The 57671-nt window shown below is 72.0% G+C and carries 51 protein-coding genes (1 of these 51 running past the window's edge); 34 read left to right on the top strand and 17 right to left on the bottom strand.

The genetic code is table 11. From position 1 onward, the window contains the following. Nucleotides 1-6: 6 nt before the first annotated feature. Nucleotides 7-687 carry a biotin transporter BioY gene (locus AC3WRT_RS00275; protein ID WP_492717737.1) on the bottom strand — a complete coding sequence of 227 codons (681 nt, stop codon included), beginning with the start codon at nt 685-687 and terminating at the stop codon, nt 7-9. A 52-nt stretch (nt 688-739) separates the two neighbouring features. On the opposite strand from AC3WRT_RS00275, the gene AC3WRT_RS00280 reads away from it, so the two are divergent. Further along, nucleotides 740-1708, top strand: a complete 969-nt coding sequence (locus AC3WRT_RS00280; RefSeq protein WP_492717742.1) for a zinc-binding dehydrogenase — start codon at nt 740-742, stop codon at nt 1706-1708. Nucleotides 1709-1727: 19 nt separating this feature from the next. Here the strand turns inward: AC3WRT_RS00280 and AC3WRT_RS00285 are convergent, their stop codons facing one another. Both AC3WRT_RS00285 and cofD read right to left on the bottom strand, forming a co-directional pair. Then, nucleotides 1728-2786 (bottom strand): coenzyme F420-0:L-glutamate ligase, encoded by a 1059-nt coding sequence (locus AC3WRT_RS00285; RefSeq protein WP_492717745.1) that lies wholly within the window; start codon nt 2784-2786, stop codon nt 1728-1730. After that, nucleotides 2783-3796: a 2-phospho-L-lactate transferase gene (gene cofD, locus AC3WRT_RS00290; RefSeq protein WP_492717748.1), complete on the bottom strand. Its 1014-nt coding sequence runs from the start codon at nt 3794-3796 to the stop codon at nt 2783-2785. Before cofD ends, AC3WRT_RS00285 begins: the two co-directional genes overlap by 4 nt. A gap of 239 nt (nt 3797-4035) precedes the next feature. On the opposite strand from cofD, the gene AC3WRT_RS00295 reads away from it, so the two are divergent. The 3 genes from AC3WRT_RS00295 to AC3WRT_RS00305 are packed head-to-tail and all read left to right on the top strand — an operon-like array spanning nt 4036 to nt 9083. Next, nucleotides 4036-4302: a WhiB family transcriptional regulator gene (locus AC3WRT_RS00295; RefSeq protein WP_147066250.1), complete on the top strand. Its 267-nt coding sequence runs from the start codon at nt 4036-4038 to the stop codon at nt 4300-4302. Between the two features lie 51 nt (nt 4303-4353). Next, nucleotides 4354-7611, top strand: a complete 3258-nt coding sequence (locus AC3WRT_RS00300; RefSeq protein ID WP_492717751.1) for a glycosyltransferase family 2 protein — start codon at nt 4354-4356, stop codon at nt 7609-7611. Continuing rightward, complete coding sequence (locus AC3WRT_RS00305; RefSeq protein WP_492717753.1) at nt 7608-9083, top strand: DUF5719 family protein; 1476 nt, start codon at nt 7608-7610, stop codon at nt 9081-9083. The genes AC3WRT_RS00300 and AC3WRT_RS00305 overlap by 4 nt, the downstream gene beginning before the upstream one ends. Nucleotides 9084-9122: 39 nt before the next feature. Here AC3WRT_RS00305 and AC3WRT_RS00310 read toward each other — a convergent pair whose 3' ends face one another. Continuing rightward, nucleotides 9123-9566: a metallopeptidase family protein gene (locus tag AC3WRT_RS00310; RefSeq protein WP_492717755.1), complete on the bottom strand. Its 444-nt coding sequence runs from the start codon at nt 9564-9566 to the stop codon at nt 9123-9125. A 170-nt stretch (nt 9567-9736) separates the two neighbouring features. Between AC3WRT_RS00310 and AC3WRT_RS00315 the strand changes: the two genes are divergently transcribed. From AC3WRT_RS00315 to ahcY, 7 genes are all read left to right on the top strand, one after another. After that, nucleotides 9737-10129, top strand: a complete 393-nt coding sequence (locus AC3WRT_RS00315; protein WP_492717757.1) for a DUF3499 domain-containing protein — start codon at nt 9737-9739, stop codon at nt 10127-10129. A gap of 8 nt (nt 10130-10137) precedes the next feature. Continuing rightward, complete coding sequence (locus AC3WRT_RS00320; protein ID WP_492717759.1) at nt 10138-11688, top strand: phosphomannomutase/phosphoglucomutase; 1551 nt, start codon at nt 10138-10140, stop codon at nt 11686-11688. Continuing rightward, nucleotides 11685-11891 carry a Trm112 family protein gene (locus AC3WRT_RS00325; protein ID WP_492717761.1) on the top strand — a complete coding sequence of 69 codons (207 nt, stop codon included), beginning with the start codon at nt 11685-11687 and terminating at the stop codon, nt 11889-11891. The genes AC3WRT_RS00320 and AC3WRT_RS00325 overlap by 4 nt, the downstream gene beginning before the upstream one ends. Before the next feature lie 6 nt (nt 11892-11897). Then, nucleotides 11898-13046 (top strand): SIS domain-containing protein, encoded by a 1149-nt coding sequence (locus tag AC3WRT_RS00330; RefSeq protein ID WP_492717763.1) that lies wholly within the window; start codon nt 11898-11900, stop codon nt 13044-13046. Nucleotides 13047-13137: 91 nt separating this feature from the next. Beyond that, nucleotides 13138-14529, top strand: a complete 1392-nt coding sequence (locus AC3WRT_RS00335) for a mycothione reductase (RefSeq protein ID WP_492717765.1) — start codon at nt 13138-13140, stop codon at nt 14527-14529. Nucleotides 14530-14571: 42 nt separating this feature from the next. Further along, nucleotides 14572-15513, top strand: a complete 942-nt coding sequence (locus AC3WRT_RS00340) for a DUF808 domain-containing protein (protein WP_492717767.1) — start codon at nt 14572-14574, stop codon at nt 15511-15513. Between the two features lie 305 nt (nt 15514-15818). Beyond that, on the top strand, nt 15819-17255 hold the full coding sequence (gene ahcY / locus AC3WRT_RS00345; RefSeq protein WP_492717769.1) for an adenosylhomocysteinase: 1437 nt from the start codon (nt 15819-15821) through the stop codon (nt 17253-17255). A 105-nt stretch (nt 17256-17360) separates the two neighbouring features. Here ahcY and AC3WRT_RS00350 read toward each other — a convergent pair whose 3' ends face one another. Beyond that, the gene (locus tag AC3WRT_RS00350; protein WP_492717771.1) at nt 17361-18848 is read right to left on the bottom strand and encodes a hypothetical protein; all 1488 of its coding nucleotides are present in this window, start codon (nt 18846-18848) and stop codon (nt 17361-17363) included. A 147-nt stretch (nt 18849-18995) separates the two neighbouring features. Here AC3WRT_RS00350 and AC3WRT_RS00355 point away from each other — a divergent pair, with 147 nt between their 5' ends. The 9 genes from AC3WRT_RS00355 to secA all read left to right on the top strand — a co-directional run bounded on the left by AC3WRT_RS00355 (nt 18996) and on the right by secA (nt 31057). Then, the gene (locus tag AC3WRT_RS00355) at nt 18996-19577 is read left to right on the top strand and encodes a hypothetical protein (protein ID WP_492717773.1); all 582 of its coding nucleotides are present in this window, start codon (nt 18996-18998) and stop codon (nt 19575-19577) included. 230 nt (nt 19578-19807) lie between these two features. Continuing rightward, nucleotides 19808-20485, top strand: a complete 678-nt coding sequence (gene mtrA / locus AC3WRT_RS00360; protein ID WP_492717775.1) for an MtrAB system response regulator MtrA — start codon at nt 19808-19810, stop codon at nt 20483-20485. A 1-nt stretch (nt 20486) separates the two neighbouring features. Further along, a complete protein-coding gene (gene mtrB, locus AC3WRT_RS00365) occupies nt 20487-22232 on the top strand; it encodes an MtrAB system histidine kinase MtrB (protein ID WP_492717780.1) in 1746 nt (581 codons plus the stop codon). Next, nucleotides 22229-24025 (top strand): LpqB family beta-propeller domain-containing protein, encoded by a 1797-nt coding sequence (locus tag AC3WRT_RS00370; protein ID WP_492717782.1) that lies wholly within the window; start codon nt 22229-22231, stop codon nt 24023-24025. Before mtrB ends, AC3WRT_RS00370 begins: the two co-directional genes overlap by 4 nt. A 143-nt stretch (nt 24026-24168) precedes the next feature. Then, entirely contained in the window at nt 24169-25047 is an 879-nt protein-coding gene (locus AC3WRT_RS00375; RefSeq protein ID WP_492717784.1) for a ComF family protein, read from the top strand. 262 nt (nt 25048-25309) lie between these two features. Then, nucleotides 25310-25963 (top strand): ribosome hibernation-promoting factor, HPF/YfiA family, encoded by a 654-nt coding sequence (gene hpf / locus AC3WRT_RS00380; RefSeq protein ID WP_492717786.1) that lies wholly within the window; start codon nt 25310-25312, stop codon nt 25961-25963. Nucleotides 25964-26112: 149 nt separating this feature from the next. Beyond that, nucleotides 26113-26799 (top strand): response regulator, encoded by a 687-nt coding sequence (locus AC3WRT_RS00385; protein ID WP_492717788.1) that lies wholly within the window; start codon nt 26113-26115, stop codon nt 26797-26799. An 18-nt stretch (nt 26800-26817) separates the two neighbouring features. Beyond that, a complete protein-coding gene (locus AC3WRT_RS00390) occupies nt 26818-28041 on the top strand; it encodes a winged helix-turn-helix domain-containing protein (protein ID WP_492717790.1) in 1224 nt (407 codons plus the stop codon). Between the two features lie 181 nt (nt 28042-28222). Then, nucleotides 28223-31057: a preprotein translocase subunit SecA gene (gene secA / locus AC3WRT_RS00395; RefSeq protein WP_492717792.1), complete on the top strand. Its 2835-nt coding sequence runs from the start codon at nt 28223-28225 to the stop codon at nt 31055-31057. Nucleotides 31058-31172: 115 nt separating this feature from the next. Here the strand turns inward: secA and AC3WRT_RS00400 are convergent, their stop codons facing one another. Together AC3WRT_RS00400 and AC3WRT_RS00405 are read right to left on the bottom strand one after the other, a co-directional pair. Then, the gene (locus tag AC3WRT_RS00400) at nt 31173-31712 is read right to left on the bottom strand and encodes an Rv3235 family protein (protein ID WP_492717794.1); all 540 of its coding nucleotides are present in this window, start codon (nt 31710-31712) and stop codon (nt 31173-31175) included. After that, complete coding sequence (locus AC3WRT_RS00405) at nt 31709-32572, bottom strand: LysM peptidoglycan-binding domain-containing protein (protein WP_492717796.1); 864 nt, start codon at nt 32570-32572, stop codon at nt 31709-31711. The genes AC3WRT_RS00400 and AC3WRT_RS00405 overlap by 4 nt, the downstream gene beginning before the upstream one ends. Nucleotides 32573-32816: 244 nt before the next feature. Between AC3WRT_RS00405 and AC3WRT_RS00410 the strand changes: the two genes are divergently transcribed. After that, nucleotides 32817-33362, top strand: coding sequence for a hypothetical protein (locus AC3WRT_RS00410; protein ID WP_492717798.1), 546 nt, complete (start codon nt 32817-32819; stop codon nt 33360-33362). 36 nt (nt 33363-33398) lie between these two features. Here AC3WRT_RS00410 and AC3WRT_RS00415 read toward each other — a convergent pair whose 3' ends face one another. Beyond that, nucleotides 33399-33626, bottom strand: coding sequence for a helix-turn-helix domain-containing protein (locus AC3WRT_RS00415; RefSeq protein WP_344255768.1), 228 nt, complete (start codon nt 33624-33626; stop codon nt 33399-33401). A 330-nt stretch (nt 33627-33956) separates the two neighbouring features. Here AC3WRT_RS00415 and AC3WRT_RS00420 point away from each other — a divergent pair, with 330 nt between their 5' ends. Together AC3WRT_RS00420 and AC3WRT_RS00425 are read left to right on the top strand one after the other, a co-directional pair. Beyond that, nucleotides 33957-34619 carry a CpaB family protein gene (locus AC3WRT_RS00420; RefSeq protein ID WP_492717801.1) on the top strand — a complete coding sequence of 221 codons (663 nt, stop codon included), beginning with the start codon at nt 33957-33959 and terminating at the stop codon, nt 34617-34619. Then, on the top strand, nt 34616-36055 hold the full coding sequence (locus AC3WRT_RS00425) for a CpaE/TadZ family protein (protein WP_492717803.1): 1440 nt from the start codon (nt 34616-34618) through the stop codon (nt 36053-36055). The genes AC3WRT_RS00420 and AC3WRT_RS00425 overlap by 4 nt, the downstream gene beginning before the upstream one ends. A gap of 33 nt (nt 36056-36088) precedes the next feature. On the opposite strand, the gene AC3WRT_RS00430 is transcribed toward AC3WRT_RS00425, so the two are convergent. Together AC3WRT_RS00430 and AC3WRT_RS00435 are read right to left on the bottom strand one after the other, a co-directional pair. Then, nucleotides 36089-37420, bottom strand: a complete 1332-nt coding sequence (locus AC3WRT_RS00430; protein ID WP_492717806.1) for a hypothetical protein — start codon at nt 37418-37420, stop codon at nt 36089-36091. Between the two features lie 2 nt (nt 37421-37422). Continuing rightward, nucleotides 37423-37809 carry a hypothetical protein gene (locus tag AC3WRT_RS00435; protein ID WP_492717809.1) on the bottom strand — a complete coding sequence of 129 codons (387 nt, stop codon included), beginning with the start codon at nt 37807-37809 and terminating at the stop codon, nt 37423-37425. Nucleotides 37810-37850: 41 nt separating this feature from the next. On the opposite strand from AC3WRT_RS00435, the gene AC3WRT_RS00440 reads away from it, so the two are divergent. The 8 genes from AC3WRT_RS00440 to pruA all read left to right on the top strand — a co-directional run bounded on the left by AC3WRT_RS00440 (nt 37851) and on the right by pruA (nt 45000). Next, entirely contained in the window at nt 37851-39272 is a 1422-nt protein-coding gene (locus tag AC3WRT_RS00440) for a WS/DGAT/MGAT family O-acyltransferase (RefSeq protein ID WP_492717814.1), read from the top strand. Continuing rightward, nucleotides 39272-39712, top strand: coding sequence for a DUF6912 family protein (locus AC3WRT_RS00445; RefSeq protein WP_492717816.1), 441 nt, complete (start codon nt 39272-39274; stop codon nt 39710-39712). The genes AC3WRT_RS00440 and AC3WRT_RS00445 overlap by 1 nt, the downstream gene beginning before the upstream one ends. 13 nt (nt 39713-39725) lie before the next feature. Beyond that, the gene (locus AC3WRT_RS00450; RefSeq protein ID WP_492717818.1) at nt 39726-40262 is read left to right on the top strand and encodes an NUDIX hydrolase; all 537 of its coding nucleotides are present in this window, start codon (nt 39726-39728) and stop codon (nt 40260-40262) included. Nucleotides 40263-40317: 55 nt separating this feature from the next. Continuing rightward, complete coding sequence (locus AC3WRT_RS00455) at nt 40318-40920, top strand: TetR/AcrR family transcriptional regulator (protein ID WP_492717821.1); 603 nt, start codon at nt 40318-40320, stop codon at nt 40918-40920. Nucleotides 40921-41183: 263 nt separating this feature from the next. Then, nucleotides 41184-41984 (top strand): alpha/beta hydrolase, encoded by an 801-nt coding sequence (locus AC3WRT_RS00460; protein ID WP_492717823.1) that lies wholly within the window; start codon nt 41184-41186, stop codon nt 41982-41984. A 60-nt stretch (nt 41985-42044) separates the two neighbouring features. Next, a complete protein-coding gene (locus tag AC3WRT_RS00465) occupies nt 42045-42758 on the top strand; it encodes an SGNH/GDSL hydrolase family protein (protein ID WP_492717825.1) in 714 nt (237 codons plus the stop codon). 103 nt (nt 42759-42861) lie between these two features. Beyond that, nucleotides 42862-43260: a DUF4870 domain-containing protein gene (locus AC3WRT_RS00470; RefSeq protein WP_492717827.1), complete on the top strand. Its 399-nt coding sequence runs from the start codon at nt 42862-42864 to the stop codon at nt 43258-43260. Between the two features lie 111 nt (nt 43261-43371). Beyond that, on the top strand, nt 43372-45000 hold the full coding sequence (pruA, locus tag AC3WRT_RS00475) for an L-glutamate gamma-semialdehyde dehydrogenase (protein WP_492717829.1): 1629 nt from the start codon (nt 43372-43374) through the stop codon (nt 44998-45000). A 101-nt stretch (nt 45001-45101) separates the two neighbouring features. On the opposite strand, the gene AC3WRT_RS00480 is transcribed toward pruA, so the two are convergent. From AC3WRT_RS00480 to AC3WRT_RS00490, 3 genes are all read right to left on the bottom strand, one after another. Continuing rightward, nucleotides 45102-45599, bottom strand: coding sequence for a DUF2505 domain-containing protein (locus tag AC3WRT_RS00480; protein WP_492717831.1), 498 nt, complete (start codon nt 45597-45599; stop codon nt 45102-45104). Between the two features lie 92 nt (nt 45600-45691). Then, nucleotides 45692-46183: a hypothetical protein gene (locus tag AC3WRT_RS00485; protein WP_492717833.1), complete on the bottom strand. Its 492-nt coding sequence runs from the start codon at nt 46181-46183 to the stop codon at nt 45692-45694. Continuing rightward, nucleotides 46180-46515, bottom strand: coding sequence for a hypothetical protein (locus AC3WRT_RS00490; RefSeq protein ID WP_492717835.1), 336 nt, complete (start codon nt 46513-46515; stop codon nt 46180-46182). Before AC3WRT_RS00490 ends, AC3WRT_RS00485 begins: the two co-directional genes overlap by 4 nt. A gap of 192 nt (nt 46516-46707) precedes the next feature. Here AC3WRT_RS00490 and AC3WRT_RS00495 point away from each other — a divergent pair, with 192 nt between their 5' ends. Together AC3WRT_RS00495 and AC3WRT_RS00500 are read left to right on the top strand one after the other, a co-directional pair. Further along, nucleotides 46708-51882, top strand: coding sequence for an NAD-glutamate dehydrogenase (locus AC3WRT_RS00495; RefSeq protein ID WP_492718407.1), 5175 nt, complete (start codon nt 46708-46710; stop codon nt 51880-51882). A gap of 53 nt (nt 51883-51935) precedes the next feature. Further along, nucleotides 51936-53423 carry a sensor histidine kinase gene (locus tag AC3WRT_RS00500; RefSeq protein WP_492717837.1) on the top strand — a complete coding sequence of 496 codons (1488 nt, stop codon included), beginning with the start codon at nt 51936-51938 and terminating at the stop codon, nt 53421-53423. Between the two features lie 113 nt (nt 53424-53536). On the opposite strand, the gene AC3WRT_RS00505 is transcribed toward AC3WRT_RS00500, so the two are convergent. Further along, nucleotides 53537-53785, bottom strand: a complete 249-nt coding sequence (locus AC3WRT_RS00505; protein ID WP_366273055.1) for a WhiB family transcriptional regulator — start codon at nt 53783-53785, stop codon at nt 53537-53539. A 343-nt stretch (nt 53786-54128) separates the two neighbouring features. Here AC3WRT_RS00505 and AC3WRT_RS00510 point away from each other — a divergent pair, with 343 nt between their 5' ends. Then, nucleotides 54129-54572 (top strand): hypothetical protein, encoded by a 444-nt coding sequence (locus tag AC3WRT_RS00510; RefSeq protein WP_492717840.1) that lies wholly within the window; start codon nt 54129-54131, stop codon nt 54570-54572. On the opposite strand, the gene AC3WRT_RS00515 is transcribed toward AC3WRT_RS00510, so the two are convergent. From AC3WRT_RS00515 to AC3WRT_RS00525, 3 genes are all read right to left on the bottom strand, one after another. Continuing rightward, nucleotides 54565-55392, bottom strand: a complete 828-nt coding sequence (locus tag AC3WRT_RS00515; protein WP_492717842.1) for a GDSL-type esterase/lipase family protein — start codon at nt 55390-55392, stop codon at nt 54565-54567. The genes AC3WRT_RS00510 and AC3WRT_RS00515 overlap by 8 nt on opposite strands. A 4-nt stretch (nt 55393-55396) precedes the next feature. Next, nucleotides 55397-55573 (bottom strand): DUF6104 family protein, encoded by a 177-nt coding sequence (locus AC3WRT_RS00520; RefSeq protein ID WP_492717844.1) that lies wholly within the window; start codon nt 55571-55573, stop codon nt 55397-55399. A 191-nt stretch (nt 55574-55764) separates the two neighbouring features. Next, on the bottom strand, nt 55765-57671 hold the final stretch of the coding sequence (locus AC3WRT_RS00525; protein WP_492717846.1) for a multifunctional oxoglutarate decarboxylase/oxoglutarate dehydrogenase thiamine pyrophosphate-binding subunit/dihydrolipoyllysine-residue succinyltransferase subunit. Its footprint extends 2008 nt past the window's final position; only the last 1907 of its 3915 coding nucleotides appear in the window; its start codon lies beyond the right edge, outside the window — the gene reads right to left on this strand; the stop codon is at nt 55765-55767.

Raw genomic sequence — 57671 nt, forward strand, 5'->3', positions numbered from 1 at the left:
CAGGGCTCACGTACGCGGTCGGCGCGGGCGGACGAGCACGTCGGGAAAGGCGCGGTGCACCGCGACCGCCGCCACGACGGCCAGGACGTCCTTGAGCAGGTCGCCCGGCAGGAACGGAAGGTCAGCCGTGATCGCGGCGGACAGCGGGAGCCTCAGGTTGACCATGAGCCCCAGCACGCCGAGCACGTGGACGACCGCGACCGTCGTGAGGAAGGACGCGGCGACCAGGAGCGGCACCCAGGAGGTCTGGCGCGTGCGCCGGACGACGGTCCGGGCGCCGGCTCCGACGACGACGGCGGCCAGGAGGAAGGAGACGAGGTAGCCGCCGGTCGGTCCGGCGAGCACCTGCAGGCCCGACTGGCCCCTGCTGAACACCGGCAGCCCGACGAGTCCGAGGAGCAGGTAGACGGCGACGGCGACGCCGCCGCGGGCGGGTCCCAGGACCAGTCCGGTGAGCACGACCGCGAGGGTCTGCAGGGTGATCGGCACACCGAAACCGCCGACAGGTACGCCCGGCACGACCGCCGCAGCCACGAGCAGGGCCGTGAAGACGGCCACCAGCGCAACCGACTGGGCGTCGACGCCACGGGCTGGCGTCCGGTCAGGAGCGGCGGCGGTGGCGACGGGCTCGACAGCCGCTGACCGAGCGGACGGGACCCCGCTGTGTGCGGGCGTGTTGTGACTCACGGGCCAGACCCTACCGGGGCGGATCGGAGCCCCTGGTCACTATGGTGCTGGGATGCTCGCTGCCTACGCTGCCAGTCAGTCCGCGTCCGACCCCCTCTCCGGTCTCGTCGTCGGTGACCGTCCCGATCCCCGGCAACGACCGGGGTGGATGGTCGTCGACCTGCGGGCCGCAGCGCTCAACCACCACGACGTATGGTCCCTGCGCGGCGTGGGTCTGGCGCCCGACCGGCTGCCGATGGTGCTCGGCTGCGACGGCGCAGGCGTGGACGCCGAGGGGAACGAGGTCATCGTGCACGCAGTCGTCCCCTCCGAGGGCTGGCGTGGCGACGAGACGCTCGACCCCCGCCGCACGCTTCTCTCGGAGCTGCACGACGGGACGCTGGCCGAGAAGGTGCTGGTGCCGGTCGGCAACGTCGTGCCCAAGCCGGCGTCGATGCCGTGGGAGACGGCCGCGTGCCTCTCCACGGCCTGGCTCACCGCCTACCGGATGTTGTTCACCAACTCGGGGGTCCAGCCCGGCGGCACCGTGCTGGTGCAGGGCGCCGGGGGAGGGGTCGCGACGGCGCTCATCCAGCTCGGCTCTGCCGCGGGCTACCGGATGTGGGCGACCTCGCGCGACGAGGCCCGCGGTCAGCGCGCGCTCGAGATCGGTGCCGATCGCGTCTTCGCCTCGGGCGAGCGCCTGCCGGAACGCGTCGACGCGGTCATGGAGACGGTCGGGGCGGCGACGTGGTCGCACTCGGTGAACTCGCTTCGGCCCGGCGGCACGGTCGTCATCTCGGGCGCGACGTCGGGGGACGCCCCGGCGAAGGCGGAGCTGACGAAGATCTTCTTCAAGCAGCTGCGGGTCGTCGGCTCCACGATGGGCAGCCGCGAGGAGCTCGCCCAGCTCGCCCGCCTCGTCGAGCAGCTCGCCATCCAGCCCGTCGTCGACTCGGTGGTGCCGCTGGCACAGGCGCGGGACGGCTTCGCCCGCATGGTCGACGGCGACGTCTTCGGCAAGGTCGTCTTCTCCGTCTGAGCCAACCTCGCCCGGCAGCTCAGGGCATCGGCGCGCCGGAGACGTGGACGACCGTCGAGAGGCCGTCGGCGGACGGCGGGTCCGGTCGTCCGACGAGCCACTCGCACCACAGGGCCGTGCACAGCCTGGTGACGAGCCGGCCCAGCTCGTAGGGGCCGTCGGCGCCCAGGGTGACCGAGAGCCGGCCCACGTCCGCCGTGCCGGACTCGACTCCGTGCAGGGCCGCCCGGGCGGCACGCGAGACCGCGTCCAGCCGCGTGTCGGGGCCCGCCGGAGCGACTCCGACGGCTTCGGCCTCGGGACTGCCGGGCTCGATGCCGAGCGCCGCGCGCACCGCCTCGACCCGGCCGTAGCCGAACCAGTCGCCGGGCCCCGTGCGCACGAGGTCCCGTCCGCGCGGGTGCGACTCGAGCGGCTCGTCGACGAGGATGTCGGACAGCCCGCGGAGCACTGCCGCCGGCACGGCCGAGACCTTGCCCTTGGCGAGGTCGGCGGCGGCGGCGATCTCGTCGGCCAGGGCGCGGCTCGTGACCTCGAGCGGCCGGCCGTCGGCGTCGCTGCCGCCGCGCAGGTCGTCCAGCACGCGCAGGCCGTGGGCCCCGAGGGCGAAGTCGACCTGCCCGACGCGCCAGGCACGTCCGGCCGTGTCGCTCAGCACGACGCCGACGCGTACCCCGTGCCGGGCCAGGAGGGCGTCGTGCAGCCGCTGGCAGATGCCGTCCGGGTCGTGGGGGAGGAGCAGCCAGCCGCCGCGCCCGCCCGTGTTGGATCCGTCGACGCCGGCTGCCGCCATGACCGGCCCCGCCTTGGCCCGCACGACGCGCGTGAACCGGTCGCCCACCGAGCGCTCGGCGACGACGTACTCGCTCTCCCCGCGGACGACCCGGTCCTTGTCGGCGTCGTGCGTGATCAAGCCCAGCGCCTTGCTCGCGATCTTGCTCGACACGACGAGGACGTCACCGTCGGCAAGATGCACTCCGGCGTGGTCGAGGCCGACCTGCACGAGCTCGACCAGGTCATCGCCCTCGGCCACCTCCGGTATGCCGGTGAGCGGGGTGATCGTGATCGGCGCGGTCACGCCGGCGCCCGCTCCGGGCGCAGCCGCAGGCCCAGGTCGAGGGCGGCCCCGGCCAGGTCGGAGGCGGCCTCGACGGAGCCCATGAGCAGTGGCCGGCGCACCACCTCCAGGCCGCGCCGGTCGGGCATCGGGTCGTCCTCGTCGACGAGCCAGCCGTCGAGGAAGTCGGCGTAGAGGCCGGCGACGCCGTCGCTCGACTCCTCGACGCCGATCGTGCGCAGGCACACGTCGGCGTGGCCGCGGACCGGCCGGCCGCCGACGAGGGGCGAGACGCCGACGACGGGCGCCCGAGTGCCGCGCAGCGCGTCTCGTACACCCGGGACGCCGAGGATGATGCCGATCGACACGACCGGGTTGCTGGGAGGTAACAGCACGACGTCCGCGCCCCGGATCGCGTCGAGCACGCCGGGGGCGGGCGCCGCCCGGTCGAGCCCCGCGACGACGAACCGCTCGGCGGGCAGCTCAGCCCGGTGCCGCACCCACCACTCCTGGAAGTGGATCGCCCGCTGCTCGCCGGCCTGTTCCACGACGACGTGCGTCTCGACCGGGGTGTCGGTCATCGGCAGCAGTCGGACCCCGAGCGCGTCCAGGCCCCAGCGCGCGGCGAGCCGGTCGACGACGCCGCTGAGCGGCATACCCTGTCCGAGCAGCTGCGAACGGAAGACGTGGGTGGCGAAGTCCTTGTCCCCGAGGGTGAACCACCGCGGCTCGGCGCCGAGCGCGGCGAGCTCCTCGGCAAGGTGGTGGGACTCGTTCGCGCGCCCCCAGCCCTGGCCCTCGTGGATGCCGCCGCCGAGGGTGTAGAGCAGCGTGTCGATGTCGGGACAGACCCGCAGCCCGAAGAGGGTGATGTCGTCGCCGGTGTTCCCGATCACCGTCAGCTCAATGGGGTCGGACGGCTCGGAGCGATCGTGGCCGACCCCGAGCGGGTAGGTCTGACGGGCGTGGTGGAGGAGGCCGCGGAGGAACCGGGCGCCGCCGACTCCTCCGGCCAAAGCGGTGATGCGCATGCGCCGATCCTCTCAGCCGGCTGGCCGAGAGCTATCCCGCGGGGTGCTCCGGAACCCCAAACCAGCGAATATCACCAACCCGCTTGACGCGGGGGGTATGACACGCATGTAATTTCATTGTTGTACGGTCGGGACGATCCCTGGGACGAATGGATGCAATTGTCCAGAACCTCCGGAGAACGCTGCCGCTCGGTGCGACAGTGCTGACACAAAGGTGCAGTCAGGGTCGAGGAGGGGTCATGCACGATTTGATGGTGGTTTGGTCGGACACGGGTGAGCAGGAGGGTGAGCTCTCCTGGCAGGAGCGTTCACTCTGCGCCCAGACCGACCCGGAGGCGTTCTTCCCGGAGAAGGGCGGCTCCACGCGCGAGGCCAAGAAGGTCTGCGTGGGTTGCGAGGTGCGGTCCGAGTGCCTCGAGTACGCCCTGTCCAATGACGAGAGGTTCGGCATCTGGGGCGGACTGTCCGAGCGGGAGCGCCGCAAGCTGAAGAAGCGCGCGGTCTGATCGTGAGGTTCGAGCCCGGCACCGGCAGGTGTCCGGGTGAAGGTGGTCGCTGTGCCCGATGAGCTAGCCCTGGACCTGGGCACCCCCGCCGCTGCGGGAAGTGCGCTGTCGTCCGCGTCGTTGTCCGCCCCTCCCTCCACCGGGCAACGGCCGAACGCACAGGTCGACGCAGTCGTCGTCGTGCACAACGGAGCTGCGTGGCTGGCGCAGTGTCTCGACGGCGTCGCCGCCCAGACGCTGCCGCCGGCGCGGCTCGTCATCGTCGACGTGGCGAGCACCGACACGTCGGGCGCCATCGCGCGGGCCCACAGCGGTGTCCGTCGGGTGATCCCGTCCGTCGCGATCCTGCGGCTGGAAAGTCGCGAGCCCCTCGGGCGCGCCATCGAGCACGGCATCGAGGCCCTTCCCGTGGACGCAGACACCGCGTCGAGCTGGGTGTGGGTCCTGCACGACGACACGGTGCCGCGCGCCAACGCCCTGGCCCAGCTGCTCCAGGCCGGGCTGAGATCCAAGTCCGTCGGAGTCGCCGGTCCCAAGATCGTCAGCTGGGAGGACCCCCGACAGCTCGTCGAGATGGGGATCCAGATCACCCGCACGGGCCGCCGCCTCGCCTCGCCCAGGCGCGGCGAGGCCGACCAGGGGCAGTACGACCACCGCGCCGACGTGCTTGCCGTGAGCACGAGCGGCATGCTCGTGCGGCGCTCCGCCTACGACGACCTCGGCGGCTTCGACCCTGCGTTCGTCGAGCACGGCGCAGACCTGGACTTCGGCTGGCGGGCCCAGCTGGCGGGCCATCGGGTCGTGGTGGTCCCCGGCGCCGTCGTGCGCGACGCGTCCGCGGGGATCGACGGCCAGCGCCCGGGGGTGGCGCGACCCCGCGAGCTCGAGCGCCGCAGCCGCCGGGCCGCGCGGCAGGTGACGCTGGCCCGGTGCTCGCCGTTCGCGGCGCCGTTCCTCGGCCTCTGGATGGCGCTGTCCGCCGTCCTCGCGTCGCTGACCCTGCTCGTCGCCAAGCGCCCCCGCCAGGCCTGGCGGGAGCTCACCGACGTGACCGCCCTGCTGCATCCGTTCGCGACCCTCGCCGCGCGGTGGCGTGGACGGGGCACCAAGCGCCTGCGACGCGACCACCTGGCCACCCTGTTCGTCGCGCCCACCGTGGCCGCTCGCACGACCATCGACCACATCCAGGACGCCATCACCCCCGAGCGCGCCCGCATCCGGCGAGAGACGGTGGCCACCACCGAAACCGGCCCCGTTGCTGACGACTCCGAGTCGCTGGACCACCTTCCGGCCTCGCTGCCCCGCCGGATCGGGACCCACCCCGGCTTCCTCGCAGTGGCGGCCGTCCTCGTCGCGACGACGGCTGCCTGGCGCGACGCGATCCGCGCCGGCGCGCTGTCGCCGACCAACGCCGGCGTCGCGGGCGGCGAGCTGCGCCCCGTCACCACCGACTCCTCCGGCCTCTGGCACGCGTTCCGCGACGCCTGGCACGGTGCCGGGCTGGGCACCGGCGCCGACTCGGGCCCGCACCTGGCAGTGCTGTCCGCCCTGACCTGGCTGGCCGAGCGGCTCCCCGGCGTCGCCGAGAGTCGGTCGAGCGCCGGCGTCACGATCGCCTGGCTGCTCTTCCTCACCCCCGTCCTGGCCGCCTGGTCGGCCTACCTCGCCGCGCGCGTCGTCACCTCCTCCCGGCTGGCTCGGGCGCTCGCCGCACTCGCGTGGGGGACCGCCGGTGTCGCCGCCTCCGCGGTGGCGCAGGGCCGCCTGACGGTGGCGGTCGTGCAGGTCCTGCTGCCCTTCGTCCTTGCCGGCTTCTGCCTCGCCGCCCGCCGCGACGGCACCTTCACGGCCACGTTCGCCACAGCGCTCGCCACCGCCGTCATGGGCGCCTTCGCACCTGCGTTGCTCGCCCTGTCCGTCATAGCGGCGCTGCTCCTGCTCCTCCTCGGCCCTGGCCTGCGCCGGGCCCGCGCCCTCGTGCTCCTCCTCGTGCCCACCGCGCTGCTAGGGCCCTGGGTCGTGCGGTTCGTCGACGACCCCCGTCTGCTCCTGTCGGGTCCGGGGCTCGTGTCGACCTCCGACGACCGCGGGCCGTGGGGCGTGCTGGCGCACCTGCTGGGCGAGCCGGGCGGCTCCAGCTGGGCCGTGTGGCTCGGGGCCCCCCTCGTCGTCCTCGGCGTGCTCGGCCTCGCGGTGCGCGCGCACACCCGGGGCGAGTCGGTGGGGATGCTGTCCGGCGGGATCGTCGCGATCCTGGGGCTCGCGCTCGCCCTCGGCTCCGAGCGCCTGGTTCTCGGCTCCGCCGAGACCGGCGTGGGGCAGTCGGCGCCAGCGCACCCCTGGGCCGGACTCGGCGTCCAGCTGTGGCTGGCCGGCCTTCTCGTCGGCGTGCTGGCCGGCAGTCGTCCGGTGCTGGCCGCACTGGGCCACCCGTCACGCCGGTGGGGCTTCGTCGCCGCGACCGTCGCCGCGGCCCTCGCCGTCCTCCCGGTGGTCGCCGGCGCCGCCGTCTGGGGCGTCGAGGGCATCGGCCGGACGCTCTCGGTGGGACAGGCCACGCTTCCGGCCGTCGCGCTCGAGCAGGGCAGTGGTCCGCTCGGCAACCGACTCCTGCTGCTGCGCCCGTCGGACGACGTGGTCGACTTCGTGCTGGCCGGACAGGAGCCCGGGGAGCTGCTGCGCGACCTGGACCGCGCGCCGGACGTGGACGACGCATCGCTGGTCGACGCCGTCGCCAACATCGTCGGGGGCCGCGGCGCCGACTCCCTCGACTCGACGGCCCTGGCCCGTCTCGGCATCGGCTTCGTGCAGGTGCGATCCACGGCTGACTCCCCCCTCGCCCGGCGACTCGACTCCTCCGAAGGCCTGAGCCGGCTCGGCACGAGCGAGCGCGGCATCCTCTGGAAGGTGCAACCGCCGGCCGCGGCCGGCGGTGGCCGTCCGGCGAACGCCCCGTCTCGGGCCCGGCTCGTCGACGCCGACGGCGCACTGCTGCAGGTCGTGCCGACCACCGGCCCGCACGCCGCAGTGTCGACGACGCTTCCAGCCAGCGACACCACCCGCCTGCTCGTGCTCGCCGAGCCCAGCGAGTGGTCGCAGCAGGCGCTCGTCACCTTCGACGGACGTGAGCTCGAGCCCGAGGCCGGCGCCACCCAACCGACGTATGCCGTGCCGCTCACCTCCGGAGACCTCGAGGTGGACCTCGCCGCGGCGCAGCCCTGGTGGCGGTTCGCTCAGGCGGTCCTGCTCGGCTTCGTCGTCTTCATGGCCGTGCCCTTCGGCAACCGACGCTCGAGGAGACGCCAGTGACGACGACGACCACCGCGACCGGGATCGTGAGGGCAGGGGCCGTGGCCCTCGTGGCTGCTGCCCTCGCCGTCGGCGCGACCCGCGTCAGCGGCTCCGTGCAGCTGGCGACTCCCGGCGGCCGTGCCGGCCTGCCCGAGTCCTCGACCGTGCTGCTCGACCAGTCAGCCCTGGTGTGCCCGGGTCAACAGCGCCTCGGCGCCACCGGTCTGCGGGACGTGCGGGGCACCGTCACCGTTGCCGCTGCATCCCCCGAGGCCGGTGTCGTCGCCGGCGCGCCGGACGGGGGCTCCGGGACGATCCAGCTGCTCGGAGGCTCCGGCTCCACCGGACTGGCCCGGACCACCGTCCGCGGGGTCGCCACCGCAGCCACGGTGGGCAAGCCCGACGTCGTCATCGCTTCGGCCCGGGGCGCGCTCGCTCCCGGCCTCGTCGCCACCCAGGTGTGGCGACACGCCGGCGACGACGACCGGGGCCTGGCGGTCACGCCGTGCCAGCTGCCGTCCTCGGACGTGTGGCTGGTGGGCGGCGGCGGCGGGCCGTCCCGCACGGAGCGCATCCTCGTCAGCAACCCCGGAGCCAACGCCGTCTCGGTGTCGTTCGAGGTCCTCGGCGGTGAGGGTCGCATCCAGGCGGCCGACGACCGCAGCGTCTCCATCCCGCCCCTGTCGCGCGAGGTCGTCTCCCTCGATGCCATCGCCCCCGACGAGGGGAGCCCCGTCGTGCACGTCACCGCGACGGGGGGTGTCGTCTCCGCCGTCCTCGACGACCAGTGGATCCTCGGCGCCACCGGCCGCGGCATCGACGACGCCACGCGCGCGGCGTCACCGAGCACCGACCTGGTCGTCCCCGGGGTCGAGGCCGGCGGTCCGGTGCTGCTGCGCCTGGCCAACCCCGGCGAGAGCGAGGCGCTGGCGCAGGTGCGGCTGCTCACCGACAAGGGCCGGACCCAGCCCGACGACCTCAGAGCAGTTCGGGTCCCGCCCGGCTCGACCGTCGACGTGACGGTCCCCTCCGCCCCTACCGCCATGGGCCTCGGTGTCCGGTCCGACCAGCCCCTCGTCGCCGCGGCCTGGACCGAGCGTCGCGCGACCACCGCCGACCGCATGGGTGACTTCGCCTGGACCGCGGCAACGCCAGCCCTGCGAGGCGTGGCCGGGGTCCTGCTCCCCGGCCTCGCCGGCACCACGAAACGCCTGCTGCTGACCGCCGGATCGAGCCCTGCGAGCGTCGAGGTCCGCCTCGGCTCGGGCAGCCGGGCGAAGGTCTCGACCGTCACGGTGGCCGCCGACTCGACCGTGGCCGTCGACGCCGGCGACGCCGACGCCGTCTGGGTCGTGCCCGACACCGGCGAGGTCCGGGCCGCGGTCTCCGTCGCCGGAGCCGACGGCGGCGTGCCGTTCTTCTCGGTGGCCCAGCTCACCGATGCGCCGGTGCGCGCACTGTCCGTACCGGTGCGCCAGGTCCGCAACTGACGACGGCGTCGGGGTGGGTGGTCGGGCCGTCCGAGCCCGTCACTCCCCGAAGCCGGGGTCGAGCTCGTCGGGGGAGACCCCGAGGAGCCCCGCGACCTGCTCCGTGACGATGTCGGCCACGAGGGCGGCCACGTCACGCCGGTCCGAGACGCGGGTCTCGACGGGTCGGCGGTAGACCACGATGCGGGCCGGACGCGAGCCCGTCGCCGGGTAGAGGCGACCCAGCGGCACCTCACGGTGGTCCCACGGCGCCGGCCCACGCGGGACGTCCTCGACGGCGAACTCGACTGCTGGGAAAGCCTGCCCGCACGTGGCCTCCAACCGCGCAGCCGCATCGAGCACGAAGTCGTCGAACTCGTCACGGCGTGAGGTCATCGCGGGGACCGGTGGCCAGGCCATCGGCCCGCGACGGCCGCGACCGTGCCGGTCACGACGACCGCGACGGCCGGCGTTGCCGGGACTGCGGGGCTCCAGGGTGTCCACGACACCACTCTAGATCCGCTGCTGCTCCCGGCAGCGGCCCGGCACGGCCGGTCGGCGCGTGGAGGGAGGCCGATCGCGGGCCCACCTGACGGCATACGCAGTCGGTGTCGCCGGGCTCGAACGGCGTGGTGATTCGTCCTGCTCGCGAGGGCGGGCTAGAGTCCCGGATCGTGGGTCTGACACGTGGTTGCTCGAAGATGGGATGCGCCCGTCCCGCCGTCGCAACCCTCACCTACGCGTACGCCGACCGCGCCGTCGTCGTGGGCCCGCTTGCGACATATGCCGAGCCACACACCTACGACCTGTGCCTCGAGCACGCCGAACGCATGACCGCGCCCCGCGGCTGGGAGGTCGTGCGCGTCGGGGGCGAGTTCCCGGAGCCGGCGCTCGCGGCCGACGACCTGCTGGCGCTGGCCGACGCCGTGCGCGAGGCGGGCCGTCCGCGCTCGAGCCGTCCGGCAGATGCTCGCACCGCCTCCCGCGGGCAGGCCACTGCCGAGGCCGACTCCGGAGCCGTCGAGTCCGGCCGCCGCGGACACCTGCGCATCCTCAAGGACTCCTGAGCACTAGGGTGATCGCCGTGCCCCAGCTCGCTGAATTCGTCAAGGCCTACGACGTCCGTGGACTCGTGCCCGACCAGCTCTCGACGCAGGTGGCCCGCGCCATCGGGGCCGCGTTCGCCGAGGTCGTGGCCGTGCCCGACGGTGCGAGCGGTGTGGTCGTGGGGCACGACATGCGGCCCAGCTCGCCGGAGCTGACGGCGGCCTTCGCCGAGGGCGTGACCTCGCGGGGCGTCGACGTCACGGTCATCGGCCTGTGCTCCACCGACGGCCTCTACTACGCGAGCGGCGCCCTCGACCTGCCCGGCGCCATGTTCACCGCCAGCCACAACCCCGCGCAGTACAACGGCATCAAGCTGTGCCGCTCGGCGGCGCGTCCCGTGGGACAGGACTCCGGCCTCACCGAGGTCCGCGACCTCGCGCAGTGGATGCTCGACGGCAGCACCGGACTGGCCCAGCCGGCCGGCGGGCCCGGCTCGGTGACGGAGCGCGACATCCTGGCCGACTACGCAGGGTTCCTGCGCGGCCTGGTCGACCTCTCCGGCTCGCGGCCCCTCAAGGTCGTCGTCGACGCCGGCAACGGCATGGGCGGCCACACCGTCCCGGCCGTGCTCGGCACGGGCGCAGGACTGCCCGAGCTGCCGCTCGAGATCGTCCCGCTCTACTTCGAGCTCGACGGCACCTTCCCCAACCACGAGGCCAACCCGCTCGACCCCGCCAACCTGGTCGACCTGCAGGCCGCCGTGCGCGACCACGGCGCAGACCTGGGCCTCGCCTTCGACGGCGACGCCGACCGGTGCTTCGTCGTCGACGCCGACGGTGACCCCGTCTCGCCGAGCGCGGTCACAGGACTCGTCGCGGTCCGCGAGATCGCCCGCGCCCGGGAGGGCGGCGACACCGACGTCTCCATCGTGCACAACGTCATCTCCAGCGCCGCGGTGCGCGAGATCATCCTCGAGTCGGACGCCACCCCGGTGCGCACCCGCGTCGGGCACTCCTTCATCAAGGCCGAGATGGCCCGCGTCGGCGCCGTCTTCGGCGGCGAGCACTCTGCCCACTACTACTTCCGCGACTTCTGGTTCGCCGACACCGGCATGCTGGCAGCCCTGCACGTCCTCGCTGCGCTCGGCGAGCAGGAGCGCCCGCTGTCCCAGCTCTGCGCCGAGTACGAGCGCTACGTCGCCTCCGGTGAGATCAACTCCACGGTCACCGACCAGGCTGCCGTCGTCGAGCAGGTCCGCGCCTGGGCGCAGGTTCGTGGCGCCGGCACCGACGAGCTCGACGGACTCACCGTGACGTGTCCGGAGGGGCAGGTCCCGAGCTGGTGGTTCAACGTCCGCGCCTCCAACACCGAGCCGCTGCTGCGGCTCAACGTCGAGGCATCCGACCGTGAGACGATGCACGACGTGCGCGACGAGCTGCTCGCCCTGATCCGTTCCGGCACCGAGGGTGCCGACAGCGGCGACAACGCCGACAACGACAACAGCGATCACGCCGACCGCACCGACACCCCCGGCCAGCCCGGGTCCATCCCCGTCCAGGACGCAGGAGACGCTTCGTGAGCCAGAGCCAGTCGACCATCGAGCCGTGGCTGCGCGGCATCATCCGGTGCCCGCAGTGCAAGGGTGAAGTCATCGACGCCGTGCACACCGTCGACGGCGCCGAGGTTGCCGAGCTGCGTTGTGACACCTGCCATCTCGCCTACGCGGTCGAGGGTGGCGTCCCGGTCCTGCTCGTCGACCTCGCCCGCCGCACCGACGGCTGACCGGCCGTGGGCGCCGTGTTCGAAGAGGGTCGCCTCGACGACGAGCATGCCCTGGCGTCCCTCGACTCCAGCGAGACGCTCCGGTCCCTCGCCGGGGCCGGCGCCCAGGTCCGGCGCACCGTCGCGGCCGCAGGTGAGGCAGGACTGGACCGCCTGCGCGACGTCGGCCCCCGTGGTGTCGTCGTGGCGGCCGCCGGTGGGTCGGCAGCCGTCGCGGAGCTCTTCGAAGCCGTCTCGCGAGGCGCCTCCGCCCTGCCGGTGCAGAGCTGTTCGTCGGGCTCGCTGCCCGGTTGGGTCGGCGCCCTCGACGTCGTCATCGCGGTCTCGCAGTCGGGTCGTGCCGCCGGCACGCTGGCGCTCGCCGCGGAGGCAGCCCGCCGAGGTGCCTTCCTCGTGACCGTCGGTGCCGCCGAGTCGCCGCTGGCCGAGGTGTGTGCCCGCGCCCGCGGTGTGCACGTCCCGATCGCCGTCGAAGGGTCCTCCTCGCGCACCTCGGTGTGGGCCCAGGCCACGCCCGCCCTGCTCGCGGCCGACGCCATGGGCATCGCCTCGGTGAGCCACGCGACTCTCGCCGAGCTCGCCGACGTGCTCGACCGCACGGCCACCGACGCTCGACCGTCGTCCGAGTCCTTCGTCAACCCGGCCAAGCTGCTCGCCACCGAGGTCGCCGAGTCCACGCCGATCGTCCTCGGTGACGGCCCCTTCGGGGAGGCCACCGCCAGGCGCGCGGCCGCGATGTTCGGCCGGACGGGGCGGGTTCCCGTCGCGCACGGCTGCCTGCCTGATGCAGCGAGTCAGATCGTCGCGTGCTTCGACGGTCCCCTCGCCCCGGGCCAGTCCGGGGGCGGTGGGGACGACGACATCTTCGCCGACCCCTTTCTCGATGGCCCGAGCCGGACGCCCCTGCGGCTGGTCATGCTGCGCGACACGTCGGTACCGGACAGCCACGGCCTCGCGGACACCGTCGTCTCGGTGGCCGAGGACGCCGGTGTCCGGGTCTCGCTCGTCGACGCTCCGGCGACCGACCCCTTGGTGCGCCTGGCGCAGCACGTCGCCCTGACCGACTTCGCAGCCAGCTACCTCGCCCTCGGCTTCGGCTTCGACCCGGCCACCTCGCCGCACGTGCGCCTGTTGCGCGGCTCGCGGGGCATCTGAGACTCCCGCCCCTGGCGTATGCCGTGGGCGCACCGCGACCGCCGGACGGCGCCCGTCCGAGGGCGTGCGTTCTCCCACGTACGCTGCGACGGTGACGCAGCACTACGACCTGGCCATCATCGGCAGCGGTTCGGGCAACGCGCTCGTGACGGCCGACTTCGACGACAAGCGTGTCGCTGTCATCGAGGGCGGGATCTTCGGTGGCACCTGCCTCAACAACGGCTGCATCCCGACCAAGATGTTCGTCTACGCCGCGGACGTGGCCCGCGACGTCCGCGAGGCGGGACGCTACGGCGTCGACGCCACGCTTCACGGGGTCCGCTGGACCGACGTGCGCGACCGGATCTTCGGGCGCATCGACCCCATCTCCGAGGGTGGTCGTCGATATCGAGTCGAGGGGCCCAACACCACCGCCTACCTCGGGCACGCGAGCTTCACCGGCGAGCGCACCCTCACGGTGCGGTGTCACGACGGAGGGGAGGAGACGCTGACAGCGGACCAGGTCGTCGTGGCCGCCGGCGCGCACCCGGTCGTTCCCGACGTCGTCCGCGACTCGGGGGTGCCCTTCCACACCTCCGACACCGTGATGCGCATCGACGAGCTGCCCGAGCGCCTCGCCATCATCGGCGGCGGGTTCATCGCGGCCGAGATGGCCCACGTCTTCGCCTCGTTCGGCGTCCACGTCACGGTCGTGGCACGCGGCTCGCTCCTGCTGCGGCACCTGGACACCGACATCGCCCAGCGTTTCACCGACCTCGCCGGCGAGCAGTGGGACGTGCGCACCAGCACGAACGTCGTGGCGGTCGAACGGGGCAGTGGCGCGACGGGCGTGCGGCTGCGCCTCGACAGCACGGCCGTGGTGGATGCCGACCTGCTGCTGGTCGCGACCGGACGCGAGCCCAACAGCGACGGGCTCGGGGTCGAGGCCGCCGGTCTGCGGCTGCTCGAGGACGGCCGCATCGAGGTCGACGAGTTCGGCCGGACGGCCGCCGCAGGGGTCTGGGCCCTCGGCGACATCAGCGCGCCCTACCAGCTCAAGCACGTTGCCAACGCGGAGGCGCGCACCATCGCCCACAACCTCGTGCACCCCGACGACCTGCGACCGCTGCCGCACGCGCACGTGCCCTCCGGGATCTTCAGCCACCCGCAGATCGCCACGGTCGGACTCACCGAGCAGGAGTGCGTCGACCTCGGGCTCGCACACGCCACCTACGTGCAGGCCTACGGTGACACGGCATACGGCTGGGCCATGGAGGACACCACGGGCGTCTGCAAGCTCGTCGCCGACCCCCGCACCGGTCTGCTGCTCGGCGCCCACGTGATGGGTCCGCAGGCGACCTCGCTCATCCAGCCACTCGTGCAGGGCATGGCCTTCGGCACCACCGTGGCCCAGCTGGCGCGCGGGCAGTACTGGATCCACCCCGCCCTCGCCGAGGTGGTCGAGAACGCCCTGCTGGGCCTGCGCCTCGGTGACCCCGCCTGAGCGCGTTCCCAGCGCGTTCCCAGACCGCCCTAGGATGACGCCATGGCAGGCGGACTCGTAGCCCTACTCGACGACGTCGCAGCGCTCGTGAAGCTCGCGGCGGCGTCCGTCGACGACGTCGGGGCGGCTGCCACCAAGGCGAGCATCAAGGCGACCGGCGTCGTCGTCGACGACACCGCCGTGACGCCTCGCTACGTCGAGGGGCTGGCCCCCGAACGGGAGCTGCCGATCATCAAGCGCATCGCCGTCGGGTCCCTTCGCAACAAGCTGCTCGTGATCCTGCCGGTCATCATGGTCCTCAGCCAGTTCGTGCCCTGGCTGCTGACGCCGATCCTCATGGTCGGCGGCACCTACCTCGCCTACGAAGGGGCCGAGAAGGTCTGGGAGCTGCTCTCCGGGCACCACGAGGAAGAGGGCGGGGGCGGCGCGGTCGACGAGGACTCGGTCGTCTCCGGCGCGATCCGCACCGACTTCATCCTCTCGGCCGAGATCATGGTCATCGCGCTCAACGAGGTCGAGACCGAGCCGTTCCTCTCGCGGCTCATCATCCTGGCCATCGTCGCAGTGCTCATCACGGCGCTCGTCTACGGCGTCGTCGGGCTCATCGTCAAGATGGACGACGTCGGTCTCTCACTTGCCGGGCGTGACTCCGGCGCCTCCCAGCGCATAGGCCGGGGCCTGGTCAAGGGCATGCCCAAGCTGCTCTCGGTCCTGTCCACGGTCGGCATCGCCGCGATGCTCTGGGTCGGTGGCCACATCCTGCTCGTCGGCGTCGACGAGCTGGGCTGGCACGCTCCCTACGACCTCGTGCACCACCTCGAGGAGGGCGTGGCCGGCATCGCCGGCATCGGGGGGCTGCTGGGCTGGCTGGTCAACACGCTGGCCTCGGCGCTCATCGGTCTCGTCGTCGGTGCGGTCGTCGTGGGGGTGCTGCACGTCATGCCGCGGCGCGGCAGGCAGGACGAGGCCGCCGGCGCGCACTGACCGCGTCGCGCAGCCGGACACCTGGGGCGGTCGACACCGCGTATGCCCCGTGCCGCTGACCCGCTGTTCGCCGAGAAGCTGCGCGAAGGCGCGATCCGCGTCGGGCGCTACGAGATCGTACGGCTCGTCCGGTCACAGGTGCAGTGATCCGGAGCGGCGGAGTGGCCCACCCTCGACGCGACAGTTCGAGACCCCGGGTCGCCGCCGCTAGACTGGGGGACTGCCGGCGTGGGTGATGACCCGCCAGATGAGCCCAGAGGGGCGCGCCGGGTCTGCACACCGACGATCAAAGGAAACGATCACTCATGTCCTTCGACTACAAGGTTGCCGACCTGAGCCTCGCCGAGGCCGGCCGACACCAGCTCCGACTCGCCGAGCACGAGATGCCCGGCCTGATGGCGATCCGCGAGGAGTACGCCGCGACGCAGCCGCTCAAGGGTGCCCGCATCGCCGGCTCGCTGCACATGACCGTCCAGACGGCTGTGCTCATCGAGACCCTCACCGCTCTCGGTGCCGAGGTCCGCTGGGCCTCCTGCAACATCTACTCGACCCAGGACGAGGCCGCCGCGGCCGTCGTCGTCGGCGCCAACGGGTCGGCCGACGACCTGCAGGGCGTGCCCGTCTTCGCGTGGAAGGGCGAGACCCTCCCCGAGTACTGGTGGTGCACCGACCAGATCCTCACCTGGCCCGGCGGCGAGGGCCCCAACATGATCCTCGACGACGGTGGCGACGCCACGATGCTCGTCCACAAGGGCCTCGAGTGGGAGAAGGCCGGCCAGGTGCCGCCGACCACCGAGGAGGACTCCGAGGAGTTCGGCGTCTTCAAGGAGCTCGTGCGCCAGACGATGGCCACCGACCCGCAGAAGTGGACCACGGTCGCCGCCGGCATCAAGGGCGTCACCGAGGAGACCACGACCGGCGTCCACCGCCTCTACCAGCTGGCCGAGGCCGGCGAGCTGCTCTTCCCGGCCATCAACGTCAACGACTCGGTGACCAAGAGCAAGTTCGACAACACCTACGGCTGCCGCCACTCGCTCATCGACGGCCTCAACCGCGCGACCGACGTCCTCATCGGCGGCAAGGTCGCCGTCGTCGCCGGCTACGGCGACGTGGGCAAGGGCTGCGCCGAGTCCCTGCGCGGGCAGGGCGCTCGCGTCATCGTCACGGAGATCGACCCGATCTGCGCGCTGCAGGCCGCGATGGAGGGCTTCCAGGTCGCGCGCCTCGAGGACGTCGTCGAGACCGCCGACATCTTCATCACGACGACCGGCTGCTTCGACGTGATCACCGCCGAGCACATGACGAAGATGAAGAACAAGGCGATCGTGGCCAACATCGGCCACTTCGACAACGAGATCGACATGGCGGGCCTGGCTCGCGTGCCCGGCATCACGAAGACCGAGATCAAGCCGCAGGTCCACGAGTGGACCTTCACCTCCGGCAGCTCGATCATCGTCCTGTCCGAGGGCCGCCTGATGAACCTCGGCAACGCCACGGGTCACCCGAGCTTCGTCATGAGCAACAGCTTCAGCAACCAGACGATCGCCCAGATCGAGCTGTTCACCAAGACCGGCGAGTACGCCAAGCAGGTCTACACCCTGCCCAAGTACCTCGACGAGAAGGTCGCTCGCCTGCACCTCGACGCCCTCGGCGTCCGGCTCACCGAGCTGAGCAAGGGCCAGGCCGAGTACCTCGGCGTCGACGTCGCCGGACCGTACAAGCCGGAGCACTACCGCTACTGAGCGACGCGCCCGCTCGGGCTCGGTCCGCCACCGCGTACGTATGCCGTCCTCCCCGCCGGGTGGGCGGCATACGTCCGTCCGGGGCGAGGCGAGTTGTCCGCGAGCTCAGCTCGGGGCGCGCAGCAGCACGTAGGCAGCTCCGTGCTGCACCACGGACCAGCGCTGCTGCTGCTCCAGGGCCTCGACGACCGGGGCGTCCTTGGCGAGCAGGGCGTAGCGGCAGCCCGTTCGGCGCAGGTAGGTCTGCCACCCGGGAGCAGCTCGTTGGAAGTCGAGGTGCTGCGTGACGTGGCTGGTCGCGTAGATCTCGGTGCGCCCATCGATCGTCGGGCGCACGTTCGGGTGGCGCCAGATCAGCCAGCCGCCCACGCCGTAGTCGTTGCACACGACCGTGTCGTGGGGCAGGGCGGCGAGGCGGGTGTCGAGGTCGTCGGCGCCCCAGGTCGGCACGGCCGCCCGACTGGGCAGGATGAGGGCGGCGATGACGAGGCCGAGCGTGACCAGGCCCACCGTCAGACCGACCTCCCGCCGCGTCACGGGTTCCCGGGTTGCCGGCAGCAGTCCCTGGATGGTGGCTGCGGCCACCGGCGCGATGACGGCCGCGCCGACGGCGACGGTCCGGCTGTAGAGCAGGGCCAGCCCGATCGCGAGGCCGACGAGCAGGATGTCGGTCCAGCGGGCGCGATGGCGTGAGCGCGCCCACACGAGCGCCACGGTGCCGGCCAGCGCGAGGAAGCCGAGGAAGCCGGGCTGGTGCAGCGACGGCGGCATCCACTCCTCGATGTACTGCGTCGTCTCGTTCACGGCGAGGGGCGACAGGAGCAGCTCGGGCCCGGTCGGGGTGAGGGCGGCGACCGCGAGGCAGCCGAGCGGGACGAGACCGAGCCGCAGCCACTGCTGCAGGGTGACGGCGCGGTCGAGCGCGACGCCGACGAGCGTCACCACGCCGATGACGACCCCGAAGAACCACATGCCGTGCGAGCATGCCCAGACCCACGTGACCGGCACGAGCCACCAGCGAGGGCGGCCGTCATGCGCGGAGCGCAGCCACGCCGCCGTGAAGGCGACGGCGAAGGCGAACGAGAGCAGGTGCGGGCGCAGCGACAGGCTCTGGCTCATGGCCACGAGAGACACCGAGGTGACCGCGGCCGACGCCAGCAGCGACGCCTGCGCCCGGGTGGCCCGCCACAGCGTGAACCCGATCGCGGCACCACCGAGCGGGAGCAGCCACGCGACGCCGGGCAGCCCGAGCAGCTGCTGCACGGCGCTCATCAGCAGTTCGGGCAGCCACTCGTGCAGCCGCCACGGCTGCGTGGACATGGTGCTCCAGGGGTCGGGGCCGTTGAAGGTCCACGTCGCGCGCAGCCGGTCGCCGGCGGAGAGGTGCCAGAAGGTGTCGGGGTCACCGATGGGTCGCGCCACCTGCACGACCGCCGCGAGCAGGACCAGCCCCGGCAGCGCCTGGCGCACCGCGAGGGGGAGCGGACCGCGCCGGGCCGGAGGCGCGGGGGAGACCTCGTGGTCGCCAGCCGACACGGTGGGCGCCGGCGCCAGCTCCGGAGCTCCTGGCGTACCCCTCGTGTCGCTCGTCACCGGGCGATCATCCATGCTCGAGCGCGGAACCGGGGGCTTTTGGGCGGATTGCCGGGTCAACTCGGGGTGCTGCACGAGGAGCCGACGGACCGACCCCGTGGCAGGATTGCGGCACTCACCGACCACCCGTCTGGCAGGGATCCCTCCATGAAGAAACTCCTGACCGGTGCCGTGGCACTGGCGCTGTCCGTCTCTCTCGCTGCCTGCTCCAAGGCGCCGGAGCCGCAGCCCTCGGCGACCCCGCCCGCCGCAGGGAGCTCGAGCGCGGGCTCGAGCTCGGCGACACCGACCGAGGCGATGTCGTCAGGCACCACGGACGACTCCGGGAACCTCCCGAGCGCCGGCTCGGGCACCAGCTCCGGCAGCGGCACGTCCGCCCCCGCCGCGCCGGTCGACCAGACCACGCCGGAGACCGCGATGACGTCCTGGCTGGGGGCCATGGTGGCCGGTGACGGCAAGGCGGTCTGCGAGCTGATGGCCTCCAAGGGCAAGGCCATCACGAGCATCCCGGGCGCCGCCGCGGCCTGTGGCACGTCGATCACCCCGATGCTCGACCAGATCAAGGAGCTGGGAGCCGCCTTCAAGGGCCTGAAGATCAGCGGGGCAACCGTGACCGGGGACAACGCCTCCTTCGAGGGCGTCACCACCGAGCCGGCCATCGCCGCCGAGGTCGTGTCGAGCTTCAAGGCCGTCCGGATCAACGGCAAGTGGTACGTCACACAGGGCTGATCCCAGCCGCTGACGCGCACCGTCCACCGCCGGGGTATGCCGTCCGGCGGCCTGCCCGGCGCCAGGTGGGCGCCCGCTGTGGCTGCCAGCGGGGCTGCGCCCGACGGCATACGCCATGAGGGTGCGACGCGCGGTCAGCGCTCGTCACGTCAGTGGCTGGTCAACCGTGTGTGATGATTTGGTCAGGACGTACGGGGCGCGTGGTCCGCGGTCCCGGGAAGGAGCGCGTCGTGAAGGGTCGGGTACTGGTCGTCGACGACGACCTCGCACTCGCCGAGATGCTCGGGATCGTGCTGCGCAACGAGGGGCTCGACGTCACGCACGTGGCTGACGGCTCCGAGGCGGTCGGCGCCTTCCGCGAGTCGCGGCCCGACCTCGTGCTGCTCGACGTCATGCTGCCCGGGCTCGACGGGATGGAGGTCTGCCGCCGCATCCGCGCCGAGAGCGGCGTCCCCATCGTCATGCTGACGGCCCGCACCGACACCGTCGACGTCGTCGTCGGCCTCGAGTCCGGCGCCGACGACTACGTCGTCAAGCCGTTCAAGCCGCAGGAACTCATTGCGCGGGTCCGCGCCCGGCTGCGCCGGGGAGACGAGCCGGCGCCCGAGAAGCTGTCCATCGGCGACCTCGAGATCGACGTGGCGGGCCACTCGGTCAAGCGCGACAACCAGTCGCTGTCGCTGACGCCCCTCGAGTTCGACCTGCTCGTCGCGCTCGCCCGCAAGCCCTGGCAGGTCTTCACCCGTGAGGTCCTCCTCGAGCAGGTGTGGGGCTACCGTCACGCGGGCGACACCCGGCTGGTCAACGTCCACGTGCAGCGGCTGCGCTCCAAGATCGAGCACGACCCCGAACGCCCGGAGATCGTCGTGACCGTCCGTGGCGTCGGCTACAAGGCCGGTCCCTCCTGACATGACGGAGCGCTCGGCCCGAAGCGGACCCGCGGGCCTGGCCACGCGGGTGGGCGCTGCGCTGCGCTCCGTCCGGCCCCGGGTCCTGCACCTGTGGCGGGCCTCGCTCGGCTTCCGCGTGGTCGTCGTGACGATGCTCCTCGGCATCCTCGTGCTCACCGCCGTCGGCACCTACCTCTACGGTTCCATCGCACAGGGCCTCGTCGACAGCCGCCAGCGCATCGCATCCGAGGACAGCCTGCGCGACGCCACCGACGCGCAGAAGGCCTTCGACGCCACTGACCAGACCGACACGCAGGCCAAGCTCACGCAGTTCGCCACGACGCTGATCAACACCTACCGACGCGATGCCGGCAACGAGACCCGCTACGTCGTGCTGACGCGCTTCGACAACAACAGCTCACCCGTCATCGTCGGGCCCATCGAGAGCGGCAGCGTCGGGGTGCGGTACATCCCCGACGATCTGCGCCAGCAGGTCGCTGCCCAGCCGGACCGCCAGCACCTTCAGGTGGCCACCATCGAGGAGGGCAACGACAGCATCTCGGCCGTCATCGTCGGCCAGAAGGTCGAGCTGCCCGTGGCGGGCAACTACGGCCTCTACTTCATCTACCCGATGGACCGCGAGCGCGAGATCATCAGCTTCATCGGCCAGACCTTCCTCTTCGGCGGGGCGGCCCTGATCCTGCTCATCGGGGCCATCGCCTTCGTCGTGACGCGGCTCGTGGCCGACCCGGTGCGACGTGCGGCCGCGGTCGCCGAGCGCTTCGCGGAGGGCAACCTCAACGAGCGCATGCGGGCCAAGGGCGAGGACGACCTGGCGCGGCTGGGCACCTCCTTCAACGGCATGGCCGCCTCGATCCAGCAGCAGATCGCCCAGCTGGAGAACCTCTCCCGCGTCCAGCAGCGGTTCGTCTCTGACGTTTCCCACGAGCTGCGCACGCCGCTGACGACGATCCGCATGGCCGGCGACCTCATCCACGACTCGCGCGGCGACTTCGAGCCCACCGTGGCGCGCTCCGCGGAGCTGCTGCGCGGCGAGCTGGACCGCTTCGAGTCCCTGCTGAGTGACCTGCTGGAGATCTCGCGCTTCGACGCCGGCGCCGCCGAGCTCGAGGTCGAGGCGACCGACCTGCGTGCCTGCGTCGAACGCGCGGTCGATGCCCATCGCACCCTCGCGGCACGCAAGGGCACCCAGCTCGTCGTCTCGACGCCTCCCGGACCGGTCATCGCGGACATGGACTCGCGCCGGATCGAGCGCATCCTGCGCAACCTCGTCTCCAACGCCATCGAGCACGGAGAGGGCAAGCCGGTCGAGGTCACCATCGGCGCCAACGACAGCGCCGTCGCCGTCACCGTCCGTGACCACGGTGTCGGGCTGCGCGCGGGTGAGGCTGCGCTCGTCTTCACACGCTTCTGGCGGGCCGATCCTGCCCGTGCCCGCACCACCGGTGGGACGGGGCTGGGGCTCGCCATCGCGCTCGAGGACGCCCGCCTGCATGCCGGTCGGTTGGAGGCCTGGGGGGCGTTGGGCGAGGGCTCTTGTTTCCGCCTCACGCTGCCCCGTCGGGCGGAGTCCACCATCACCAGCTCGCCGTTGCCGCTCAGCCCGCTGGCCGCCGAGGCCGCGCGTGCGAGGGCTGCTGGCGCCGGCTCGACGACGACCGGCGACACCCCGTCCTCCGGCACCGGTCCGGCCGACGACGACACCGTGCGGCTGCGGCGCATCGTCGTGGAGCGCGCGCCGTGACCCGGCGCCTCGTGGTCGGGCTGGTCCTCGCCGCCTGCGCCGTTCTCGCCGGCTGTGGCGGCGGCCTGCCGGGCACCGGTCCGGTGCTCGAGGGCCGTGCGCTCGGGGAGGTCCTGAACGAGCCCATCAGGGTCGTGGCGGTGGGTCCCGTCGCCGGTGCGAGCCAGGAGGCGGTCGTGCGTGGCTTCCTGCGCGCGGGGGAGGACACCGACGAGACGCACGCCACCGGCCGCGCCTTCCTGGCCCCCCAGTCGGTCGACCTGTGGCGGTGGTCCAACGAGGACGTCGTCATCTACGACGGGGACCTCAAGGTGCGCCGGGTCAGTGAGGACACCGTCGAGGTGAGCGCCGCCGCCCTGGCCCGGCTCACGCCCGAGGGTCGCTACGTCGAGCAGCCGCTCGGTGCCCGCGAGAAGGTGACCTTCGGCGTGACCAAGGTCGGCGGGGAGTGGCGGGTGGAGCTGCCGCAGGGCGGGTTCGGGCTGTGGCTCGACAGCGACCAGTTCAACCGCGTCTACGTCAACCGCCTCCTCTACTACGTGACGCGCAACGGCCGCGACCTCGTCCCCGACTCGCGGTGGTTCCCCATCGGCACCCGTCTGGCGACGACCCTGGCCCGGGCACAGCTGAGCGGAGTCCCCGACTACCTCGCCGGCGCCGTCACCACCGGCGTGCCCGCCGGCACCCGCCTGGCGGTGAACGCCGTGCCGGTCACCGTTGGCAAGGCCCAGGTCAACCTCAGCAGCGAGGCGCTGTCGGCCGACCCGGCCGCTCGCGCCGCGATGTGGGCGCAGCTGACCAAGACGCTGAGCCAGGTCTCGTCCGTGAGCTCCGTGTCGCTCGCCGTGGACAACACGCAGCTGGAGCTGCCCGGCGGCCTGACGACCGTGTCGTCGGCCGCGGACCTGGGCTACGACGTCGTGCCGAAAGGCACGCTCGACACCGCCCTGCTGCGCACCGGCGACGTGATCCGGCGGATCCCCTCGCGCTACGTGCCAGACATCGACGCTGCCAAGCGTCCGGACCTCAAGCCGAAGGACGGCGACGTCGGGCGCATCCCCGACACGTGGCGCGACCTCGCCCTGTCGGTGGACGGCAAGCAGGTGGCGGCGGTGTCGGCGAACGGGCGGTCCCTGTCCCTGTGGCGCGCCACCGCGCAGACCAGGTCGATCCCGGCGTTCGCCTCGTCGCTCACGCGTCCGGCCTACGACGCCAAGGGCTACCTGTGGGTCGCGGGCGGCGACGATCAGGGCAACGACCGGGTCTTCGTCCTCGACTCCGTGTCGACCGACCCCGCGGTAGCACCCAAGCCGATCCGCACCCCGTGGCTGGGCGACCGCCGCATCAAGGCCCTGACCGTCGCCCCGGACGCGTCGAGGGTGCTCGTCATCACGACCGACCGCTCCGGCGGCGACCACCAGCTCGGCCTCAGCGGCATCGTGCGCGCCACGAACGGCGAGCCGCAGGCCCTGGCCAAGCCGCTGCGCCAGGCGCAGTCGCTGCTGCTGCTGCAGGACGTCACGTGGCTCGACCCGACGAACTACGCCGTGCTGGGACAGGCCCGCGCCGGCGACGCCATGCGCCCCTGGGTCGCGACCGTCGGAGCCGGCGTCGACGGCACGCGGCCCGGTATCGGGCGCCTGAGCGCGGTACCGGGGGCGGTCACCATCACGACGGTGGGCGGCCCGCGCGGGATCCTCCTCGTCACGAGCGACAACCGGGTGCTTGCGCGGGCCGGCTCCAACTGGCCCCTCATCGAGCGAGGCAGCGACGTCCTCGTGCCAGGCGGCTGAGGCCACCGGCCGGCTTGGCCCGCCGCGGCCGTCCACACCCCCGGGCCAACCGGTCACCGGATCCACACCCCGACGGATCCGGCTCGCGCGACGCCCGCAGGGGCGGTGTGCTGGACCGCATGGCTGGACGGACGGGTGGTTGCATGGGACGTGGCGCACGCGGCGCGCGGGGCAAGCTCGGCGGCGCGAGCCGCGCCCCCGGCCACGGACGTGCCGAAAATCCGCTGGCCGCCGGCCCGAGCCTGCTGTCGCGGCTGCAGGCGAGCGAGCTGCTCGACCTCGTGCTGCCGCGTGAGTGTGGTGGCTGCCTCCGCGCCGGGGCGAACTGGTGCCGGCGCTGCGATCAGGCGCTCGCGACCCTCGCCTTTCCCGAGTCGGGGGGGCCGTCACCCGGTCAGGGCGGTGGTCAGGGCGGTGGTCACGGTGGTGGTCACGGTGGTGGTCCCTGGGTCGTGCCGCACCCCGTGCCCGACGGGATGCCGCCCGTGTACGCGTGGGGTGTCTACGCCGACCCGCTGCGGGCCGCCGTGTCGGCCTGGAAGGACGCCGGCCGTCGAGACCTCGTGGCGGTGCTCGGACCCCTGCTCACGACCTCCCTCGTCGGAGCGCTGCGGGGTGCAGGCTGGGACCGCGGAACCCTGCTGGTCGTCCCGGCGCCCTCGTCCCGACGCGCGGTGCGAGAGCGCGGCGACACGCCGATGGTCGGGCTCTGCGAGTCGGCCGTCGCGGCGCTCGCCGGGCGGCCTGGATCCCTGCTCCGAGTGGCCCCGGCGCTGCGTCACGTCCGCCGCGTCGAGGACCAGTCGGGGCTCGGCACGCTGGAGCGGCGCGGCAACCTCGATGGCGCGCTCGCGGTGCACCCGTCGTGGCGGAGGGTGGTGGCCGGCCGCCGCTGTGTGCTCGTCGACGACGTCGTGACGACCGGCGCCACGCTCGCCGAGGCCGCGCGGGCGTTGCGCAGCGCAGGGGCGGCGGACGTCGTGGGCGCGTCCTTGGCCGCCACGCAACGTACGCGCGGGTGACCGGCCACCCGAGGTCCTCGGATCGCGTGGGCGGCGGGTCCCGACGGGTGGGAGGCACGCCTTCCAGTGGGCGCGTGGCCCCACTAGGGTCGATGGCATGGACCCTCGTCCTGCGGGGTGCGACCATCCGGCCGTCCCGGGGGCGACGATCGACAGGAAGGGGTGGTGCCGCCTCACCGGCGGGCCCGTCCTGGGTATCCAGAGGCCCGGAACCACTCTCACTGCACTGCACGCAGAAGGCGTGCGCGATCAAGGAGGAACCGTGGAGATTGTCGTCACTGGACGCCACGTCCAGATCCCCGACCGATTCCGTGAGCAGCTCGACGAGCGACTGGCCAAGGTCCAGGCGCTCGCCCCCAAGGTGCACCGCATCGACGTCGTCGTCACCCACGAGCGGGTTGCCCGTGGGTCCGAGAAGGTCGAGATCACCTGCCACGCAAAGGGCCCCGTCATCCGGGCTGAGGCTTGTCTCGACGACAAGTTCGCAGCTCTCGACGCGGCAGTGGACAAGCTCATGGAGCGTCTCAGGCGGGTGCACGACAAGCGACGCGTCAGCCGCGGACGGCGGATCCCTGAATCGGTCGCGCAGGCGACGGCCCGCGTCGACATCTCCTCGAACGGCTCGGCCCCCGGCGCGTCCGAGCCCGGAGCCGACCGTGGCGGCCGGGTCGACGACCTCGAGCGGTTCGGTGCGCTCGGTAACTCGCCGATCGAGGTCCGGGAGAAGATCCACACGGCCGCGCCCATGTCGCTCGAGGACGCCGTCAACCAGATGGAGCTCGTCGGGCACGACTTCTTCCTCTTCCACGACGCCGACACCGACCGACCCAGCGTGGTCTACCGGCGCCGCGGCTGGAGCTACGGCGTGCTGTACCTCGAGACGGATGCCGAGGCATCCGTCGCCGCCACCGGCTGAGGGTCGGCAGCACCCAGCGACACCCCTCCGGGGCGCCTCCCACAGCGGGCGGCGCCCCGTCGCGTGGACGCGACCGCCCGGCGGCGCGCCGGTCACCACGGAGGGGGTGCCGACGGCCGTCTGTCCATGCGGTGGGCCAAGATGGAGCCGTGAACCTGCCCCCCGACGTCATCCGCGTCCTCATCGTCGACGACCACGCCCTCTACCGCCGGGGCCTGCAGACGGTGCTGGCCGTCGAGGAGGGCATCGAGGTCGTCGGTGAGGCGGCCGACGGGGTGGAGGCGGTCGACCAGGCCGAGGAGATGCTGCCGGACGTCATCGTCATGGACGTCGGCATGCCCAAGCGCGGCGGGATCGACGCCTGCCGCGTGATCAAGCAACGCGTCCCGTCCGCCCGCATCATCATGCTGACCAGCTCCGACGACGAGGTGAACCTCTTCGAGGCGGTCCGTGCCGGGGCCAACGGCTACCTGCTCAAGGACGTGCCGCCCGAGGAGGTGGCGGCCGGCATCCGTGGGGTCTTCCACGGCCAGTCGCTGCTCTCGCCGTTGATGGCGTCCAAGCTGCTGACGGAGTTCGCCCAGATCAGCCAGGGAGCCTCGGCGCCGGGCCCCACACCGGGCCTGGAGCTGCCCCGCCTGACCGAACGGGAGCTCGAGATCCTCCGGCTCGTGGCGCGTGGTCGGCTCAACCGCGAGATCGCTGGGGAGCTGTTCATCTCCGAGAACACCGTGCGCAACCACATCCGCAACATCCTCGACAAGCTGCAGATGCACTCGCGCATGGAGGCGGCGATGTATGCCGTCCGCCAGCGGCTCATCGACCCCGGTGAGTGAGCGTCCGGTGACCGAGGCATGACCGGAGCCAGCCGCACGCTCTCACGCGCGCAGGCCAAGCGGGTCGCCATCACTGCCCAGGGCTTCCTCGACCCTCGCCCCGCGCCGTTCACCGCGACGACGCGCCACCTGCAACGTGTCGTCGACCGCGTGGGCGTCGTCCAGATCGACAGCGTCAACGTGCTCGCCCGCAGCCACTACCTCCCGTTCTTCTCCCGTCTCGGGCCCTACGACACGACCCTGCTCGACCGGGCCCGTGACCGGGCGCCCCGGCGACTCGTCGAGTACTGGGCGCACGAGGCGAGCCTCGTCCCGCCGTCGACGTGGCCGCTGCTCGACTTCCGGATGCGGGCGGCCGCCGAGAAGGCCTGGGGTGGCATGCGCCGGATCCTCCAGGAGCGTCCCGACTACGTCGACCTCGTACGGGCGGAGGTCGAGGCACGTGGCCCGATGACCGCACGCGAGGTCGAGGTCGCCCTCGCGCACGACCAGCCGCGACGCACCGACCACTGGGGCTGGAACTGGTCGGAGGTCAAGCAGGCGCTCGAGTACCTCTTCTGGGCCGGGCAGATCAGCTCCGCCGGTCGGACCACGCAGTTCGAGCGCAGGTATGCCGCGCTGACCGCCACCGCGCCGCCCGCGCTACGCACCGCGTGGACGGGGCGACCGGGCCCCGAGGCGGACCCCGACCGCTACGTTCAGCTCGTCCGCATCGCGGCCCGCGCGCACGGCGTGGCCACCGAGCTCTGCCTCGCCGACTACTTCCGGATCAAGCGGGAGGATGCGCGCCCGGCCATCGCGCGCCTCGTCGCCGAGGGGGAGCTGGTCCCGGTGACGGTCCCGGGGTGGAAGCCCGCCTGGATGCACGCAGAGGCGCGGGTGCCCCGACGGGTGCACGCCGAAGCACTGGTGAGCCCCTTCGACTCGCTGGTCTGGCAACGAGAGCGCATCCATGCGCTGTGGGACTTCCACTACCGCCTCGAGATCTACACCCCGCCGCACCAGCGGGTGCACGGCTACTACGTGCTGCCCTTCCTCTACGGGGACGCACTCGTGGCACGCTGCGACCTCAAGGCCGACCGCACCGCCGGCACGCTGCGCTGCCACCGTGTCTCGTGGGAGCCGGGCGCCCCTGTCGAGGCACGGGCCGCGTTGCTCGCCAACCTGGAGTCGATGGCGCAGTGGCTCGGCCTCGCCCGGGTCGATCTGGCGCAGGAGGCGAGGACCTCGCCGGCCGGCTGAGCGCCGCCGGCCACACGGCATACGTCCTCGGGAGAGGGGGTCCGGAACCGACCTCGTCGCCGGTGCGTTGGTCGTTGTGTCCGCAAGGCGGCTAGCCTAGGCGGGTCCCGTGACCCATCACGGGCGATGGAGCCCGCCCACCGGGCGCGTCCACACGTTCAGTCGGGAGTGAGATCACCAGATGGCCGTCATCGAGAAGCTGCTTCGCGCCGGCGAAGGCCGGACCCTGAAGAAGCTCCAGGGCCTCGCCAGGCAGGTCAACGCCCTCGAGGCCGACTTCGAGAAGCTCACCGACGAGGAGCTGCGCGACGAGACCAAGGGTTTCCGCGAGCGGCTCGACAACGGCGAGACGCTCGACATGCTGCTCCCGGAGGCCTTCGCGGCCGTCCGTGAGGCGAGCAAGCGGACCCTCGGCAAGCGCCACTTCGACGTCCAGCTGATGGGCGGTGCGGCCCTGCACATGGGCAACGTGGCCGAGATGAAGACCGGTGAGGGCAAGACGCTCGTCGCGACCCTCCCGAGCTACCTCAACGCGCTGTCCGGCCAGGGCGTGCACGTCATCACCGTCAACGACTTCCTCGCCGAGTACCAGTCCGAGCTGATGGGCCGCGTGCACCGCGCCCTCGGCATGGAGACCGGCTGCATCCTCGCGTCCATGACGCCCGAGCAGCGGCGCGCCGAGTACGCCAAGGACATCACCTACGGCACGAACAACGAGTTCGGCTTCGACTACCTGCGCGACAACATGGCCTGGGACCCCGCGGAGCTCGTCCAGCGCGGCCACAACTTCTGCATCGTCGACGAGGTCGACTCCATCCTCATCGACGAGGCTCGCACGCCGCTCATCATCTCCGGCCCGGCCGACCTCGCCACGAAGTGGTACGTGGAGTTCGCGCGCATCGCAGCGCGCCTGACCCGCGGCGAGGACGGCCGCGGTGACTACGAGGTCGACGAGAAGAAGCGCACGGTCGGCGTGCTCGAGTCCGGCATCGCCCGCGTCGAGGACCTCCTCGGCATCGACAACCTCTACGACACGGTCAACACGCCGCTCATCGGCTACCTCAACAACTCCATCAAGGCCAAGGAGCTGTTCAAGAAGGACAAGGACTACGTCGTCATGAACGGCGAGATCCTCATCGTCGACGAGCACACCGGCCGTATGCTGCCCGGCCGCCGCTACAACGAGGGCATGCACCAGGCCATCGAGGCGAAGGAGGGCGTCGAGATCAAGAACGAGAACCAGACGCTCGCCACGATCACCCTGCAGAACTACTTCCGCATGTACGACAAGCTCTCCGGAATGACCGGAACGGCCCAGACCGAGGCCGCCGAGCTCAACTCGATCTACAAGCTCGGCGTCATCCCGATCCCGACGAACCGCCCGATGATCCGCAAGGACCAGGCCGACCTCGTCTACCGCACCGAGGTGGCCAAGTACGACGCCGTCGTCGACGACATCGCCGAGCGGCACGCGCTGGGGCAGCCGGTGCTCGTGGGCACGGTCTCGGTCGAGAAGAGCGAGTACCTGTCCCAGCAGCTGAAGAAGCGCGGCATCAAGCACGAGGTGCTCAACGCGAAGCAGCACGAGCGCGAGGCGGCGATCGTCGCCGAGGCCGGCCGGAAGGGCGCCGTCACCGTCGCGACCAACATGGCCGGTCGAGGCACCGACATCATGCTCGGCGGCAACTCCGAGTTCCGGGCGGTGGCCGAGCTGAAGAAGCGCGGTCTCGACCCGCACGAGACCCCGGAGGAGTACGAAGCCGCCTGGGACGAGGCTCTCGCCAAGGCGGAGGAGGAGGTGGCGGCCGAGCACGAGGAGGTCACCGAGCTGGGCGGCCTCTACGTCCTCGGCACCGAGCGCCACGAGTCGCGCCGCATCGACAACCAGCTGCGTGGTCGCTCCGGTCGTCAGGGTGACCCCGGCGAGTCCCGCTTCTACCTCTCGCTCAACGACGACCTCATGCGCCTGTTCAACGCCGGCCTCGTCGACCGCTTCATGCAGACGGCCGGCATGGAGGACGACGTGCCGATCGAGTCCAAGATGGTCACGAACTCGATCCAGAAGGCGCAGGGATCGGTCGAGGCGCAGAACTACGAGATCCGCAAGAACGTCCTGAAGTACGACGACGTCATGAACCGCCAGCGCCAGGTCATCTACGACGAGCGTCGTGCCGTGCTCATGGGCGAGGACCTCCACGAGCAGCTGCGCCTCTTCGTCAACGACGTCGTGAACTCCTACGTCGACGCCGCGACCGGCGAGGGCTTCGCCGCCGACTGGGACCTCGAGAAGCTCTGGGAGGCGATGCGCCAGGTCTATCCGGTCTCGCTCACCATCGAGGAGGTCGAGGACATGGCCGGCGGGCGCCAGGCGATCACGGCCGACCTCCTGCGCGAGCAGCTGATGTCCGACGCCCACCACGCGTACGACCTCCGCGAGGAGTCGCTCGGCGCCGAGACCATGCGCGAGGTCGAGCGCCGGGTTGTCCTGTCGGTCCTGGACCGCAAGTGGCGCGAGCACCTCTACGAGATGGACTACCTCCAGGAGGGCATCGGCCTGCGGGCGATGGCCCAGCGCGACCCGCTCATCGAGTACCAGCGCGAGGGCTACCAGCTCTTCGAGGCGATGATGGAGGCGATCAAGGAGGAGTCGGTCTCGCACCTGTTCTCCGTCGAGGTCTCGGTGCCCGAGCCGGCCGCTGCCGCTGTCGGGGCAGCGCCCATGTCGGTCGGCGACCTCGTTCGTGACCTCTCCGCGGCGCCGCCGGTGCCCGACGACGCGACCGGTGCTGCAGCCGAGGTGGACGAGGAGGCCGAGGGCATCGCGACCGGGCGTCGCCCCTTCGGCTCGGGCGTCCGCGTCTCGGGTGTCGACCTCGACGCCGACGGACAGCGTCCCGCGGGCCTGCGCTACACGGCGCCGGGCGAGGACGGTCGGGCTGTGGAGTCCGGTGGCCAGCAGACGGTCGAGCGCCAGGCGGACCGCCGTGGCAAGAAGGTCAAGCGGAAGCGCCGCTGACCCGAGGAGCAGACGGCGGCCCGGACACCCATGGTGTCCGGGCCGTCGCCGTGCCACGGATGATCCGATGACCATCTGACGATGCGGAGGGCCAACGGCTGGTGGTCGGGTCGGGTCAGCCGATCGTCAGGGCGGTGACGAGCCAGCGCCCGTCGAGACCCTCGAGCCGAAGGGCGAGGGCCCGCACCCTTCCGTGCGACACGACGACTGCGCAGGCCTCGACGATGCCGTCGGCCGGCTCGCACACCCGGACGCGACGCACGACGGCGGGCCGGCGCGGGCCAGGGGTGCGGCGGCGACCGGCAACCATCGCCTGCCGGGCGATCACCGAGTAGATGGTGGGTGCCGTGTGCCTGATGAGCTGCGGCGCCGGCCGCTGCCCGGAGACCACCTCGACGACCGCCTGCGACAGGCGCGCGACGAACGGCACGGGATCGGGGAGCAGGCTGGTGCGGGTGGGCTGACGACCGAAGTCCTCGTCGTCGCGCGGCCCGAAGAAGTCCAGGGCCAGCGCGTCCTGGGCGTAGGGCTGCTCGCCGTCCCAGGCCTCGTCGGCACTGATGATGCGCGGTGCCGTCTGCGGGATGCGTCGCACGGTGAAGGTGTGGGGCTCGGTCGCCGCCGCGCCCGTGGCCGGTGTCGTCGTGTCGCTCATCGCTGCACTCCCTGCTCGGTGGGGACGGTGGGTGGCCTCAGCTGCTGCCCGGGCAGGAGCAGGTCGGGGTCCTCACCCACGGCGTCACGGTTCGCGGCATACCAGCGCGGCCACTCGTGCGCGATCTCGGCGTCGCTGGCCCCGGGACCGAGGTGGCGGGCGGCGATCGACCAGAGGGTGTCGCCACGGCGGACGGTCACCAGGTCGTGGGAGGAGCTCGCGATCCGGGGTGCGGGAGCGAGCAGTCGCGTGCGCTCAGTGTCGTGGACGCGCAGGGGCGCCGTCGGCAGGTAGCCGGGGGAGCTGCCGCCGGTGGTTGGGCGCGACGGGGCGGCCGAGGGCGCGAAGCCCGGTCCTGGTGCGTGCCTCGGCACGGCGATGTCGGACGGCATCGTCGAGCGCCCGCGACCCGCGGTCGGAGGCGGTGTGGCTGTCGGGACGGACGTCGAGTCCGACGTCGGGGAGTACCCCGGGACCAGCTCCTGCGGCGTCCCGGCAGTCGGTCCCGAACTACCGGAGCCGAGGCCTGCTGCCGAGCCGGTCGCGGAGACGGGAGCAGCGGGGAGGGCGAGGGAGCCGACCGAGGCCCCGAGCACCAGCGTCAGCAGCCTGCGCACGGCGAGTGGGGTGACGCGGTCCGCGACCTCTCCTGCGAGACGACCCGCGGCGCCGGGGAGGAGGGCCAGCACGGCCAGGATCGAACCGAGAGCCAGCCAGGCCGCAAGCGCCGCTCCGACCCACGCCAGCATGCGCAGCAGGACCTCGTCCGGTCTCTCCGTCGCGGAGGGCGGGGGGACCGACCGGCGGGCGACAGCCACGAGGACGAAGAGGGCGACCATGGCGACGGCCAGCCCGAGCACCGCTCGGGCCGGGACGCGGCCGACATGTTCGGTTCGCGGCGTGTCATGGCGAGTCTGGTCCCGACCACCTCGATGGATGCTCGGCGGCTGCTGCGAGCGCTCGCGCGCCGCCGCGGTTGTCGTTGAGCCTGTACCCCTGTGCATGCGTCTATTTAATGCAGTTTGCTTGCGTTTGGTCAAGTATGATGATGGTCAAGATTCCGTCGAATGGCCGATCGACCGTGGTCAGGGGGAGGCTGTGCGCATGCGTTGGGACCGCCTCTTCGATGACCTCGAGGCACAGCTGGCCATCGAGGAGGTCCGTGAGCTGGACTCGGAGGTCGCCGACCGCGTTCGGCGCGAGAGGGCACTCATCGACCTCCATACGCGCCTTCTCGCCAACCTCGCCACCGTGCAGGTCGCGCTGCGCCTGCCCGGCCGGGTCGTGTCCGGTCGCCTTGTCGACGTCGGCCCGGACTGGGCTCTCGTGGAGCCTGCCCCCGAGCGTCCCGTCCTCGTGGCGCTGGGCGCGGTGCGGGCCGTGTCGGGACTCGGGCCCGGCGCCCGCACCCCGTCGCTCGTGGCCAGGCGCTTCGGGCTGGGAGCGGCGCTTCGGGCCGTGAGCCGTGACCGTGCGGCGGTCGAGATCTGCGACCTCGACGCCAGGACGGCCACTGGCACCATCGACGTCGTGGGCGCGGACCACCTCGAGCTGGCTGAGCACGCCCCTGACGAGACGCGGCGCACGGCGAACCTCACCGGCCGGCTGCTCGTGCCCTTCTGGTCGGTCGGGTCGGTGCGCCGCCTCTGACTCGCGGCCTCGGGTGGAAGGACGCCGGTCGAGGGCTCACTCCTCGCCGGCGCCGCCGAACGGGTGCGCCTGCACGAACGACTTCGTCTCGGCGTACATCCTCTGGATGTAGCTCTCGAGCTCGGTCGCCTCGACCCGCCACTGCCCGCGGCCGCCGATCTTGATGGCGGGCAGCTCACCCGAACGCACGAGGGCGTACGCCTGGGCGGAGGAGATGTTGAGGATCTCCGACACCTCGGCGAGCTGCAGGAACCGCTGGGCCACGCTCACTCCTCCTCTGACCGCCTCACCGACGACCCTCGACCTCACTCGTACCCCGACTCGCCGCGTCCGGACACGGCCGTGAGCAGCCCGACGGCCGCTTGGACGGGCCGGCGAACCGTGTCCGGCCGACCGTGTGGTGCGGACCGGGGACGCCCTCATCCTAGGCAGCGATGCGGCGGTCCTCGTCCGTTGTCCCCGGCTGTGGGTCTGGACGGGCGGTTCACGTCGGTTTGATGCAGGATGTTGCCGCGACGCCCGGCGCCCGTGACGACGTGCAAGCTCGAGGGCCGCGGCGGCGCAGCCATCGACTCGCGGACCACAGGGGGCCCCATGACCGAGCTGGCCAGTCCCAGCGCCAAGCGACTCCAGCGACCCTCCTGGCGTGACAGCCGCCTCGTGGTCGGGGTGCTGCTCATCGTCCTGGCGGCGACCCTGGGTGCGAGGGTTGTCGCGAGCGCCGACGACCGCGTGCCGGTGTGGGTCGCGGCGAGCAACCTCGTCGCCGGTGACACGGTGGACGAGGCTTCCTTCGTCCGGGCGGACGTGCAGCTGGCGGACCGCATGGGCGGCTACCTCGCGGCCGACGCCCCTGTCCCCACGGGGTCGTTCATGGTGCGGGACGTGCGTGCCGGCGAGCTGGTCCCGTCGTCGGCGGTCGGCAGCCCCGACGCGGTGGAGGTGCAACGGGTCACCGTGCGGGCCGATGCCCTGGCCACGACGGGTCTCGCGCGGGGCAGCAGGGTCGACGTCTTCGTGACGCCCAAGGTCTCCACCGCACGTGACTCGGACACCGCGCCGACGAAGAAGCTGCTCGAGTCCGCCGCCGTGGCCGCCGTGCTGACCAGCTCCGGGGGCTTCGGCTCCGGGTCGATGACATCGGTGCAGATCTACGTGCCCGCCGACAAGGTCCAGCCGCTCGTCGAGGCCGTGGATGCCGAGGCCAAGCTCACGCTCGTGCCGTCCGTTGGGGCAGTGTCCGGAGGCGGGGCATGACCGAGGTGCTGACCGCGCTCGGTCACCGGTGGGAGTCAGTCGTGGCCACCGCGCTCGAGGGGCTGCGCGACGTCACGGTGAGCCGTCGCTGTGCCGACGTGTCCGAGCTGCTGTCTGTCGCTGAAGCCGGTCTGGGCGAGACCGCCGTGGTCTCCTCGGACCTCCGTGGCCTCGATCTCGCCGTCGTCGATCGCTTGCGTGCCAACCGGATCCGTGTCATCGGCGTCTACCCGCCTGATGACGAGGGCGCTGAGCGGCGGCTGCGCCAGCTCACGATCTCGGTGACTGTGCCGGTCGATGCCGGCGCCGACCGGTGGGTGCAGGCACTGCAGGACGACGGCTCGCCGGGCGACGACCTGGAAGCGGCTCTGCAGAACTCAGACGTGGACGCCTCCCAGGCCGCCTCCCAGGGCACCTTCGAGGGCGCCTCGGAGGGCGGCTCCGGGTGGCTCCCTGAGGGAGCCCACGCCGCCACCCGCGGCATCGCGGCCCACGCCTCCCATGAGTCGGGGACTCGGAGCGGGGAGAGCTCGCCCGGCGGCCCGCAGGACGGTCCGGCCCGTACACCCGTCATCGCGGTCTGGGGTCCGACCGGCGCGCCGGGCCGCACCACCATCGCGACGACGCTGGCCGCCGAGGTCGCCAGTCGCGGGGTGCCGACTCTCCTCGTCGACGCCGACACCTACGGCGGCTGCGTGGCGCAGTCGCTGGGTCTGTTGGACGAGGCACCCGGAGTCGCTGCCGCCTGCCGGGCCGCGGACCAGGGCCTGCTCGACCTGCCGGCCCTGTCGCGCATCGCACCGGAGGTGGTGCCCGGGCTCCGGGTTCTCACCGGGCTTCCCAAGGCCGAGCGCTGGCCGGAGGTTCGGGCCGCCGCGCTCGAACGCGTCCTCGACCTCAGCAGGTCGCTCGCCCGGGTCGTCGTCGTGGACTGCGGCTTCTGCCTCGAGGACGACGAGGAGCTGAGCTACGACACCATGGCGCCGCGTCGCAACGAGGCCACACTCACCGCCCTGGCCGCCTCCGACCTCGTCGTCGCCGTCGGGGGCGCCGACCCGGTCGGCCTGCAGCGGTTCGTCCGGGGTCTCCAGGAGCTGGGCACCGTGCCCTCCGGTGAGCCGGTCCCGGTCGTCAACCGCGTGCGCAGCGGCGCCGTCGGTTCCCGGCCGGAGTCCCGCATCGCCGACTCGCTGCTGCGCTTCGCGGGCTTGACGTCCGTGCGGTTCGTGCCCGATGACCCGACGACCCTCGACGGCGCGCTGCTCGCGGGGCGTTCGCTCGTCGAGCATGCGCCCGACTCGCCGGTGCGCCGAGCGGTCGCCGACCTGGCGACGGGCCTGCTGCCCTGGACGGCGCCGTCCCGGGAGCGCCGCGCGCGCAGGCAGCGTCGGGGACGTGGCGTGCTGGGGCGCCGCTCGTGGGCAGCCGTGGGCTGAGTGGTCGGGAGCCACGTCTTCCGGTCGGCCCGCTCAGGGGGCGAAGAGGATCGTGAGCCCGGCCAGGGTGTAGAAGACCATGACGGCCATGAGCGGCACCTGCCCGATGACGGCGGCGCGCCGGTCGAGGACGGTGATGGCGCGTTCGTGCGCCGCAAGGACCCCGAGCAGGTGGCCGACGACGATGCTGACGGCCTGGATCGTGGCGATGAGCGTCGGCTGGATCAGTGTGTCGTCCGGGACGAGGTGGGCGGTCCCGAGCAGGTCCGCGCCGGTGCCGAGCGGGTCGGTCAGCAGCCGCCAGGTGGACTGCCCCTGGTAGACCCAGAGCGACCAGTAGTGCGCGACGAGGTAGCCGCCGGCGATCGGGATCAGCGAGGGCGCGATGTCGCTGACGAAGGAGAAGGAGCGGGCGGCCGGCTCGCCGGCGATCCACACCGAGACCAACGAGGCGGTCCAGAGCGTCACCGCCACGAGCACGAAGAAGGCGAGGAGGGTCGCGGTCTTGAGCAGCGAGGACGGCACGGGCGAGGACTGCACGAACGTCGACCACGAGAGGTTGGCCGAGAAGCCGTCGTATGCCGTGCCGCCGAGCATGACGGCGACGGTGGGCACGAGCCCCCGCTGGCCCCACAAGCCGTTGACGCCGTGCAGGGGAGTGCGCACCACCCAGCGCCCGTCGGGCCGCCGGCCCAGCGGCGAGAGCAGGCCGAGCAGCCGCGACCACGCCTCGAAGGGGTCGGCACGGTCGAACCAGGTGCGGCCGAAGACGGCCGCACCGAGGAGCGACACGGCGAAGAAGCCGGCGACGAGCAGCCGCAGGAAGGGCAGCGACGTGTTGCCCTCGGCGACGAGCTCGACCCAGGTGAACGTGCCGAGGCCGACGGCCGCCGGCCACAGGCCCCAGCGGTAGGGCACTGCGGCGAGGTCGGGTGACACGCGCGCGAGCCGCAGCAGGCCGGTGTGCAGCGCCCGGACCGGGTTGACGACCCGCCACACGGGCCCGAGCAGCATGGACGCGAAGGCGAGACCGACCCAGAGCCAGACGTACATGACGTAGGGCGCCGGGTTGCGCGCCGAGTCCGGGCCGAGGAAGAGCGCGGCCAGCGTCCACAGGGTCAGGGCGGCAGCGAGCACTCGGGCAACCACGCGCAGCCACCGCGAGTCGAGCAGGGCTGCGAGGGGTCTCGGCAGCAGCATCCCGTCCGTCGCCCGGAGGCGCGGCTCGCGCCACAGCGTCCCGATCGCGACGAACGAGATGAGCAGCGCGGCGACCGCGGCGATGACCAGGGCCGTGAAGGGCAGCGGCAGGTCGCCCCGGTTGCCGACACCGTGCGCGGGGGCGACGGCGGGCAGGATCGCCACGGTCAACGCACGGCCACCGTGAGCAGCGTCAGGGCGGGTTCGTGGGTCTCTATCTCGTAGACGCCGGCTTCCTGGCCCGTCAGCCGAAGCGTGGTGGGGACACCACCCTTGAGCGCTGCCTCGACGTCGAAGCCGTGGGCGTGCAGCTCGTCGTCGTGGTCGCTCGTCACGACGAGCTCCAGGGTCGAGCCGATGGGCAGGTCGACCTGGGCCGGCGCCGGCGTCACGGTGCTGCCCGTCACCTTCACCTCGAGGCGTTTGACGTTGCCCGTCGAGGCGACGCCGGTGGCAGCGCCGGGCCCCGCTCCGGGGCCGCTGGAGGAGCAGGCAGACAGCCCCGCGAGGGCGAGCACGCACACGGCATACGGGAGGGCACGAAACGCACGCATGGGACCGATCCTAGGTGGGGGCCTTCTGGCAGAGTGTGGGCATGTCTGACCGCCTGACCTCGCTCGACGCGTCGTTCCTCTACCTCGAGGAGTCGACCACGTCGATGCACGTCGGGTCGGTCATGGTCTTCCGGCCGCCGCAGGAGGGCTTCGACCACGACCAGCTGGTCCGGATCATCGAGAGCCGCATCGGGGCGATCCCGCGCTTCCGCCAGAAGGTACGTGACGTCCCCGGACGCATCGCCAACCCCGTCTGGGTCGACGACGAGGCCTTCGACATGGGCTACCACGTGCGCCGCGCCGCCCTGCCGCAACCCGGCAGCGACCGGCAGCTGCAGGATTTCGTCGCCCGCGTGCAGCCGCGCAAGCTCGACCGCACCCGTCCGCTCTGGGAGGTCTACCTCGTCGAGGGCCTGCACGACGGCCGGTTCGCGATCGTCACGAAGACGCACCACGCCCTGATCGACGGCGTCAACGCGCTCGACATCGCCCACGTCATCGTCGACGCCACGCGAGGTGAGGACCTCGGCGCCGTCGTCACGCCCTGGGAGCCCACCCGGGCGCCGTCCTCCGTCGAGCTGGTGACCGGCGCGGTCGTCGACGCGGTGCGGCGCCCCACGCAGGTCCTCGACCTCGTGCGAGGCGGCCTCAACGACGCGTTCAACGTGGGCCTGCGCGCCGCCGAGTCGGCCGGTCAGGTGCTCTCGACCGTCGCCCGGACGGCTGCGCGTCCGGCTCCCGACTCACCGCTCAACGCCGAGATCGGCTCCGCCCGGCGATGGGTGATGGTCGCGACCGACCTGGACGACTACCGACGCGTGCGCAAGCACCTGGCCCGTGGCGCGTACGCCGAGGACGTGACGATCAACGACGTCGTCCTCGCGACCATCGCCGGCGGCTTCCGCGCGTGGTTGCTCGGACGCGGCGAGCCCGTGAGCCCGCACACCGCTGTGCGCGCCATGGTGCCGGTCAGCATCTATGGTGACGATCCGGCCGGCATGTACGCCAACCAGGTCATGGCGTGTGTCGTCAACCTCCCGGTGGGCGAGCCGGGTGCCTCGATGCGGCTGCACCAGATCGCCTTCGCGATGCGGCAGCAGATGGAGGGCGGCCAGGCAGTGGGGGCGACCTCGCTCGCCAACCTCGCCGGCTTCGCGCCACCGACGCTGCACGCGCTGGGGGCCCGTCTCGGGTCGGCCATGTCCCGCCGGCTCTACAACGTCATGATCACCAACGTGCCGGGCCCGCAGACGCCGCTCTACGCCGGGGACGCCGAGATGCTCTCGACCTATCCCGTGACCCCGCTCGCCAAGGGGCAGGCACTCTCGATCGGCATCACTTCGTACAACGGCTGCGTCTACTTCGGCCTCAACGCCGACCGCGACGCGATGCCCGACGTCGACGTGCTCGGCCAGTCGATCGTCGAGTCGCTCGCGGAGCTGACGAGCGGGAGGGAGTCCTGATGCCGGTCGTGCGTGTCTACGTCCCCCTGGGACGGGCGGCCCTCGAGGAGCTCGCCACCTCCGGGACGCTCGCGGCCGGCCCCGGCACCCCGCGCACGGCGTATGCCGTCACGCCGGGTCTGGAGAAGGCCGCCCCGGGGCTCGACGTCGAGGACCTCGAGTACGCCGCGTTCAGCGATGCCGTCCGGGCCGCGGCCGGGGTGCGCTCGGCGCCGTCGGACCGAAGGGTGGTCGCGGCAGCGGACGCCGACCCCTCGTGGGTGGCGCCTCGTCACGGCGTGCCCGTGTCATCCGTCGTGCTCACCGCGCCCGTGCCCCTCGCGAGAGTGGCCTCCTTCCACGTCGACGACGAGGTGACGGACGGCGTCGAGGAGGAGGCCGACGAACTGCTGTGGTACGACGTGACCGAGCTCGACGACGTACGCTCCTTCTTCGGCTGAGCCGGCACGCGCCATGGCCGACGACGAGGTGGTCGCCCTCTACGACGACGCCGGCGAGGTGGTCGGGGCCGCGCCGCGCTCCGTCATGCGGGCCCACAACCTGCGGCATGCGGCCTCGTCGGTCGTGGTGCGCGACCCGCGGGGCCGGGTCTACCTGCACCGCAGGACCACCATGAAGGATGTCTACCCGGGGCTGCTCGACCTCGCCGCCGGCGGAGTCGTGCTGGCAGGGGAGGACCCTGGGGTGGGAGCGGTGCGCGAGCTGGAGGAGGAGCTCGGTGTTGCCGGGGTTCCGCTCGAGCCGCTGGGGGTCGCCGACTACGCCGACGACCACACCCGCTACCGCGCCTTCCGCTTCGTCGTGACGTGGGACGGACCCATCCGTTGGCAGCCGGAGGAGGTGTCATGGGGTGCCTGGGTGACGGTGGAGGAGCTCGTGCGCCGGCTGGACGAGGAGGCGCACACCATCGTGCCCGACAGCGTCGCCGTGTGGTCGAGCCTGGTGCACTCGTGGCTCGCGAGCTCGCCGCAACCGCATGGGTCGGAGTGACGACGCTGGAAAGAGTTTCTTGCCGCAACCGATCGATCGTGCTTTTATATGGCGCATGGGCAAGGGTGAGAGCACCAAGGCAGCCATTCTCGACGAGGCCGCGGAGCTCGCGTCGCTCGTCGGGCTCGGCGGACTGACCATCGGCACCCTCGCCGCCGCGACGAAGTTGAGCAAGAGCGGCCTCTACGCCCACTTCGTGTCCAAGGAGTCGCTCCAGGTCGAAGTGCTGGCACATGCCCGTGAGCGGTTCGCCGACGTCGTCCTGCGCCCCACCATCGCGGCGCGGCGCGGCGAGCCGCGGGTGCGCGAGTTCTTCGGCCGCTGGATCGCCTGGCAGTCCACGGGCTCTGGCGGGGGCTGCATCTTCGTCGACGCCGCAAGCGAGTTCGACGACCAGGAGGGTCCGGTCCGCGACGAGCTCGTGCGCGCCGAGCGCGACAAGCTCGAGTCCCTGACCCTCATCGTCGGCACTGCCGTGAGCGAGGGGCACTTCCGCGAGGACGTCGACCCCGAGCAGTTCGCCTACGAGCTCGAGGGCATCGTGCTCGCCCACCACCACGCGCGTCGGCTCATGCGCGACGGGATGGCGGAGGAGCGTGCGCGGCGGGCCTTCGAGCGCCTGGTCGACAGCTGCCGGCCCGCAGCGCGATCGACCTGACCCTCTCGCGACGCCCACGTCCACCCATCCGCACCCACCCGGCATCTGCAGCAGGAGTTGTCATGGCGAAGTCGCCCCAATAGAAAAGCACGACCGTTCGCTCTATTGCGCGACTGGCCCTCGGAGCACTCGACCTCGCGGCTCCCTCGGTCGCGGCCCGCCTTGCCGAGACCCTCTGGTTCCGGCTCCCGCCTGGGCGGCACCCGGCCGCCGGCCCGGTCGCCGGGTCGCCGATCCGCGAGCGGCTGGGGTCTCCGTTCGAGGTGCAGCTGCGCCGCCGCACCGTCCGGGGCTGGGTCTGGGGCGAGGGTCCGGTCGTCTACCTCGTCCACGGCTGGGGCGGCAGCCTCGAGCAGCTCGTGCCGTTCGTCGCGCCCCTGCTCGACCGCGGTCTGCAGGTCGTCGCGTTCGACGGGCTGAGCCACGGCAGCTCGGACCCCGGCGCCCATGGCGCCGCCTCCACCGACGCCGTCGAGCTCGGGCACTGCCTCGACGCCGTCGCCGCACGCTTCGGGCCGGCACGGGCGGTCGTCGCCCACTCGATGGGAGGTCTGTCCTCCCTGCTGGCCATCCGCGACGGCTGGCTCGCAGCGGAGCGGCTGGTGCTCATCGCCCCGCCGAGCGGCATACCCGACCTGTTCTCGGCGCTGCGTACCGAGCTCGCCCTGGGCGAGCGGACGACGCGGCGCCTGGTCCAGCGGGTTCGTCGCCGCACCGGCTACACGGTCGAAGAGCTCGACCTCGCGACGATCGCGACCGGCCTCGCTCCGCCCGAGCGGCCCAAGCTCCTCGTCGTCCACGACCTGCTCGACCGAGAGGTGCCGCACGAGCCGTCCACCCACCTCGTGCGGTGCTGGCCGGGGGCCCAGCTGCTCTCCACCGCCGGCCTGGGGCATCGGCGGGTGCTCGCGGACGCTGCCGTCGGGGGAGCGGTGGCACGCTTCGTCGACCGGCTCCCCGTGGAGGCCAGCCTGCACGGTGATGACCGGCCGCAGCCGCTCCCCGCCGAGGTCACCCCCGCTCCGACGAACGCCGGACGGTGGTTCCGCGCCGCGGTCGGCTGACCGTCCCACGTGCTGGTCCGGGGGAGCCACCGGCGAGGCATCCCTTGTTACGTTGCGCAGATGGACTTCACCGCTGACGAGTACGCCCGCCGCGATGCCGAGCGCCTCCGAGAGATCCTCTCCGGCCCGCCCGTGACCTGGGTCTTCCTCGGCGACAGCATCACGCAGGGCGTCACGCACACGCACGGGCGACGCGGCTACGTCGAGCACTTCGCCGAACGCGTACGCGGCGAGCTCGGACGCCGTGGAGACGCCGTCGTCAACTCCGGGGTGGCCGGAGCGACGACCGAGGACCTCCTTCCTGAGTTTCACTGGCGCGCTGGACGATTCGCGCCCGACGTCGTCTTCGTGATGTTTGGCACCAATGACGTCGTTGCCGGAGAGGACGGAGTCCGGGGCTTCCGGTACCGCCTCGACCAGATCGTCCAGCGGTCCCGCGACGTGGGGGCCACCGTCGTGCTGGCGACTCCGCCCCCGGTCCTGGAGGACGGCGACCGCAGCCCGCGGCTCATGGGCCTCTATGCCGAGGCGGTGCGCGAGGTCGGGCGTGACCTCGGGGTCCTCGTCGTCGACCACGCTGCGGCGTGGGCGGCAGCGGCGGCGCACGCCGGTCACGACATCGCCCCCGCCGGGTGGCTCGACGACACCTTCCATCCGGGAGCGCGGGGACACCACGAGCTGACGCTCACCCTGCTGTCGAGCATCGGCATCGCGGACCCGGCCAGCGAGGTCTGCTCGCTCGTCGTCGACGACACGGTGGGCGCCGACGCGTGACCGCGGTCCGTCCGCTGCGGCGCCCGCGGGTCAGGGTCGGATCAGGGTCGGGTCAGGGCTGTTCCCGGCAGCGCCGGGGGTCCCGGCGCGAGACGATGGAGTCATGACACAACCGATTCCAAACCCGTACGGCCAGGCCCTGACCCCGACGGGCGAAGAGCGCACGTGGGCCATCCTCGGCCACCTCGCCGCCATCATCGCCGCCGTCATCTCCGCCGGCTGGCTCAGCTTCGTCGGCCCCCTGGTGATCTGGGCCATCTACAAGGACCGCAGCGCGTTCGTGCGGCGGGCCGCCGCCGACTCCTTCAACTTCAACCTCGCCGTGTGGGCTGCCATCATCGTCGGCTGGATCATGCTCTTCACCGTGATCCTCATCCCGCTCGCCATCATCGTATGGATCGTGGCCGTCCTGGCCGCCGTGTGGTTCCACGTCCGAGCTGCCATGGCGGCGAACCGCGGTGAGTCGTTCCGCTACCCGTGGAGCATCCCGGTCCTGCACTGATCGGCTGACGGGCACTGGTGGGGGCATGGAACGATGGGGTGGCTCGCCCACGAGGCGGCCACCCCACACGCCCCGATCGGGCGTCGACCGTGCCAACAGCAGGAGAACTTGATGGACGCCGTGACCCACGTGCCAGCCCCGGCCAACGAGCCGGTGCTCGACTACGCGCCGGGCTCGCCCGAGCGAGCCGCGCTCGAGGTCGCGCTCGCCGAGCTGGGGTCGGACCAGACCGAGCTGCCCCACACGATCAACGGTGACCGCGTCACGGGGACCGGCCCTGCCATCGAGGTGCGCCAGCCGCACGCTCACCGCAAGGTGCTCGGCACGATGCGCAACGCCACGGTGCAGGAGGGGCAGGCCGCCGTCGACGCTGCCAAGGCCGCCGCGCCGATGTGGCGCGAGCTCTCCTTCGACGACCGCGCTGCCGTGCTGCTCAAGGCGGCCGAGCTGCTGTCCGGGCCGTGGCGCGCCCGCCTCAACGCGGCGACCATGCTCGGACAGAGCAAGACCGCCTACCAGGCGGAGATCGACGCCGCGTGCGAGCTCATCGACTTCTGGCGGATCAACGTCCACTTCGCCCGGCAGATCCTCGAGCAGCAGCCGCCGCTCAACGCCAAGGGCATCTGGAACCGCTCCGACTACCGCTCCCTCGAGGGCTTCGTCTACGCGATCACGCCGTTCAACTTCACCGCCATCGCCGGCAACCTGCCCACCGCGCCCGCGCTCATGGGCAACACCGTGGTGTGGAAGCCCAGCCCCACGCAGCAGCTCGCTGCGCAGCTGACGATGGAGCTGCTCGAGGAGGCCGGGATGCCGCCGGGCGTCATCAACCTGGTGACCGGCGACGGCATCGAGGTCAGCAAGGCTGCCCTGAACGACGAGGACCTCGCCGGCATCCACTTCACCGGCTCCACGCCGACCTTCAGACGTTTGTGGCACGAGGTCGGCACCAACCTCGACCGCTACCGCACCTACCCGCGGCTCGTCGGCGAGACCGGCGGCAAGGACTTCATCCTCGCCCACCCGAGCGCCGACCCGGCCGTCCTGCGGACGGCGATGATCCGTGGCGCCTTCGAGTTCCAGGGCCAGAAGTGCTCGGCGGCGTCGCGGGCCTACGTCCCGGCGTCGGTCTGGAGGCTGGTCAAGGACGACCTCGTCGACATCACCAACGAGCTGACCCAGGGCGACGTCACCGACTTCTCCAACTTCATGGGCGCCGTCATCGACGAACGGGCGTTCGCCAAGCACAAGGACGCCATCGACCGCGCCCACGCGACCGCGGGCATCGACGTCGTGGCCGGCGGCACCTACGACGACTCCGTCGGCTACTTCGTCCGCCCGACGGTCCTCGAGGTGAAGGATGCGGGCGACGAGTCGTTCCGCACCGAGTACTTCGGCCCCATCCTGTCGGTCCACGTCTTCCCCGACGAGGAGTACGACGCGGTGCTCGACCAGATGGAGCGCTTCGCCCCCTACGGCCTGACCGGCTCGATCATCGCCCAGGACCGCCGCGCCATCGCCGACGCCACCAAGCGCCTGCGCTTCGCTGCCGGCAACTTCTACGTCAACGACAAGCCGACCGGCGCCGTCGTCGGCCAGCAGCCCTTCGGCGGCGGCCGAGCCTCCGGCACCAACGACAAGGCGGGCGCCGCCCAGAACCTGCTGCGCTGGACGAGCGTCCGCTCGATCAAGGAGACGTTCGTGCCGCCGACCGACCACTCCTACCCGCACATGGGCTGACGCCGCGCAGGGCTCCCGAGGCCGTATGCCGCTGGGCCCGTCTCCGTCAGGAGGCGGGCCCAGCTCGTGTCGGGGCGTCGTGTCGGGGTGCGTCGAGCGGGTCAGGCGCGGCCGGCCAGCCAGGCGTTGCCAGTGCGCTGCTCGCTGCGGATCGCGCCGATGACGGCCGGCGCGGCCGCCTTCTCGACCTTGGCGCCGAAGAGCGGGATCGACGCCTTGAGGTCACCCTCGATGGTGATCTGCGTGCCACCGCCCGAGGGCGCCAGCCGGATCGTCGACCGCATCGCGACCGGTGCGCCCGCCACCTCGACGGTCAGCGTGCCGGAGCGCGAGGCGTCGGCGCCCGCTCCATCCCACTCGTAGGTCTCGGTCACAGAGAGAGTCGGGCCGATGACCGACTTCGCGAAGTCCGGGAGGTTGTCGGCCGGCAGGTCGCGCTTCGTCACGACTCGCGTACCCGTGCCTGCCGGGCTCACCGCGGCCTCGTGCCGCTGGGCTCCGGCCTCGACGCACTTGCGCTCCTGGAAGGCCGGGTCGGTGACCATGGCGTAGACGGCCTCGGGCGAGGCGGCATACGTGATCGTCTCGGTGATCTTCATGGCCGACACGTTATTGCACCCCAGAGGTGCGCCTGACGACGTATGCCGTCCGGCGGCGTCCCCCGGGTGCCGGGGCCACGTGCCGGGGCGCGTCAGCGACCCGAGCGGGCCCGGTCGGAGACGGAGGCGAGCGTCGTGGTCGAGTGGTCGAGCTCGCGGCGCACGCGCGACAGCTCTCGCGCGCGCACGGCGGTCACGCGGTTGAGCAGCTCCTGGAGTCGCTCGCGCTCGGCCAGCCGCTCGCCCGGCTCGGCCCGGCTGGGGCCCGGGAGCTCGACGACGAGCTGGCCGTCGACGACGAGGTCACAGCGTGCGAGCGCGGGCTCCAGAGCGCGCAGCCGGGCAGCCGACTCCACGGCCGTCATGGTCCACGACTGCAGCAGGCTGCCGACGCGGTCGAGCTCGCTCGCGGCGCGGGTCAGCAGGTCGCGCTCGTGGCCGGTGGGGTCCGGTGCGCCGGTGCGTCCGGCACGACGGGCGGCGGAGTCGAGGTCCACGACGAGGTCGGCGACGCGGTTCGCCTGGGAGTGCAGGGCGCCGCCGAGCGCGGAGGTCGACCCGGGGTCACCGGCGGAGAGACTCATCGCGGATCCGCCTGACCCGGCCCGGTGCACGGTGCCTGGGGAGCGACGGCAGAGCCAGGCAGGCCCGCAGGGTCCGACGATGGATCGGTGTCGCGGGCCCGACCGGACCCGAGGTCGAGCAGGCGCTCCTCCATGGACTCGGACACGGCCCTGAGGGTGTCGGCCGCCTGCTCCACCCAGGCGTCCAGCGCACGCTGGGTGGGCAGGTCGCCGAGGTCGGGCAGGTACGTCAGCAGCTCGTCGGAGAGCGCCCGGGTGGTGGCGCGGGCGGTCGTCAGGGAGCGGAGCGTCGCAGGGTCCGCCGTACCCGGCCCGCACGTCCGCTCGGTCATGGCACCACTCTAGGGACTGGCCGGACCGGGACCGCGAAGTTCTCCACCGCGCCGTGTCCTGTGCGGCGTTCTCCAGGTGCCGAGCGGGTCTGGTGCAGACGCGGGACGGGTCGGGGATAGGCTCACATCGTGAGATGGCGGCACAACGACGTGCCGCCGCACGGGCCGCACGGTGAGGAATCCGAGAACCGCATGTCAGCGTCACTCGAACAGTCTCGAATCGACGTCATCCAGGCCGCCGCCGCGGCCGTGGCGCCTCCGCCGCGACGGGGTCGAGGCCGATCCGCCGGCTCGGCTGCTGGCGATCTGGAGGACTTCCTCCTCGCCTACTACCGCCTCGTCGCCACCGAGGACCTGCTCGCCCGGCCGGCGAGGGAGCTGGCGACGATCGCCACCGAGCACCGCGCCTTCGCGCAGGACCGGGCAGTCGGCACCTTCAACGTCCGTGTCTTCAACCCGACCGCCGAGGACGAGGGCTGGTCCACCACGCACACGGTGGTGCAGATGGTCGTCGACGACATGCCCTTCCTCGTCGACTCCGTCGTCGCCGCCCTCGGGGGCTTCGACCGCGGCGTGCACCTCATCGTGCACCCGCAGATGACGGTGTCGCGCAGCGTCACCGGTGAGCTCAAGTCGGTCGTCACCGACGGGTCGACCACCGTGCAGTCGGGCTCCGTGGGTCTCGTTCGCGAGTCGTGGATGCACCTCGAGATCGACCGGCTCCCGGCCGACGCGCTGCCCGAGGTCGAGGCGCGCCTGCGCCACGTGCTCGAGAACGTTCGCGACTCCGTCGAGGACTGGCCCAAGATGCGGGCCCATGCGTTGACGATCGCGAGCGAGCTGCGCTCCGCGACCCCGCCCGGGACCGACCCCCACCACGCACGCGAGGCGGCCCGCTTCCTCGAGTGGCTGGCGCACAACAACTTCACCTTCCTCGGCTACCGCGAGTACTCCCTCGCCCACGAGAACGGCAAGGACATCTCGCGGCAGGTCCCGGGCACCGGCCTGGGACTGCTTCGCTACGACCGGCCTTCTGCCGGGAAGGGACTCGTGCTGACGCCGGCTGCCAGCCGGGCCGCGAGGGACTCCAGCATCCTCATCATCACCAAGGCCAACTCCCGAGCCACGGTCCACCGCGACGTCTACCTCGACTACATCTCGATCAAGCGCTTCGACGCCCGCGGCGAGTGCGTCGGTGAGCAGCGCTTCCTCGGGCTCTACGCCTCGGCCGCCTACAACGACACGATTCATGACATCCCGCTGCTCGACGTGCGGGCCCAGGAGGTGCTGCGCCTCACGGGTCTCAGCCCCGACAGCCACTCGGGCAAGGACATCCTCCAGATCCTCGAGACCTATCCGCGCGACGAGCTCTTCCAGACCAGCGCGCAGCAGCTCGCCGACGTCGCGACGAGCGTGCTGCACCTGCAGGAGCGCCGCAAGACCAAGCTCTTCACGCGCCGCGACGAGTTCGGCCGCTTCGTCTCCTGTCTCGTCTACCTGCCGCGCGACCGCTACAACACGACGGTGCGCCTGCGCATCGAGGCGCTCCTGCTCGAGGCCTACGGCGGCGCGACGATCGACAACACGACCCGCGTCAGCGAGTCGACGCTCGCACGCCTGCACTTCGTGGTGCGTATGCCGTCCGGCGTCGACATCCCCGAGGTCGACGAGGCAGCACTCGAGCGCCGAGTCATCGACGCCACCCGCACGTGGGACGAGGACCTCTCTGAGGCGCTCGCCGAGGCGCGCGGCCTCGAGGGTGCCGCGCGCACGATGGCGGCCTACGCCAAGGCGCTGCCCGAGGCGTACAAGGAGGACTTCGACGTCAGGACCGCCGTCGAGGACCTCGACCGCATCGAGGCGCTCGGTGACGGGGCCCGCACGACCGCCCTGCACCTCTACGACGACCCGGCCTCGGACAACCAGCGCGAGCGCCGTTTCAAGCTCTACCGTCGCGCCGATCTCTCGCTGACGCAGGTGCTGCCGCTCTTCACCCACCTCGGCGTCGAGGTCACCGACGAGCGGCCCTACGAGGTGCGGGGCCTGCACGGGCGGACGCTGCACATCTTCGACTTCGGGCTGTGCGCCGACGCGAAGGCGTGGGGGTCGGGCGACGAGCACGTCGCCACCGACGTTCGCGTCCGCTTCGAGGAGGCCTTCCGGGCCGTCTGGGACGGACGCGCCGAGTCCGACGGGTTCAACGCCCTGGTGCTCGCGGCCGGGCTCACCTGGCGCCAGGTCGTCATCCTGCGCACCGTCGCGAAGTACCTCCGCCAGACGGGATCGACCTTCTCCCAGGACTACGTCGAGTCGGCCCTGGCGGCCAACACCGACATCGCCCGCAGCCTCGTCGAGCTCTTCGAGGCGCGGTTCGACCCTGACGCGTTCCCCGAGACCGACGCCGGCCGGGAGAAGCGCGCGTCCAAGGAGAAGCACCTCGTCGGGCAGGCCAAGGCGGCTCTGGACGACGTCGCGAGCCTCGACCACGACCGCATCGTGCGCGCGCTGCTGGGCGTCATCCTGGCGAGCCTGCGCACGAACTTCTACCAGCCCGACGCCAACGGGCACGACAAGTCCTACGTCTCGCTCAAGCTCAACCCCAAGAAGGTCCCGGACCTCCCGGCACCCCGCCCGATGTTCGAGATCTGGGTCTACAGCCCTCGGGTGGAGGGCGTGCACCTGCGCTTCGGCAAGGTGGCGCGCGGCGGCCTGCGCTGGTCCGACCGCCGCGAGGACTTCCGCACCGAGGTGCTCGGGCTCGTCAAGGCGCAGATGGTCAAGAACGCCGTCATCGTGCCGACCGGCAGCAAGGGCGGCTTCTACGCCAAGCAGCTGCCCGACCCGGCCCTCGATCGTGCCGCCTGGCTCGACGAGGGGATCGCGTCCTACAAGCTCTTCATCTCCGGGCTGCTCGACCTCACAGACAACCTCGTGTCCGGCGAGGCCGTGCCGCCGCACCGCGTCGTGCGCCACGACGAGGACGACACCTACCTCGTGGTGGCTGCCGACAAGGGCACCGCCAAGTTCTCCGACATCGCCAACGGACTGTCGGCCGACTACGGCTTCTGGCTCGACGACGCCTTCGCGTCGGGCGGGTCTGCCGGCTACGACCACAAGGGCATGGGCATCACGGCCCGTGGTGCCTGGGAGTCGGTCAAGCGCCACTTCCGCGAGCTCGACGTCGACACCCAGTCGCAGGAGTTCACCGTCGTCGGCGTGGGCGACATGAGCGGCGACGTCTTCGGCAACGGCATGCTGCTCTCCGAGCACATCCGTCTCGTCGCGGCCTTCGACCACCGCCACATCTTCGTCGACCCCGACCCGGACGCCGCGACGTCGTATGCCGAGCGGCGGCGGATGTTCGACCTGCCCGGGTCGTCGTGGGCCGACTACGACGAGACCCTGATCAGCAAGGGCGGCGGCGTCTTCGCGCGCGGGGCCAAGTCCGTGCCCGTGAGCCCGCAGATGGTGGCCGCCCTCGGCCTGCGCGCCGGGACCAAGGCCATGACGCCCGCCCAGCTGATGAAGGCGATCCTGCTCGCGCCGGTCGACCTGCTCTGGAACGGTGGCATCGGCACGTACGTCAAGGCGACCGCCGAGACCAACTCCGAGATCGGCGACCGCGCCAACGACGCGATCCGCGTCAACGGCAGCGAGCTGCGCTGCAAGGTCGTCGGCGAGGGCGGCAACCTCGGCGCGAGCCAGCTCGGCCGCATCGAGGCGGCCCTCGCGGGGGTGCGCATCAACACCGACGCCATCGACAACAGCGCCGGGGTCGACACCTCCGACCACGAGGTCAACATCAAGATCCTGCTGACCGGGCTGACCCGGTCCGGCGAGCTGACGACCAAGCGCCGCAACAACCTGCTCGCCTCGATGACCGACGAGGTGGCCCAGCAGGTGCTGCGCGACAACTACGAGCAGAACGTGCTGCTCGGCAACGCCCGGGCGCAGCAGCACGCGATGCTCGGGGTGCACGAGCGGCTCATCCAGTTCCTCGAGGCGGGCGGCGACCTCGACCGTTCGCTCGAGTTCCTCCCGAGCGACGCGGAGATCGCCCGCCGCCAGAAGGACGGCCTGGGGCTGACATCGCCGGAGTTCTCGGTGCTCGTCGCCTACGCCAAGCTCTACCTGAAGAACCAGCTCGTCATGACGTCGCTGCCCGACGACCCGTGGTTCGAGTCGACGCTCGCCGAGTACTTCCCGAAGCCCTTGCGCACCAGGTACGCCGCGCAGATCGCCGCCCACCCGCTGCGCCGCGAGATCATCACGAACTCCGTCGCCAACTCGATGGTCAACCGCGGCGGCATCACGTTCGCGTACCGCGCCGGAGAGGAGACGGGCGCGACGCCCGAGCAGGTCGCGCGCGCCTACGTCGTCTGCCGGGAGGTCTTCGACCTGGCCGGCTTCGTGCGGCAGGTGGAGGCGACGGACAACGTCGTCAGCACGACCGCGCAGACGGCCCTCTACCTCGAGTTCCGTCGCCTCATCGACCGGTCGGTGCGGTGGTTCCTCACCTCCCGCCCGGCTGCCCTTGACATCGCCGCCGAGGTGGCCCGTTTCCGACCTGGCATCGAGGCGTTCTCGGGCCGCATCACCGAGCTGCTGCAGGGCAGCGAGCGCACCCGCCTCCACCGTCGCGCCCGGGAGCTCGAGGGCAAGGGGGTGCCCGAGGAGCTGGCGCTCGGCGCCGCCTCGCTGCTCGACCTCTACTCGCTGCTCGACTGCATCGAGATCGCCGAGGACACGGGCGAGCAGCTCGACGACGTCGTGGGCGTCTACTTCCTGACGTCCGAGACGTTCTCCATCGACGCCATGCTCAGCCGCGTCACGATGCTGCCGCGCGACGACCGTTGGGACGCCATGGCTCGCGGGGCCCTGCGTGACGACCTCTACGCCGTCCTCGAGAGCCTGACCCGGTCGATCCTCGAGGTCAGCACCCCTCGGCACGACGCCGTGGACCGCCTGGCGGAGTGGTCGGAGCTCAACGCCGACGCGCTGGCCCGGGCCCGGGCCGCTCTCGGCGGCATCGAGCGGATGAGCCATGCCGGCATCGCGGCCCTCTCGGTCGCGCTCCGCACGCTGCGGACGGTCACCAAGCCCGCCTCGTCGGTGCAGCCCGCGTCGACGCCGGCCGAGCCGCAGCGCCGTGAGCCCGTCCCCGAACGCGCCAGGGCGACGAGGACGGCCAAGAAGGCAGCCGACAAGGCCGTGAAGCGGGCCGCCGACCGAGCCGCGAAGGCGGCGGCGCAGGAGGACGCGCAGGCGACCGACCCGGGCCCCGACGGCAACGGGGCCGGGAGCCACGAGCAGCGTGAGGCGGGTCGGGAGGCCGCGGCTCGGGTTCGGGCCGAGTCCCGCCGCTGAGGGGCGGTGGGGCGCCGTCCCTTCCGGGCGGTCGTGCTCACTAGGCTCGAGGCGTGGCGACCCTGAGCGAGCTCCTGCGTGGGCAGACCGACCTGCCCGACCACGACGTCGAGTGGCTGCACCTGCTCGTGGGCGACTGGCAGCTCGTGGCCGACCTCTCGTTCGCCGACCTGCTGCTGTGGGTGCGCTCGACCAGCGGGCGCTGGGAGGCGGTCGCCCACGTGCGCCCGACGACCGGTCAGCTCGTCTTCGTCGAGGACCAGGTGGGCCGCGTCGCCGACCCGGGGCGCACGTGCGAGCTGCTCGACGAGGCGGCCGCCGAGCAACGCATCCTGCGGGTGCGCCAGGTCGTCGTGCCGCACGAGCACGGGCCCGACCAGTCGGTCCGCGAGGAGTACATCCCCGTGGTCCGCGGGGGGCACGTCGTCGCGGTGCTGACCCGGCACACCCACCTCTGGACGACGCGCACGCCGAGCCGGTTGGAGCTGACGTACCTCGCGACGGCTGACGCCCTGTGCCGCATGATCACCGGCGGCGAGTTCCCGCACAGCGGCGCGCCCACCGGTCTACGGCGGGGCGCACCACGCGTCGGTGATGGCGTCATCCGGCTCGATGTCGACGGCACCGTCACGTATGCCAGCCCGAATGCCGTCTCGGCCCTGCACCGGCTCGGCCACCTCGGTGAGGTGGTCGGTGCGAGCCTGGCGCAGATCGTCACCGACAACGTGCGCGAGTCCTACCCCGTCGACGAGGGCCTGCCGCTCGTGGTCACCGGTCGCCAGCCGTGGCGCACCGAGGTCGTGGCGGGAGGCACCACGGTGTCGATGCGGGCGATCCCGCTGACCGAGGCCGGTCAGCGCTTCGGCGCCATCGTGCTGATGCGGGACGTGGGGGAGCTGCGCCGCCGCGAGCGGGAGCTGATGACCAAGGACGCGACGATCCGCGAGATCCACCACCGGGTCAAGAACAACCTCCAGTCGGTTGCCGCGCTGCTGCGGCTGCAGTCGCGCCGGCTCCCGGAGGGGGAGGCGAAGGTCGCGCTCGCCGAGGCGGAGCGGCGCGTGGGCACGATCGCCATGGTGCACGACCAGCTGAGCCAGGGCTTCGACGAGACCGTCGACTTCGACTCGATCTCCCAGCGCGGCCTCAACGCGGTCGTCGAGGTGTCGGCCAACGGCGCCCCCGTCCACACCGTCACCCGGGGGACGTTCGGTCGGCTGCGGGCCGAGGACGCCACCTCCCTGGCCATGATCATGAGCGAGCTCGTGCAGAACGCCATCGAGCACGGTCTGGGCGACGCCGGGGGGGAGGTGCGCATCAACGTCGAGCGGCTCACGGACGACCGTGGTCAGCCGATGGTCGTGGTCTCGATCGAGGACGACGGCAAGGGCATCGATCCGGCCCGCCGCCCGGGCTCGGGCCTCGGCACGCAGATCGTCCAGTCGCTGGTCGGTGACCTGCAGGGGCGCATCTCGTGGGAGCCGCTGAGCCCCCATGGCACCAGAGCTCGCTTCACGGCCAGCCTGCGCCCGCTCGGCTGACCCGCCGCGCGCACGGGCGTAGGGCGGCTGCGCCGGGTGTGTGCGTGCGGGCAGCCAAAAGCCCGGCGACCGTTGACGGTCACCGGGCTCGCGGTCGGTGGTCGTGCGGGGCCTCAGCCGGCCCGCCGGGCCCTTGCGTTGCGGCGCTTGAGGGCTCGCCGCTCGTCCTCGGAGAGGCCGCCCCAGACGCCGGCATCCTGACCGGTCTCGATGGCCCACTTGAGGCAGGTGTCGATGACCGGACAGGTCCGGCACACTGCCTTCGCCTCCTCGATCTGCAGGATGGCCGGGCCGGTGTTCCCGATGGGGAAGAACAGCTCCGGATCGGCCTCCAGGCAGGCAGCGCGGTCGCGCCAATCCATGGATCGTGCTCCTTCATGTATGTGGGTTCGCACCGACGCCCGGGTGTCGGTCGTGGTGCATGTGCTCGGGCGCCAGCGTCGTTGTCGGAGCCAAGTCATGGTCGTCATGCCACGGGGGATGACCCCCTGACCAACGGAAACGCGCACGAATATGTTCCGTACGCGTTGGAAGCCATGATCCGGTGTGACCAGCGACCGTGTCCGTGTTCAACGCCGTGGGCGAGGACCACACCAAGGATTGAGTCTATCGGCAGACGCCCCCCAGTTCCAGACCCTCGGCCCCCGGACGGGGCGTGCAGCGGGCTCCCCCGGGCCGTCGCCGACCCGTCGGTAGGCTGATGGAGTGACCGAACACAACCCTGCCAGCCGTCAGGTGCGCGGATCCCACCGCGCCGCAGGGCTGCTCACGCTGGTCGAGGCGCTCGTCGTCCTGGCCTTCGTCGTTTTCTACGTCTACGAGATGGTGACGGGCGCCACAGACGACGTGACGCGTGCGGCGACCTCGGGGGCGCTGATCCTCGTCTTCGGGCTCGGACTGCTGGCGCTCGCGCGGGCATGGTGGCGCGCCGCCGGCTGGCCACGCACGCCGACCGTGCTCTGGAACGCCCTCCTGCTGCCGGTGGCGTGGTCGCTGCACGACGCCGGGCGCACTGCCGTGGCGGTTGCCGTTGCGGCCGTCGCCGCGGCGAGCATCGCGGCCGCCGTGTCGGCGCCCGGACGGCGCGGCACGTCCGACGAGCCCGGACGCGAGGGCGACGGGAGCAGCGACCGGGACGTCGTCAGCTGAGCGAGAGCCAGTCGTTCCAGCCGTTGTGCAGCACGAGCCAGGCGATCAGGCCGTAGCCGGCCTGGCCAGGGTGGGAGCGGTCCGGGCTCGCGGCGAGGTCGGCCATCCACTGGTCGTGCGTCGCGAGCGGCCGGTAGCAGTCGACGTAGGTGATGCCACGGCGTGAACAGACGTCGGCCTGGGCTTCCGCCAGGGCCTCGATCTTGCGGTTCAGCTCGTCGTCGAGGGTCGGCGTCAGGCCGACGACGAAGACGCCGATGCCGGCGTTGGTGGCCTCGTCGAGGACGTTCGCGAGGTTGAGCCGGGACCGAGCCATCGTCATGCCGGACAGGACGTCGTTGGCGCCGACGTTGAGCACGAGCCGGCGCTCGGCGCGACCCTTCCACCGTGGGTGGCACTCCGCGCCCCAGCGGGCCACGACGTCTCCCGACGTGTTGCCGCGGACCCCCAGGTTGTAGGCGGTCAGGTCCAGGTCCGGGTGCTGCGTGCGGGCGACGACCCGGCCGACCCAGCCCAGGCCCTTGGGGTCGCCGTAGCCGGCCGTCAGCGAAGCCCCCATGAAGACCATGCCGACGTCGCGCACGCCCTCGGCGACCGTGAACTCCGCGCTGGGGACGTAGTAGGGGTCCTCGGTGGGCGCTGCGCCGGCGGACTCGGCGGCCTCGGCGGGGTGGGCGGGCTCAGCAGCCTGGCCCGCGGCATACCGGCCCGGGGCGTCGCTGCTGAACTGCGTGTGGGACGAGGGGTAGGCGGGGCCGGCGCCGTAGGGCTGCCTCGGTGCATCGGCGGGCGTCTCGGCCCTGTCGCTGTGGTCGCTCACGTGCTCAGTCCTCGTCGTCGTCCAGCCGGGCGAGCCAGGTGGCGAGTCGCTCGACCGGCACCTCGAACTCGGGGTTGAGGTCGACGAACGTGCGCAGCTGCTCGGCGAGCCACCCGAGGGTGACGTCCTCCTCGCCGCGCCGGGCCGCCAGCTCCTCGATGCCCCTGTCGGTGAAGTACACGATGGGAGGTTATCGCGTGCCGGGCCACGGCTCGCGGAGGCGGGCCGAGGAACGGCCGTCGAGCGGCGCGGCACCGCTCCCGGGAAGGCCACCGAGGGCGTATGCCGTCACGCCGCTGACGCACGGAGGGACCCTCCCGGTGTGGCAGGGTCCCTCCGGATGCGCGAGGAGCTGGTGGCGCGGACGCCGCCTCAGCGGCCGAATGCACGCTCCATCAGCTCGGCTTGCTCGACCGCGTGCTTCTTGGACGAGCCGGTGGCCGGCGAGGCAGCCGCCTTGCGGGCCACGACGCGCCACGGACGGGTCTCGCCCAGCTGGGAGAGGTCCTCGTGCAGCCACTGGGCCATGAGCGGCCACGCGCCCTGGTTGCGCGGCTCGTCCTGGACCCACACGAGCTCCGCGCCGGGGTAGTGGGCGGCGGCGTCGACGATCTCCTGCTCGGGGATCGGGTAGAGCTGCTCAACGCGGATGACGGCCGTCGAGGTGTCGCCGCGCTTCGCCCGCTCGGCGTCGAGCTCGTGCACGACCTTGCCGCTCGCGAACAGCACGCGGGTGACGTTCTCGGTGACGCCATCGTGGTCGGCCAGCACCGGCTGGAACCCGTTCTCGGTGAAGGCCTCGACCGGGCTGGCCGCCGCCTTGCTACGGAGCATGGACTTCGGCGTGAAGACCACCAGCGGCGTGCGTGGACGGGCGTACGCCTGACGACGCAGCAGGTGGAAGTAGCTCGCGGCCGTCGACGGGTAGGCGACGGTCATGTTGTTCTCGGCGCACAGCTGCAGGAAGCGCTCGATGCGCGCGGAGCTGTGGTCCGGTCCCTGGCCCTCGTAGCCGTGCGGGAGCAGCAGCACGACCGAGCTGCGCTGGCCCCACTTCTGCTCGGAGCTCGAGATGAACTCGTCGACGATGGTCTGCGCCCCGTTGGCGAAGTCGCCGAACTGCGCCTCCCACACCACGAGGGCGTCGGGACGCTCCACCGAGTAGCCGTACTCGAAGCCCATGGCGGCGTACTCGGACAGCAGGGAGTCGTAGACCCAGAAGCGGGCCTGGCCCTCGCCGAGGTAGAGCAGGGGCGTCCACTCCTCCGCGGTGTCCTTGTCGATGAGCACTGCGTGACGCTGCACGAAGGTGCCCCGTCGGCTGTCCTGGCCGGCGAGGCGCACCGGCGTGCCCTCCTTGAGCAGGGTGCCGAACGCGAGCAGCTCGGCCATCGGCCAGTCGATGCCGCCTCGGTGGACCATCTGGGCGCGCTTGTCCATCAGCTGCTTGAGCTTCGGGTGGATCGTGAAGCCCTCGGGCGGGTTGGTGAACGTCTCGCCGATGTGCACGATCTCGCTTGCCGGGACGCCGGTCTCGGTGGCCGAGCGCACGGGGGCCTCGTCGTCCTGCACCTGCGCCGTCGGACGCTCGAGTCCGGCGTTGTCGGGCGCGTCGGAGTCGCGGTCCCCGACCGGTGCAGGGGTCTCGGCCTGGGCCTTCTTGGCCTCACGGGTCTCGACGAAGACGCGCTCGAGCTGCTGCTGGTAGTCGCGCAGCGCCGCCTCGGCGTCCTCGACCCCGATGTCACCGCGACCGATGAGCGACTCGGTGTACAGCTTGCGGACCGAGCGCTTGGCCTCGATGAGGTTGTACATCAGCGGCTGGGTCATCGACGGGTCGTCGCCCTCGTTGTGACCGCGGCGGCGGTAGCAGACCAGGTCGATGACGACGTCCTTGTTGAACTCCTGGCGGTACTCGTACGCCAGCTCGGCCACCCGGACGCAGGCCTCGGGGTCGTCGCCGTTGACGTGGAAGATCGGCGCCTGGATCATCCGGGCGACGTCCGTGGAGTAGACGGAGGAGCGCGAGCTGCTCGGTGAGGTCGTGAAGCCGACCTGGTTGTTGATCACCACGTGGATGGTGCCGCCGGTGCGGTAGCCGCGCAGCTGCGAGAGGTTGAGCGTCTCGGCCACGACGCCCTGGCCGGCGAACGCCGCGTCGCCGTGCATGAGCACGGGCAGCACGGTGAACGACTTGCCGGCGAGGTTGAGGCGGTCCTGCTTGGCGCGCACGATGCCCTCGAGCACCGGGTTGACCGCCTCGAGGTGCGAGGGGTTCG

Source organism: Terrabacter sp. FW104-15G4B (genome assembly GCF_058790095.1).

Coding starts and splice junctions, on each gene's coding strand:
- AC3WRT_RS00470 (WP_492717827.1), top strand. CDS start 42,862: ATGACACAACCGATTCCAAACCCGTACGGCCAGGCCCTGACCCCGACG.
- AC3WRT_RS00390 (WP_492717790.1), top strand. CDS start 26,818: ATGACCGGAGCCAGCCGCACGCTCTCACGCGCGCAGGCCAAGCGGGTC.
- AC3WRT_RS00355 (WP_492717773.1), top strand. CDS start 18,996: ATGAAGAAACTCCTGACCGGTGCCGTGGCACTGGCGCTGTCCGTCTCT.
- AC3WRT_RS00485 (WP_492717833.1), bottom strand. CDS start 46,183: ATGAGTCTCTCCGCCGGTGACCCCGGGTCGACCTCCGCGCTCGGCGGC.
- AC3WRT_RS00400 (WP_492717794.1), bottom strand. CDS start 31,712: ATGAGCGACACGACGACACCGGCCACGGGCGCGGCGGCGACCGAGCCC.
- mtrB (WP_492717780.1), top strand. CDS start 20,487: ATGACGGAGCGCTCGGCCCGAAGCGGACCCGCGGGCCTGGCCACGCGG.
- AC3WRT_RS00340 (WP_492717767.1), top strand. CDS start 14,572: ATGGCAGGCGGACTCGTAGCCCTACTCGACGACGTCGCAGCGCTCGTG.
- AC3WRT_RS00445 (WP_492717816.1), top strand. CDS start 39,272: ATGCCGGTCGTGCGTGTCTACGTCCCCCTGGGACGGGCGGCCCTCGAG.
- pruA (WP_492717829.1), top strand. CDS start 43,372: ATGGACGCCGTGACCCACGTGCCAGCCCCGGCCAACGAGCCGGTGCTC.
- AC3WRT_RS00375 (WP_492717784.1), top strand. CDS start 24,169: ATGGGACGTGGCGCACGCGGCGCGCGGGGCAAGCTCGGCGGCGCGAGC.
- AC3WRT_RS00505 (WP_366273055.1), bottom strand. CDS start 53,785: ATGGATTGGCGCGACCGCGCTGCCTGCCTGGAGGCCGATCCGGAGCTG.
- AC3WRT_RS00280 (WP_492717742.1), top strand. CDS start 740: ATGCTCGCTGCCTACGCTGCCAGTCAGTCCGCGTCCGACCCCCTCTCC.
- AC3WRT_RS00465 (WP_492717825.1), top strand. CDS start 42,045: ATGGACTTCACCGCTGACGAGTACGCCCGCCGCGATGCCGAGCGCCTC.
- AC3WRT_RS00480 (WP_492717831.1), bottom strand. CDS start 45,599: ATGAAGATCACCGAGACGATCACGTATGCCGCCTCGCCCGAGGCCGTC.
- AC3WRT_RS00450 (WP_492717818.1), top strand. CDS start 39,726: ATGGCCGACGACGAGGTGGTCGCCCTCTACGACGACGCCGGCGAGGTG.
- AC3WRT_RS00455 (WP_492717821.1), top strand. CDS start 40,318: ATGGGCAAGGGTGAGAGCACCAAGGCAGCCATTCTCGACGAGGCCGCG.
- AC3WRT_RS00425 (WP_492717803.1), top strand. CDS start 34,616: ATGACCGAGGTGCTGACCGCGCTCGGTCACCGGTGGGAGTCAGTCGTG.
- AC3WRT_RS00420 (WP_492717801.1), top strand. CDS start 33,957: ATGACCGAGCTGGCCAGTCCCAGCGCCAAGCGACTCCAGCGACCCTCC.
- cofD (WP_492717748.1), bottom strand. CDS start 3,796: ATGCGCATCACCGCTTTGGCCGGAGGAGTCGGCGGCGCCCGGTTCCTC.
- AC3WRT_RS00440 (WP_492717814.1), top strand. CDS start 37,851: ATGTCTGACCGCCTGACCTCGCTCGACGCGTCGTTCCTCTACCTCGAG.
- AC3WRT_RS00295 (WP_147066250.1), top strand. CDS start 4,036: ATGCACGATTTGATGGTGGTTTGGTCGGACACGGGTGAGCAGGAGGGT.
- AC3WRT_RS00410 (WP_492717798.1), top strand. CDS start 32,817: ATGCGTTGGGACCGCCTCTTCGATGACCTCGAGGCACAGCTGGCCATC.
- secA (WP_492717792.1), top strand. CDS start 28,223: ATGGCCGTCATCGAGAAGCTGCTTCGCGCCGGCGAAGGCCGGACCCTG.
- ahcY (WP_492717769.1), top strand. CDS start 15,819: ATGTCCTTCGACTACAAGGTTGCCGACCTGAGCCTCGCCGAGGCCGGC.
- AC3WRT_RS00435 (WP_492717809.1), bottom strand. CDS start 37,809: ATGCGTGCGTTTCGTGCCCTCCCGTATGCCGTGTGCGTGCTCGCCCTC.
- AC3WRT_RS00495 (WP_492718407.1), top strand. CDS start 46,708: ATGTCAGCGTCACTCGAACAGTCTCGAATCGACGTCATCCAGGCCGCC.
- AC3WRT_RS00490 (WP_492717835.1), bottom strand. CDS start 46,515: ATGACCGAGCGGACGTGCGGGCCGGGTACGGCGGACCCTGCGACGCTC.